General features: G+C 69.5%; 37 protein-coding genes and 1 tRNA gene (2 of these 38 cut by a window edge). 23 read left to right on the top strand and 15 right to left on the bottom strand.

The annotated features are described in order from the left end of the window. Positions 1–696, bottom strand: partial view of a 2-dehydropantoate 2-reductase gene (locus LG395_RS00690; RefSeq protein WP_225808040.1) — the 5' portion only. It extends 276 nt beyond the left edge of the window; 696 of the gene's 972 nt are visible here — the first part of the coding sequence; its start codon is at positions 694–696; its stop codon lies beyond the left edge, outside the window. Positions 697–938: 242 nt separating this feature from the next. Here LG395_RS00690 and LG395_RS00685 point away from each other — a divergent pair, with 242 nt between their 5' ends. From LG395_RS00685 to LG395_RS00675, 4 genes are all read left to right on the top strand, one after another. After that, a complete protein-coding gene (locus tag LG395_RS00685; RefSeq protein ID WP_225808039.1) occupies positions 939–2,267 on the top strand; it encodes an OFA family MFS transporter in 1,329 nt (442 codons plus the stop codon). After that, positions 2,242–2,370, top strand: coding sequence for an MFS transporter small subunit (locus LG395_RS41885; protein WP_268744341.1), 129 nt, complete (start codon positions 2,242–2,244; stop codon positions 2,368–2,370). The genes LG395_RS00685 and LG395_RS41885 overlap by 26 nt, the downstream gene beginning before the upstream one ends. A 136-nt stretch (positions 2,371–2,506) precedes the next feature. Further along, a complete protein-coding gene (locus LG395_RS00680; RefSeq protein ID WP_171151034.1) occupies positions 2,507–3,454 on the top strand; it encodes a beta-ketoacyl-ACP synthase III in 948 nt (315 codons plus the stop codon). A 180-nt stretch (positions 3,455–3,634) separates the two neighbouring features. Beyond that, positions 3,635–4,312, top strand: a complete 678-nt coding sequence (locus LG395_RS00675) for a GntR family transcriptional regulator (protein WP_171151032.1) — start codon at positions 3,635–3,637, stop codon at positions 4,310–4,312. A 453-nt stretch (positions 4,313–4,765) separates the two neighbouring features. Here the strand turns inward: LG395_RS00675 and LG395_RS00670 are convergent, their stop codons facing one another. The 5 genes from LG395_RS00670 to LG395_RS00650 form a co-directional block, all read right to left on the bottom strand. Beyond that, positions 4,766–6,160: an OFA family MFS transporter gene (locus LG395_RS00670; RefSeq protein ID WP_225808038.1), complete on the bottom strand. Its 1,395-nt coding sequence runs from the start codon at positions 6,158–6,160 to the stop codon at positions 4,766–4,768. A gap of 2 nt (positions 6,161–6,162) precedes the next feature. After that, positions 6,163–7,587, bottom strand: a complete 1,425-nt coding sequence (locus LG395_RS00665) for an OFA family MFS transporter (RefSeq protein WP_225808037.1) — start codon at positions 7,585–7,587, stop codon at positions 6,163–6,165. Between the two features lie 115 nt (positions 7,588–7,702). Continuing rightward, positions 7,703–9,847: an acetate--CoA ligase family protein gene (locus tag LG395_RS00660; RefSeq protein WP_225808036.1), complete on the bottom strand. Its 2,145-nt coding sequence runs from the start codon at positions 9,845–9,847 to the stop codon at positions 7,703–7,705. A 4-nt stretch (positions 9,848–9,851) separates the two neighbouring features. Beyond that, positions 9,852–11,093 (bottom strand): formyl-CoA transferase, encoded by a 1,242-nt coding sequence (gene frc, locus LG395_RS00655; RefSeq protein WP_225808035.1) that lies wholly within the window; start codon positions 11,091–11,093, stop codon positions 9,852–9,854. A gap of 10 nt (positions 11,094–11,103) precedes the next feature. Beyond that, the gene (locus LG395_RS00650; RefSeq protein WP_171151022.1) at positions 11,104–12,786 is read right to left on the bottom strand and encodes a thiamine pyrophosphate-binding protein; all 1,683 of its coding nucleotides are present in this window, start codon (positions 12,784–12,786) and stop codon (positions 11,104–11,106) included. 276 nt (positions 12,787–13,062) lie between these two features. Here LG395_RS00650 and sucC point away from each other — a divergent pair, with 276 nt between their 5' ends. The 5 genes from sucC (at position 13,063) to LG395_RS00625 (ending at position 17,324) form a co-directional block, all read left to right on the top strand. Then, positions 13,063–14,193 (top strand): ADP-forming succinate--CoA ligase subunit beta, encoded by a 1,131-nt coding sequence (sucC, locus tag LG395_RS00645; protein WP_225808034.1) that lies wholly within the window; start codon positions 13,063–13,065, stop codon positions 14,191–14,193. A gap of 11 nt (positions 14,194–14,204) precedes the next feature. Further along, positions 14,205–14,444 carry a hypothetical protein gene (locus LG395_RS00640; RefSeq protein ID WP_372463189.1) on the top strand — a complete coding sequence of 80 codons (240 nt, stop codon included), beginning with the start codon at positions 14,205–14,207 and terminating at the stop codon, positions 14,442–14,444. 11 nt (positions 14,445–14,455) lie between these two features. Further along, positions 14,456–15,337 (top strand): succinate--CoA ligase subunit alpha, encoded by an 882-nt coding sequence (gene sucD, locus LG395_RS00635; protein ID WP_225808033.1) that lies wholly within the window; start codon positions 14,456–14,458, stop codon positions 15,335–15,337. A gap of 163 nt (positions 15,338–15,500) precedes the next feature. After that, positions 15,501–17,075 carry an aldehyde dehydrogenase family protein gene (locus tag LG395_RS00630; RefSeq protein ID WP_225808032.1) on the top strand — a complete coding sequence of 525 codons (1,575 nt, stop codon included), beginning with the start codon at positions 15,501–15,503 and terminating at the stop codon, positions 17,073–17,075. A gap of 164 nt (positions 17,076–17,239) precedes the next feature. Continuing rightward, positions 17,240–17,324 (top strand) — tRNA-Leu (locus LG395_RS00625). Between the two features lie 365 nt (positions 17,325–17,689). On the opposite strand, the gene LG395_RS00620 is transcribed toward LG395_RS00625, so the two are convergent. From LG395_RS00620 to LG395_RS00610, 3 genes are all read right to left on the bottom strand, one after another. Continuing rightward, positions 17,690–18,421, bottom strand: coding sequence for an EcsC family protein (locus LG395_RS00620; protein WP_225808031.1), 732 nt, complete (start codon positions 18,419–18,421; stop codon positions 17,690–17,692). A gap of 246 nt (positions 18,422–18,667) precedes the next feature. Further along, positions 18,668–20,809: a UvrD-helicase domain-containing protein gene (locus tag LG395_RS00615; protein ID WP_225808030.1), complete on the bottom strand. Its 2,142-nt coding sequence runs from the start codon at positions 20,807–20,809 to the stop codon at positions 18,668–18,670. A gap of 89 nt (positions 20,810–20,898) precedes the next feature. Beyond that, on the bottom strand, positions 20,899–22,491 hold the full coding sequence (locus tag LG395_RS00610; RefSeq protein WP_225808029.1) for a serine/threonine-protein kinase: 1,593 nt from the start codon (positions 22,489–22,491) through the stop codon (positions 20,899–20,901). A gap of 485 nt (positions 22,492–22,976) precedes the next feature. Here LG395_RS00610 and LG395_RS00600 point away from each other — a divergent pair, with 485 nt between their 5' ends. Both LG395_RS00600 and LG395_RS00595 read left to right on the top strand, forming a co-directional pair. Continuing rightward, a complete protein-coding gene (locus LG395_RS00600; protein WP_372463198.1) occupies positions 22,977–23,804 on the top strand; it encodes a helix-turn-helix domain-containing protein in 828 nt (275 codons plus the stop codon). Next, the gene (locus LG395_RS00595; RefSeq protein WP_225808027.1) at positions 23,801–24,007 is read left to right on the top strand and encodes a DUF397 domain-containing protein; all 207 of its coding nucleotides are present in this window, start codon (positions 23,801–23,803) and stop codon (positions 24,005–24,007) included. Before LG395_RS00600 ends, LG395_RS00595 begins: the two co-directional genes overlap by 4 nt. Before the next feature lie 195 nt (positions 24,008–24,202). On the opposite strand, the gene LG395_RS00590 is transcribed toward LG395_RS00595, so the two are convergent. The 5 genes from LG395_RS00590 to LG395_RS00570 all read right to left on the bottom strand — a co-directional run bounded on the left by LG395_RS00590 (position 24,203) and on the right by LG395_RS00570 (position 35,308). Continuing rightward, complete coding sequence (locus LG395_RS00590; RefSeq protein ID WP_225808026.1) at positions 24,203–26,338, bottom strand: AIPR family protein; 2,136 nt, start codon at positions 26,336–26,338, stop codon at positions 24,203–24,205. A 304-nt stretch (positions 26,339–26,642) separates the two neighbouring features. After that, positions 26,643–29,825, bottom strand: a complete 3,183-nt coding sequence (locus LG395_RS00585) for a type I restriction endonuclease subunit R (protein WP_225808025.1) — start codon at positions 29,823–29,825, stop codon at positions 26,643–26,645. Next, entirely contained in the window at positions 29,822–31,075 is a 1,254-nt protein-coding gene (locus LG395_RS00580; RefSeq protein ID WP_225808024.1) for a restriction endonuclease subunit S, read from the bottom strand. The genes LG395_RS00585 and LG395_RS00580 overlap by 4 nt, the downstream gene beginning before the upstream one ends. Beyond that, positions 31,072–33,063, bottom strand: a complete 1,992-nt coding sequence (locus LG395_RS00575) for a type I restriction-modification system subunit M (RefSeq protein ID WP_225808023.1) — start codon at positions 33,061–33,063, stop codon at positions 31,072–31,074. The genes LG395_RS00580 and LG395_RS00575 overlap by 4 nt, the downstream gene beginning before the upstream one ends. A gap of 109 nt (positions 33,064–33,172) precedes the next feature. After that, positions 33,173–35,308 (bottom strand): N-6 DNA methylase, encoded by a 2,136-nt coding sequence (locus LG395_RS00570; protein WP_225808022.1) that lies wholly within the window; start codon positions 35,306–35,308, stop codon positions 33,173–33,175. Positions 35,309–35,519: 211 nt separating this feature from the next. Here LG395_RS00570 and LG395_RS00565 point away from each other — a divergent pair, with 211 nt between their 5' ends. The 9 genes from LG395_RS00565 to LG395_RS00525 all read left to right on the top strand — a co-directional run bounded on the left by LG395_RS00565 (position 35,520) and on the right by LG395_RS00525 (position 52,937). Then, complete coding sequence (locus LG395_RS00565; RefSeq protein ID WP_225808021.1) at positions 35,520–36,752, top strand: DNA sulfur modification protein DndB; 1,233 nt, start codon at positions 35,520–35,522, stop codon at positions 36,750–36,752. 276 nt (positions 36,753–37,028) lie between these two features. After that, the gene (locus tag LG395_RS00560; protein WP_225808020.1) at positions 37,029–37,658 is read left to right on the top strand and encodes a DUF4352 domain-containing protein; all 630 of its coding nucleotides are present in this window, start codon (positions 37,029–37,031) and stop codon (positions 37,656–37,658) included. Positions 37,659–37,833: 175 nt separating this feature from the next. Further along, positions 37,834–39,462: a ribonuclease HI gene (locus LG395_RS41405; RefSeq protein WP_225808019.1), complete on the top strand. Its 1,629-nt coding sequence runs from the start codon at positions 37,834–37,836 to the stop codon at positions 39,460–39,462. A gap of 568 nt (positions 39,463–40,030) precedes the next feature. After that, positions 40,031–42,091 (top strand): hypothetical protein, encoded by a 2,061-nt coding sequence (locus tag LG395_RS00550; RefSeq protein WP_225808018.1) that lies wholly within the window; start codon positions 40,031–40,033, stop codon positions 42,089–42,091. After that, positions 42,088–43,080 (top strand): hypothetical protein, encoded by a 993-nt coding sequence (locus LG395_RS00545; protein ID WP_225808017.1) that lies wholly within the window; start codon positions 42,088–42,090, stop codon positions 43,078–43,080. The genes LG395_RS00550 and LG395_RS00545 overlap by 4 nt, the downstream gene beginning before the upstream one ends. After that, positions 43,077–48,545 (top strand): DEAD/DEAH box helicase, encoded by a 5,469-nt coding sequence (locus LG395_RS00540; protein WP_225808016.1) that lies wholly within the window; start codon positions 43,077–43,079, stop codon positions 48,543–48,545. The genes LG395_RS00545 and LG395_RS00540 overlap by 4 nt, the downstream gene beginning before the upstream one ends. Then, positions 48,542–50,284 carry a hypothetical protein gene (locus LG395_RS00535; protein ID WP_225808015.1) on the top strand — a complete coding sequence of 581 codons (1,743 nt, stop codon included), beginning with the start codon at positions 48,542–48,544 and terminating at the stop codon, positions 50,282–50,284. The genes LG395_RS00540 and LG395_RS00535 overlap by 4 nt, the downstream gene beginning before the upstream one ends. 149 nt (positions 50,285–50,433) lie before the next feature. Then, positions 50,434–51,180 carry a hypothetical protein gene (locus LG395_RS00530; protein WP_225808014.1) on the top strand — a complete coding sequence of 249 codons (747 nt, stop codon included), beginning with the start codon at positions 50,434–50,436 and terminating at the stop codon, positions 51,178–51,180. Beyond that, positions 51,177–52,937 (top strand): Hsp70 family protein, encoded by a 1,761-nt coding sequence (locus LG395_RS00525; protein WP_225808013.1) that lies wholly within the window; start codon positions 51,177–51,179, stop codon positions 52,935–52,937. The genes LG395_RS00530 and LG395_RS00525 overlap by 4 nt, the downstream gene beginning before the upstream one ends. Before the next feature lie 549 nt (positions 52,938–53,486). Here LG395_RS00525 and LG395_RS00520 read toward each other — a convergent pair. Further along, positions 53,487–54,698 carry a phospholipase D-like domain-containing protein gene (locus LG395_RS00520; protein ID WP_225808012.1) on the bottom strand — a complete coding sequence of 404 codons (1,212 nt, stop codon included), beginning with the start codon at positions 54,696–54,698 and terminating at the stop codon, positions 53,487–53,489. Positions 54,699–54,975: 277 nt separating this feature from the next. Here LG395_RS00520 and LG395_RS00515 point away from each other — a divergent pair, with 277 nt between their 5' ends. The 3 genes in view from LG395_RS00515 to LG395_RS00505 are tightly spaced (at most 31 nt apart) and all read left to right on the top strand, a layout consistent with a single transcriptional unit that may run on beyond the window. Continuing rightward, on the top strand, positions 54,976–56,292 hold the full coding sequence (locus tag LG395_RS00515; RefSeq protein ID WP_225808011.1) for an ABC transporter substrate-binding protein: 1,317 nt from the start codon (positions 54,976–54,978) through the stop codon (positions 56,290–56,292). Between the two features lie 5 nt (positions 56,293–56,297). Next, the gene (locus LG395_RS00510; protein WP_225808441.1) at positions 56,298–57,284 is read left to right on the top strand and encodes a carbohydrate ABC transporter permease; all 987 of its coding nucleotides are present in this window, start codon (positions 56,298–56,300) and stop codon (positions 57,282–57,284) included. Between the two features lie 31 nt (positions 57,285–57,315). After that, positions 57,316–57,671, top strand: partial view of a carbohydrate ABC transporter permease gene (locus LG395_RS00505; protein WP_171159541.1) — the 5' portion only. 484 nt of this gene lie beyond the right edge of the window; the window shows 356 of its 840 coding nt (coding positions 1–356); its start codon is at positions 57,316–57,318; its stop codon lies off the right edge, out of view.

Raw genomic sequence — 57,671 nt, 5'->3', positions numbered from 1 at the left:
GCGGGTGCCGCCGTGCCGGCACATCTGCCGCATGGTGGCCCGGGCCAGGGCGCTGATGGGGTTGAAGGAGATGTTCCCGAGCAGCTTCAGCCAGATGTCGTTGCGCAGGTCCGGCTCCACGGGGCACTTCAGCCCGCCGGCCCGCATCGCCTCGCTCAGCTCCAGGCAGCGCGCCGAGACACCGCGGTCGGGCTCGCCGAGGGAGAACCGGGTGCCCTCCACGTGCCGCACCACGCCGGGGGCCTCGAGTTCCGTCGCCGCGTAGACGACACAGCCGACGGCCCGTTCGGGGGCGAGGACGGCGCTGACGGCGCCGTCCGGGTCGACGCTCTCCAGGCGGCGGCCGTCGTAGGGGCCGCCGTGCCGGTGGAAGTACCACCAGGGGATGCCGTTCTGCGCGGCCACCACCGTGGTGCGCTCGTGCAGCAGCGGTGCGATCAGCGGCCCGCACGCCGCGTAGGCGGTGGCCTTCAGGCCCAGGAAGACGTGGTCGACGGGGCCGACCTCGGCCGGGTCGTCGGTGGCGTGGGGGCGGGCGGCGAAGTCGCCGCGCGGGCTGATCACCTGGACGCCGTGCCGCCTCATGGCCGCGAGGTGCGGTCCACGGGCGATGAGGTGCACGTCGGCTCCGGCACGGTGGAGCGCGGCGCCGACGTAGGCGCCGATGGCACCGGCGCCGAGGACTGCGACTTTCACAGGGACGCTCCGTTCGGTTCGAGGGATACCGCGGAGGTGACGACGGGAGCCGGCGGGCACACGCACTGAATCCTGTCGACGAAATATTGTCTACAGTATGGAGTCGGCGTCAGCAAGGGTTCCCGCGGCGGCCGTTGCGGAGGACTGCGGGCCGACCGTTGAGCGCAGCCTGCATACCGTTCACCGCATACGGTCGACGGCCGCCTTCTCAACTCCCGTGCCCCGCCCTACCGTCCGGCGTCATGAGCAGCCCCCCTGTCGCACCCCCGGGCTGGAGCCGCTGGCTCGTCCCGCCCGCCGCCCTCTCCGTCCACCTCTCCATCGGCCAGGCCTACGCCTGGAGCGTCTTCAAACCGCCGCTCGAATCCGCGCTCGGTCTCGACGGCACCCAGAGCGCGCTGCCCTTCCAGGTGGCGATCGTGATGCTCGGCCTGTCGGCCGCGTTCGGCGGCACCCTCGTCGAGCGCAACGGACCGCGCTGGGCGATGACCGTGGCCCTCGTCTGCTTCTCCGCCGGCTTCCTGATCTCCGCCCTCGGCGCCCGGACGGAGCAGTACTGGCTGATCGTCCTCGGCTACGGCTTCGTCGGCGGGATCGGCCTCGGCATCGGCTACATCTCACCCGTCTCCACCCTGATCAAGTGGTTCCCGGACCGGCCGGGCATGGCCACCGGCATCGCCATCATGGGCTTCGGCGGCGGCGCCCTGATCGCCTCGCCCTGGTCGGCCCAGATGCTCGACTCCTTCGGCTCCGACAACGACGGCATCGCCCTCGCCTTCCTGGTGCACGGGCTGTCGTACGCCGCCTTCATGAGCCTCGGCGTCCTGCTGGTCCGGGTGCCGCGCACCGAGAAGCCCGTCGAGAGCGGGCCGAGCGCCGTCGACGGCGTGCAGGTCTCCGCCCGTGAGGCCGTGCGCACCCCGCAGTTCTGGTGCCTGTGGGTCGTGCTGTGCATGAACGTGACCGCCGGCATCGGCATCCTGGAGAAGGCCGCGCCGATGATCACGGACTTCTTCGCGGACAGCTCCACCCCCGTGTCCGCCTCGGCCGCGGCCGGCTTCGTCGCGCTGCTGTCGGCCGCCAACATGGCCGGCCGCATCGGCTGGTCCTCCACCTCCGACAGGGTCGGCCGCAAGAACATCTACCGTGTCTACCTCGGCGTCGGCGCGCTGATGTACCTGCTGATCGCGTTGTTCGGGGACACCTCGAAACCGCTGTTCGTGCTGTGCGCGCTGGTGATCCTCTCCTTCTACGGCGGCGGCTTCGCGACGATCCCCGCCTACCTGAAGGACCTCTTCGGCACCTACCAGGTCGGTGCCATCCACGGCAGGCTGCTCACCGCCTGGTCCACGGCCGGCGTGCTCGGGCCGCTGATCGTCAACTGGATCGCCGACCGGCAGGAGGCGGCCGGCAAGCACGGGCCGTCGCTGTACGGACTGTCGTTCGGCATCATGATCGGCCTGCTCGTCGTCGGCTTCGTCGCCGGCGAACTCGTCCGCCCCGTGCACCCCCGCCACCACGTCCCCGCCCCGAGGGAGGCCGCAGATGCCCAGCGACAGCAGCCCGCCTAGCCGCGGGGGCCTGATCGCCCTCGCCTGGCTGTGGGTGGGCACACCCCTCGCCTACGGCCTGTACGAGCTGGTGCGCAAGGCGACACAGCTGTTCACCGGGTGAGACGCCGGGCGTCCGGGTGCCTGGGCGAAGCCGACAACCCGGGCGCCCGATTCCTGTGGCTTCACCTGCCGTCGTACTCGCGAGTCACTGATCAGACTGTGGATCCCGCTACCCACGGCACGAGGGGATACCCGGCATGAACGGCTCGCGCATCGCCGCCATCGGTCACTACCAGCCCGCCAAGGTGCTCACCAACGACGACCTGGCGGGCATGGTCGACACCAGTGACGCGTGGATCCGCAGCCGGGTCGGCATCCGGACCCGGCACATCGCCGGTCCCGACGAACCGGTCGACGAACTGGCCGCGCACGCCGCCGCCAAGGCCCTCGCCGCGGCCGGACTCGCGCCCGCCGACATCGACCTGGTGCTGGTGGCCACGTCCACCGCGATCGACCGCTCCCCGAACACCGCCGCCCGGGTGGCCGCCCGCCTCGGCATCCCGCGGCCGGCCGCGATGGACGTCAACGTCGTCTGCGCCGGCTTCACCCACGCCCTCGCCACCGCCGACCACACCGTCCGGGCGGGCGCCGCGACCCGGGCGCTCGTCATCGGCGCCGACAAGATGTCCGACGTCACCGACTGGACCGACCGCAGCACCTGCGTCCTCGTCGGCGACGGCGCCGGGGCGGCCGTGGTGGAGGCGTGCGGGCCGGACCGCGAGCCCGGGATCGGGCCGGTGCTGTGGGGGTCGGTGCCCGAGATGGGGCACGCCGTGCGGATCGAGGGCACGCCGCCCCGCTTCGCGCAGGAGGGGCAGAGCGTCTACCGCTGGGCCACCACGCAGTTGCCGGCCATCGCCCGCCAGGCCTGCGAGAAGGCCGGGGTGGCCCCCGAGGAGCTCGCCGGGGTCGTGCTGCACCAGGCCAACCTGCGCATCATCGAGCCCCTGGCCGAGAAGCTCGGCGCGGTCAACGCGGTGGTCGCCCGCGACGTCACCGAGTCCGGCAACACCTCGGCCGCCAGCATCCCGCTCGCCTTCTCCAAGCTGGCCGAACGGGGAGCGCTCAGCACGGGAGATCCTGTGCTGCTGTTCGGCTTCGGCGGCAACCTGTCGTACGCCGGCCAGGTCGTGCGGTGCCCCTGACGGCGCTGCCAACCCGAGCCGCGGAGGGCTCGGACGCGGCACCGGGCCGGATCGTTCCGTGCTTCCGTACGCCCGGTGCCGAATACTGTGCACCGTAGACTGTAGACGAAAGACAATCGATACTGAGCCGAAGCGAGCGTTCAGGGCCCACGCGTCAGACCTGCCCAGGAGGGGACCGCGATGTTGTCGACCGGACTGCCGCAGGGGGCGGTGCCCAAGCTGGAACGGCCCGGCCCGCTGCGCGAGCGCGTCTACGAGGCGCTGCTGGAACTCATCACCACCCGCGCCCTCCAGCCCGGCCAGCACCTCGTGGAGAGCGAACTCGCCGGACACCTCGGCGTCTCGCGGCAGCCCGTGCGCGAGGCCCTGCAGCGGCTGAACACCGAGGGGTGGGTCGATCTGCGGCCCGCCCAGGGCGCGTTCGTGCACGAGCCCACCGAGGAGGAGGCCGACCAGCTCCTCACGGTCCGCACCCTGCTGGAGGCGGAGGCTGCCCGGCTGGCCGCCGCGCACGCGGACAGCGCCGGCATCACCGTACTGGAGGAGCTGTGCGCCGAGGGCGAGACGGCGGTGGCGGCCGAGGACGTGGACCGCGCGGTCGCCCTCAACGCGGCCTTCCACGCCAAGGTGATGGAACTGGCGGGCAACACCGTCCTCGCCGGGCTCGCCGCCCAGGTGGACCGGCGGGTCCGCTGGTACTACACGCCGGTGGCCCGGCAGCGCGGCCGGCAGTCGTGGCGCGAGCACCGCGAACTGATCACCGCGATCGCCGCCCGTGACGAGCAGCGTGCCACCCGGCTGATGCGCGAGCACACCGAGCACACCCGGCGTTCGTACCACGAGCGCAACGCGACCTGACCGGGCGTCTTCGCGGCGGTCCGCCCGCGGCGGTGGCGGAAGCGGAACGCCGGTTGGGCGACGTCTTCGCCGAGGGCGGCCGGGGTGGTGCGGGGCGGGGCGTGGGCTGGGTGGCGTCCTCGCCGTGGGGTGTGGGCGCGCTTGTACCACGAGCGCGACGGGGACCTGACCGGGCGTCTCCGCGGCGGACCTTGGCGGACGCGGCTCGCGAGCTGGGTGGCGTCCTCGCGCCGGGTGGCCGCGCTTGCGGCGCGGGCAGCGTGTGCGCTGGGTGGCGTCCTCGCCGGAAGTCGGCCGCGCGTGCCGCGGGCGGGACGCCCTGGGTGACGGGCGGCTGCACAGGGCCCGCCGGCCCGGCGGGCAGCCGCACGCGCAGGTCCCCCCTCCGGCGGCCGACGAGCGGGCCGGGGAGGGGGAACACCGGTGGCGCCGTACAGGAGGGGAGCCGCGCGGTCAGGCGGCCGGGCGCGGCTTCGCGGCCGGAACCGGCTCGCCGCCGGTGCGGCCCGGCTGGCGCAGCAGGAGCGCGAGGGCCGCCGCCACCATCGACACGCCCCCGGCCAGCGCGTAGGCGCCGTCGTAGCCCCAGGCGCCGACCACCATCGAGCCGAGGCCGCCGCCGAACAGGCCGCTGACCAGCTTGCCGCTGTACACCAGGCCGTAGTTGGTGGCGTTGTAGTTCTCGCCGAAGTAGTCCGGGGTCAGCGCGGCGAACATCGGGTAGAAGGCCCCGCCGCCGAAGCCGGAGAGGAAGGCGAAGAACAGGAACAGCCACTCGCTGCGGACGTCACCGGCCCAGATGACTCCGAACTGGGCGAGTCCGAGGACGACGATGACGAAGACGAGGGTCGTCTTGCGCCCCCAGCGGTCCGACAGCCAGCCCACCACACCGCGGCCGATGCCGTTGATGACCGCCATCACACCCATCGAGGACGCCGCCACCAGCGGGCCGAAACCCACGTCCTTGGCGAAGTCGACCTGGAAGGAGATCCCGAAGATCGACACGCCGGCGGTCATCACGATGGAGATCCACATCAGGGGCAGCATCCCGGTGCGGACGGCCTCCTTGGGCGTGAACTGCCGTACCGCGGGCGGGTTCTTCGCCAGCGACCGGGCGTTCTTGCTGTCGCCGGCGAAGGTGAGCGGGTCGATGTCCGCCGGCCACCAGTTCTTCGGCGGGTCCTTGAAGAAGAACGCCGAGGCGAACACGACGATCATCACGTAGACGCCGATGAGGTCCAGGACCCGGTGGTAGTTTCCCGTGTCGAAGGCGTAGTTGAAGATGAAGATGAACGGCAGCGAGCCGTACGCGAAGCCGCCGTTGACGAAGCCCGTGCGGGCGCCGCGCCGTTCGGGGAACCATTTGCCGACCATGTTGATGCACGTCGCGTACACCAGTCCGGCGCCGATGCCGCCGACCACGCCGAAGCCGAGGATCGCCAGCCACACGTCGTCCAGGTGCGACAGGGCCAGGAACCCGGCCAGGCACAGTCCGGACCCCGTGTACATCGCACGGCGGGCGGTCAGGATGCCCTTCTCGCGCAGCCAGCCCGCCGGGAAGGCGATGCCGGCCTGGAAGAACACCCAGACGCTGAGGATCCAGAAGGTGTTGGACTGGGTCCAGCCGTGCGCGTGCGAGAGGGTGTCCTCCGCGGAGCCGTACGCGTACTCGAAGACGCTGATCGCCATCATGGCGATCCACGGCAGGTAGACCATGAGCTTGCGGGAGTGGCCGAGGATGTCCCGGTCGGTCTCGCCCACGCGGTAGACGCGGCCGTGCGAGTCGGTCACCTCGCGATAGGGACGTGGTGCGGCGTGCAGGTCGGCCGAGAGTGGATCTGCCGTCATGCTTATGCCATCTCCTCACCGAGGGGGTGCGGGTTGGGGACGATGCGCCGGGCCTTCGGCCTGCCCGGGGCCTTCAGGAAGAGCGCCAGCACCGCGGAGACCAGCCCGACACAGCCCGCGAGGACGAACGCGCCGTGGTAGTCCCACGCGTCGACGACGACCGCGCCCAGGCCCGAACCGACGAGCCCGGAGACGAGCTTGGAGCTGTAGACCATCCCGTAGTTGGAGGCGTTGTTGTTCTCGCCGAAGTAGTCCGCCGTCATGGCCGCGAACAGCGGGAAGATCGCCCCGCCGCCGAAACCGGAGACCATGGAGCACAGCAGGAAGAACGGCATGCTGCCCCACTGGCCGGACACCAGCACACCGAACTGCGCCGCACCGAGCACGACGCACACGATGATCAGCGTGTTGCGGCGCCCGACGGGAGTGCCCCCGCGCGAGCGTGTCCGGGAGCGGAGGAGGCCGGACATCCAGCCGATGACCCCGTGCCCGGTGCCGTCGACGATGACCTTCAGGGACATCGCGGTCGCCACGATCCCGCCCGCGAAGCCCATGTCCTTGCCGAACGGCACCTGGAAGGCGATGCCGAAGATGTCGATCGCGGCCGTGCACAGCAGACAGAACCACATCATCCACAGAACAGGGGTACGAGCGGCCTCCTTGGGGGTGTACTGCCTCACCGCCGGCGGGTTCTTCTCCAGCGCCCGCCGGATCTTCGGGCCGTGGGTCACCATGAGCGGGTCGACGTGCGCGGGCCACCAGTTCTTCGGCGCGTCCTGGAAGAACCAGCCGGCGGACGCCACCACCAGGCACAGCCCGATACCGGCCGTGACCAGCACGGCGCGGTAGTTGCCCGGGTCCAGGCAGGACGTGAACAGGAACACGAACGGCACCGAGCCGTAGGCGAAGCCGCCGTCGACGAAGCCGGTCTTGCCGCCCTTGCGCTCCGGATACCACGTGCCGACCGTGTTCAGGCAGGTCGCGTAGACCAGTCCGGCGCCGATGCCGCTGCACATGCCGAAGCCGAGGTAGGCGACGGCGACATGCGGCGCGTACGCCAGGGACAGGTAGCCCAGCAGTGTGCCGGCCGCGCCGAGCAGCATCGCCGTACGGGCGGGCAGCCGTCCGCTCTCCCGCAACCGCCCCGCCGGGAAGGCCACGGCCGCCTGGAAGAACACCCAGACGCCCATCAGCCAGAAGACGTGCCCGCTGCTCCACAGATGCGCCTCGTGGAGCGTGTCCTCCGCCGACGTGAACGCGTACTCGGCGGAGCTGATGCCCATCATGCCCACCCACGGCAGGACGGCCATCCAGGTGCGCCCGCGGCCCATGATGTCGATGTCGGACTCGCCGACCCGGTACACGCGTCCGTTGCGGTCCGTCACTTCCCGGTACGGCACGGACGTCGAGTAGTCGGTCGTTCTCATCGCTCACCCCTTGCGTCGAAAGTCCTGGCCGGCGCCCCCTGTCCCATGCCTTTCGTGCGCAGACGGGTCCCGGGGCGGGCCGGCGCGCACCGCCGGCCGCCCCGTTCCGCTCAGCTCATGAACCGCCCCCCAGGAGTCCGGCCGCCCGCGCCCACCGGTACTTCGCGCCGAGCACCGCCACCGGCTTCTCGGTCGTGTACGGGTACGCCACGACCCCCCGCTCGAACAGGTACCGGCAGGCCTCCTCGACCTCGACGTCACCGGCCAGCGACGCCACGACCGGCTTCTCGACGCCCCGCTCGCGGAACTCGGCGACCACGCGCGCGGTGAGTTCGGCGAACACCATCGGCGGGGTGACGATCGTGTGCCAGTAGCCGAGCACCAGGGCGTGGACGCGCGGGTCCGCAAGGCCCAGCCGGATCGTCGCCTCGTACGTCGACGGCGGCTCGCCCCCGGTGATGTCGACCGGGTTGCCGGCCGCGCCGAACGGCGGGATGAACCGGCGGAACGCCTCGTCCAGGTCGGGCGGGATCTCCATCAGGGACAGCCCGTTGTCCGTCACCGCGTCCGACAGCAGCACACCGCTGCCGCCCGCACCGGTGATGATCACGACGTTGTCGCCCCGCGGGGTGGGCAGCACCGGCAACGCGCGCGCGTACTCCAGCATGTCGTTCAGGCCCGGCGCCCGGATCACCCCGGCCTGCCGGAGGATGTCGTCGTACACCGCGTCGTCGCCCGCGAGCGCGCCGGTGTGCGAACCGGCCGCCCTCGCGCCCGCCGCCGTACGGCCCGCCTTCAGCACCACGACCGGCTTCTTCGGCACGGTCGCGCGGGCCGCCTCCACGAACGCCCGCCCGTCCTTGAGGTCCTCCAGGTGCATCGCGATGCACTCGGTGTGCGGGTCCTCACCGAACCAGGTCAGCAGGTCGTCCTCGTCCAGGTCCGACTTGTTGCCGAGGCCGACGATCGCCGACACACCCGTCCTGGTGGTGCGGGCGAAACCGAGGATGGCCATGCCGATGCCACCGGACTGCGAGGTCAGCGCCACCCCGCCCTTGACGTCGTACGGCGTGCAGAACGTGGCGCACAGGTCCTGCCAAGTGGAGTAGTAGCCGTAGATGTTCGGTCCGAGCAGGCGGACGCCGTGCCGTTCGGCGATCTCCAGGAGCTCCGCCTGGAGCGCGTGTTCGCCGGTCTCCGCGAAACCGGAGGGGATCAGGACGGCGTTCGGGACGCCCTTGCGCCCCACCTCCTCCAGCGCCGCGGCGACGAAGCGGGCGGGGATCGCGAAGACGGCCACGTCCACCTCGCCGGGCACGTCCGTGACGCTCTTGTACGCCTTGCGGCCCAGGATGTCGTCGGCCTTCGGGTTCACCGGGTGGATGTCCCCGGCGAAACCGCCGTCGACCAGGTTGCGCATCACCGAGTTCCCGATCTTCCCGGGCTCGTTGGAGGCGCCGATCACGGCGACGGAGGAGGGCTGCATCAGCCGCCGCACGGACGCGAGGATCTCCTCGCGGGTGTACTTCCTCCTCGGCGCCGGCTGCCGCTCGGCGAGGAGGATCCGGATGTCCGCGGCGACCGCTCCCGTCGCCGTCGCGATCACCGGATTGAGGTCCACCTCGGCGATCTCGGGGAAGTCCGCGACGAGTTGCGACACCCGGCGGATCTGCTCGGCCACCGCCCACCGGTCCACACCGGCCTGTCCGCGGACCCCGCGCAGGATCTCCGCCGACCGGATGGAGTCCAGCATCGACAGCGCCTCGTCGGCGGAGACCGGCGCGAGGCGGAACGTGACGTCCCTGAGCACCTCGACCAGCACCCCGCCGAGCCCGAACGCCACCACCTTCCCGAAGGTCGGATCGGTGACCGCGCCGACGATGACCTCCTGGCCCGCCGGCAGCAACTCCTGCACCAGCACGCCCTCGATCCGCGCCCCGGCGTCGTAGGCACGCGCGTTCTCCACGATCCGGTGGAACGCGGCGCGTACCCCGGCCGCGCCCTCCACCCCGACGACGACCCCGCCGGCCTCGGTCTTGTGCAGGATGTCCGGCGAGACGATCTTCATCACCACCGGACCGCCGAGCCGCGCCGCCGCGGCCACCGCCTCGTCCACGTCCGTCGCCAGTTCCTCGCCCGGTACGGCGATCCCGTACGCGTCGGCGACCAGCCGGCCCTCGGGCGCGGTCAGCGCCGTACGGCCCCCGGCCCGCACCGACTCCAGCAGGGACCGCACCCGCAGCACCCGGTCCTCGGCCATCACCTCAGATCACCCCGTTCGACTTCAGCAGGCGCAGTTCCTCGTCGCCGAGGCCCAGTTCGCCGACGTAGACCTCTTCGTTGTGCTCGCCGAGCAGGGGAGAGCCGGTGACCTCCACGGGGGAGTCGGAGAGCTTGAGCGGGCTGCCGACGGTCACGAACTCGCCGCGCTCGGGGTGCTGGACGCGGACCACCATCTCGTTGGCGGCGAGCGAGGCGTCCTCGATGATCTCCTTGGTGGACAGGATCGGGCCGCACGGGATGTTGTGCGCGTTCAGCCGTTCCAGCACCTCCCACTTGGGCAGCGTCGCCGACCACTCCTCGATCAGCTGGAACATCTTGTTCAGCTTCGGCAGCCGGGCCTCCGGCGTCGCCCACTCGGGGTCCTCGGCGAGTTCGGGCCGGCCGATGAGTTCGGTGATCGGCTTCCAGCCGACGGGCTGGACGATGACGTACACGTAGTCGTTCGGGCCGCCCGGCGCGCACCGCACCGCCCAGCCCGGCTGTCCGCCGCCGGACGCGTTCCCCGAGCGGGGGACCTCCTCGCCGAAGTCCTCGTTGGGGTACTCGGCGAGCGGCCCGTGGGCCAGGCGCTGCTGGTCGCGCAGCTTCACCCGGCACAGGTTGAGCACGGCGTGCTGCATGGCCACGTTGACCCGCTGCCCGCGCCCGGTCCGCTCGCGCTGGAAGAGCGCCGCGAGAATGCCCGCCACGGCGTGCACACCCGTCCCGGAGTCCCCGATCTGCGCCCCCGTCGCCAGCGGCGGCCCGTCCTCGAAGCCGGTGGTCGACATCGACCCGCCCATGGCCTGCGCGACGACCTCGTACGCCTTGAAGTTCGTGTACGGGCCGTCCCCGAACCCCTTGATGGAGGCGTAGACGATCCGGGGGTTGATCTCCTTGATGCGGTCCCAGGTGAACCCCATCCGGTCGACCGCGCCCGGCCCGAAGTTCTCCACCATGACGTCCGAGCGCCGGATCAGCTCGGTGAGGATCTCCTTGCCGCGCTCCGTCTTGGTGTTCAGCGTGATGCTCCGCTTGTTGCAGTTGAGCATCGTGAAGTACAGGGAGTCCACGTCCGGCAGGTCCCGCAGCTGCTTGCGGGTGATGTCGCCGGCCGGCGCCTCCAGCTTGACGACGTCGGCGCCGAGCCAGGCGAGCAGCTGGGTGGCGGACGGCCCGGACTGGACGTGGGTCATGTCCAGGACGCGGATGCCGGCCAGGGCCTTGGTGGGCGTTCCAGTCATGCGGGCCACCTCACTTGTACATGGTCTGGTTCATGGTTCCGGGGGCGTACGCGTCCGGGTCGACCCAGACGTTGATCAGCGACGGCTTGCCGGACTCGCGGGCCCGGCGCAGGGCGGGGCCGATGTCGGCGGGGTCGCGGACCTCCTCGCCGTAGCCGCCGAGGATCTGCGCGAACTTGTCGTACGGGACGTCGCCGAGCGTGTTGCCGACCCGTTCGCGGTCCTTGCCGTACTTGGCGGCCTGGCCGTAACGGATCTGGTTCATCGAGGAGTTGTTGCCGACGATCCCGACGAACGGCAGGTCGTAGCGGACCAGGGTCTCGAAGTCCCAGCCGGTGAGGGAGAAGGCGCCGTCCCCGAACAGGGCGACCACCTCCTTGTCGGGGCGGGCCTGTTTGGCGGCGAGCACGAAGGGGATGCCGACGCCGAGGGTGCCGAGGGGGCCCGGGTCCATCCAGTGGCCGGGCGACTTGGGCTGGACGACCTGTCCGGAGAAGGTGACGATGTCGCCGCCGTCGCCGATGTAGACCGAGTCCTCGGTCAGGAAGTCGTTGATCTCGCTGACCAGCCGGTACGGGTGGATCGGGGAGGCGTCGGACCGCAGCTGCGGCAGCCGCTTGTCGATCGCCGTCCGCTCGGCCGCGCGCAGTTCGTCCAGCCACTCCTTGCGCCGGGCCGCACCGCCGTTCAGCCGGCCGGCGGCGGCCTCCGTCACCGACCTCAGGACCAGGCCGGCGTCGCCGACGATGCCGAGGCCGATGTCGCGGTTCTTGCCGACGGTGCGGTAGTCGAGGTCGATCTGCACCACCGTGGCGGTGGGGGCCAGGCGTCTGCCGTACCCCATGCGGAAGTCGAACGGGGTGCCGACGATGACGATGACGTCGGCGTTGGCGAAGGCGTACCGGCGGGACAGCTGGAAGTGGTGGGGGTCGCCCGGCGGGAGGGTGCCGCGTCCGGCGCCGTTCATGTACGCCGGGACGTTCAGGGTGCGCACCAGCTCGACGGCGGCCTCGGTGCCCCGGGTCGTCCACACCTGGCTGCCCAGCAGGATCGCCGGCTTCTCGGCGTGGACGAGCAGGTCGGCGAGCCTCTCGACGGCCTCCGGGTCGCCGGCCGAGCGGGTCGAGGCCCGGTAGGCACCCGGCTGCGGGACACGGGCCCTGGTGACCGGCACCTTCGCGTCGAGGACGTCCCGGGGGATCTCCAGGAAGGAGGGGCCGGGCGCGCCGTGGTAGCACTCGCGGAAGGCCATCGAGACCATGTCCGCCGCGCGGGCCGTGTCCGGCACGGCGGCCGCGAACTTGGTGATCGGCGTCATCATGTCGACGTGCGGCAGGTCCTGGAGGGACCCCATCTTGTGCTGGGTGAGCGCGCCCTGGCCGCCGATCAGCAGCATCGGGGACTCGGCGCGGAAGGCGTTGGCGACCCCGGTGACGGCGTCGGTCGTCCCGGGCCCCGCGGTGACCACCGCGCAGCCCGGCTTGCCGGTGATCCGGGCGTAGCCGTCGGCGGCGTGCGCGGCGACCTGCTCGTGGCGGACGTCGACGACTTCTATGCCCTCGTCCACGCAGCCGTCGTAGATGTCGATGATGTGGCCGCCGCACAGGGTGTAGATGCGGTCGACGCCTTCGGCCTTCAGCGCCTTGGCCACGAGATGGCCACCGGAGATCACGTCCTGGGTGTCGTCGGGCATGGCGAAGTCCCGTCCTTTTCGTAGGAGTTGGGCGGCTCGCGGTGCAGGGGGTGCGCGGGGGTGCGTACGGCGATGCGTGCGGCGATACGTGCGGCGATACGTGGAGTCAGCGACTGTATGCAGTAGATTGCATACAGTCGACGAATACTGTATGAAGCTTGTTATCCCGCATCCAGTGGGCGGTGTCCAGGGGGCGTACACAGTTTTCGGTCATCGGGGTCCGGTCGGTTCGAGTCACCGGAGCGCACGCGATGATCCCCGCAGACAGGAGCCGGCATGGACCTGTACGAACACCAGGCACGACAGCTCTTCCAGGACCACGGCATCCCGGTGCCACGGGCCGAGGTCACCCGGTCACCCAAGGAGGCACGGGAGATCGCCCGGCGGCTCGGCGGCCGGGCCGTGGTCAAGGCACAGGTGAAGACGGGCGGACGCGGCAAGGCGGGCGGAGTCCGACTCGTCGCCGACCCCACGGCCGCCGAACTGACGGCCCGACAGATGCTCGGCACGGACGTCAACGGCCACCGGGTCCGCACCCTGATGCTGGCCGAACCGGTCGACATCGCCGAGGAGTTCTACGTCTCCTACGTCCTGGACCGCGCGGCCGGCGGCTTCCTCGCCATCGCCTCGGCACGCGGCGGCGTCGACATCGAGGAGGTGGCCGCCCACCACCCGGAGGCCGTGGCGCGCGTCCCGGTCGACCGGGCCGTGGGCGTCACCTCCGCCAAGGCCGGCGAGATCGCGAGCGCCGCCGGGCTGCCACCGCGGACCGCCGACGTCCTCGTCCGGCTGTGGCAGGTGCTGGTCGCCGAGGACGCCCTGCTGGTCGAGGTCAACCCTCTGGTGCGCACCGCACAGGGCCACCTTCTCGCCCTCGACGGCAAGGTCACCCTGGACGACAACGCCCGGTTCAGGCAGACGCGTTGGGGCGCCGACGACGCGGAGCACCGGGACCCGCTGGAGAGCGAGGCAGCCTCCCGCGGAATCAACTACGTCAAGCTCGACGGCGAGGTCGGGATCATCGGCAACGGCGCCGGCCTCGTCATGTCGACCCTGGACGTGGTCGCCGGCTGCGGCGCCCGCCCCGCCGACTTCCTCGACATCGGCGGCGGCGCCTCGGCGGAGGTCATGGCCGACGCGCTCTCGGTGGTCCTCGCCGACCCCGCCGTGCGCAGCGTCCTCGTCAACGTCTTCGGCGGGATCACCGCGTGCGACACCGTCGCCGACGGCATCCTCGCGGCGGTCGACCGGATCCGGCCCGCCAAGCCGCTCGTCGTGCGCCTCGACGGCAACAACGCGGCCCGCGGCCGGGCGATCCTCGACGCGCGTGCGCATCCGCTGGTCGAACAGGTCGCCACCATGGACGGCGCCGCCCGCCGCGCCGCCGAACTCGCCCACACCGTCTGAGGAGCCCGGACATGGCCATCCACCTCACCACGCGGAGCAGGATCCTCGTCCAGGGCATGACCGGCGCGGAGAGCGTCCTGGCGGCGGTCGACCGGATCCGGCCCGCCAAGCCGCTCGTCGTGCGCCTCGACGGCAACAACGCGGCCCGTGGCCGGGCGATCCTCGACGCGCGTGCGCATCCGCTGGTCGAACAGGTCGCCACCATGGACGGCGCCGCCCGCCGCGCCGCCGAACTCGCCCACACCGTCTGAGGAGCCCGGACATGGCCATCCACCTCACCACGCGGAGCAGGATCCTCGTCCAGGGCATGACCGGCGCGGAGGGCATGAAGCACACCCGGCGGATGCTCGCGGCCGGCACGAACGTCGTCGGCGGGGTCAACCCGCGCAAGGCCGGCCGTACCGTCGACGTCGACGGGCACCCGCTGCCCGTCTTCGGCTCGGTCGCCGACGGCGTGCGCGCGACCGGCGCCGACGTCAGCGTCGTGTTCGTGCCGCCCGCCTTCGCCAAGGCGGCCGTCACCGAGGCCGCCGACGCCCGGATACCGCTGGCCGTCGTCATCACCGAGGGCGTCCCGGTCCACGACACCGTCGCCTTCACCGCGTACGCGCGGCAGCGGGGCACGCGGATCATCGGACCCAACTGCCCCGGCCTGATCTCCCCGGGACAGTCGAACGCGGGCATCATCCCCGCCGACATCGCCAAGCCCGGCCGCATCGGCCTGGTCTCCAAATCGGGCACCCTCACCTACCAGCTCATGCACGAGCTGCGCGACACCGGCTTCTCCACCTGTGTCGGCATCGGCGGCGACCCCGTCGTCGGCACCAGCCACATCGACTGCCTGGCCGCCTTCCAGGACGACCCGGACACCGACCTCATCGTGCTGATCGGCGAGATCGGCGGCGACGCGGAGGAACGGGCCGCCGCCTACATCCGCGACCACGTCACCAAGCCCGTCGTCGGCTACATCGCCGGGTTCACCGCCCCCGAGGGCCGGACCATGGGCCACGCCGGCGCCATCGTCTCCGGCTCCACCGGCACCGCCCGCGCCAAGCGGGAGGCCCTGGAGGCGGCCGGGGTACGGGTGGGCCGCACCCCCACGGAGACGGCCCGGGCCGTGCTGGAGACGCTGCGGCAGGGCTGAACCGGAGACCTCGCCGCCCCTTCCGGGCCGATGCGCGCCACCCCCGGCGCCGGCCCGCGACAGAAGGCGGCCACCTCCCCGCAAGCCCGGCCACCTCCCCGCACACCCGCATCCCCGCACACCCGCACCCCCCATCCCCGCCCAGCGAGAGCGGAGACCACGCATGTGCCCCACCCTCACCCCGCAGCCTCCGACCCCTCCTCCCGTCACGCTCCTCAAACCCGGCACCTCCTACGCCGACGCCTGGCAGCGCTGCCTCACGGCCGCCCCGGAGGCCTTCCGGGAGCAGACCGCCGGCAATCTCTGGGCCGGTGCCTGGCACCCCGACGGCCGGACCCTGCCCGCGACCACCCCGGTCGACGGCACCCCCATCGCCGGTGCGCCCCGCCTGGACGGCGACACCGCCCACCAGGCCGTACGGGCCGCCCTCGACCAGCACCGCGCCTGGCGGCACATCCCGCTGCCCGAACGGCGGGCCCGCGTCGCCGCCACCCTGGACGCGCTCGCCGGGCACCGCGAACTGCTCGCCCTGCTCCTCGTCTGGGAGATCGGCAAGCCCTGGCGGCTCGCCCTCGCGGACGTGGACCGGGCGATCGACGGCGTGCGCTGGTACGCCGACCGGATCGAACCGATGCTCGCGGGCCGGGCCCCGCTGGACGGGCCCGTGTCGAACATCGCCAGCTGGAACTACCCGATGAGCGTGCTCGTGCACGCCGCCCTCGTGCAGGCGCTCGCCGGCAACGCGGTCATCGCCAAGACACCGACCGACGGCGGCGTGGCGTGCCTCACCCTGGCCGCGGCGCTGGCCGCCCGCGAGGGGGTGCCCCTGACCCTGCTCGGCGGCAGCGGGCGCGAGCTGAACCAGGCGCTGGTGCGGGCGCCGGAGATCGGCTGCGTGTCCTTCGTCGGGGGCCGCGACACCGGCGCGGCCGTCGCCACCGCCGTCGCCGACCTGGGCAAACGGCACATCCTGGAGCAGGAGGGACTGAACACCTGGGGCATCTGGGAGTTCTCCGACTGGGCGGCGCTCACCGCCGTCGTCCCCCGTCTCTTCGACTACGGCAAACAGCGCTGCACCGCCTATCCGCGCTTCGTCGTCCAGCGCTCCCTCTTCGACGCGTTCCTCGCCGCCTACCTGCCGGCGGTCCGATCCGTCCGCGTCGGCCACCCGCTCGCCGTGGCGGACCCGGCCGATCCGCTGCCCGAGCCGGACTTCGGTCCGCTGATCAGCGCGGCCAAGGCCGAGGAGCTGACCGACCAGGTGGCCGAGGCCGTCGACCGGGGTGCCGTACCGCTGTACCGGGGCCGGCCGGACGAGGCGCGTTTCCTGCCGGGCCAGGACACCTCCGCCTACGTCCACCCGGTCACCCTGCTCGGTCCGCCGCCGTCCTCCCCGCTGCACCACGCGGAGCCCTTCGGGCCGGTCGACACGATCGTCCTCGTCGACACCGAGGCCGAGCTGCTGGCCGCGATGAACGCGTCCAACGGCGCGCTGGTGGCCACGCTCGCCACGGACGACCGCGTCGCCTACGACCGGCTCGCCCCGCAGATCCGCGCCTTCAAGACCGGGCACGGCATCCCGCGCTCCCGCGGCGACCGGGACGAGCTGTTCGGCGGCTTCGGAGCGTCCTGGCGCGGCGCCTTCGTCGGCGGCGAGCTCCTGGTACGGGCGGTGACGCGGGGCCCGGCAGGGGAGCGGCTGCCCGGGAACTTCCCGGAGTACCAGCTCATGCCCTGATTCTCACGCTCGGCACACGGGATCTCGCGGACTGTATACCGTCGGCAATCCGGCGCCCTGCCTCGTCCCCGCGGGCGGATACGCAGGTGAAACGCACTCCGAAACCTTGGTATTGTTGTCCATGTCGCCGCGCGGAACACACCCCGCAAGGCGGCGGACACCTGGTCCGGGTGGCGGAATGGCAGACGCGCTAGCTTGAGGTGCTAGTGCCCTTTATCGGGCGTGGGGGTTCAAGTCCCCCCTCGGACACAAAATAGGGGAAATCGGCACCCGCTTCCGGCTCTCGGCCGGGGCGGGTGTTCGGCGTTTCGGTGTCTTCGGCCTGGCTTTTCCCTTCGCCGACGTTTCGGACCGGCGGTGGCTACCGCGCTGTGCCGGCCGCCCCGCGCATGACAGAAGTGCAAGAGCATGATCGCGCGTGCCCACCCTGCCGAGGCCGAGGACTTGATACGGCCACCGGAGCAGGGCCCCTGGCGAGGGCAGCCGACCGAACCCACCGAGCGACTTCCGAGGTCGGGTGGCGACGAGTCCGGGAGGTGCCGGAAGCCCTCCAGCTGGTCCCGCACGCGCAGCGAGGAACGGGCCGGCGCACGTCCATCGGGTTCGCTTCCTCGTTACTTCGGCTCCTCGGCTCTCATGGTGTCGCCGCGCAAGGCCTTGTCCGTGGCCCGTCCGATGACGGCAGTGGCACTTGCGTCCACAGCCCCTCCGACAATGCCCCCCAAGATCGGCACGCCCTTGGCGAGAGTGATCGCCGCGCGTTTGGTTCCGTACTTCGCGACGAGGTGGAACCCGGCCTTCTTGTTGATCGCGTGGAGCACCGCCATCGGGATCTTCTTGATCATCTGCTCGCCGAGCTTCTGGCCGACCTTCACGCCGAAAGCCGCCAGGACGTTCTGCGCGCTCATCCCGATCGCGAGCATCATCACCACGGTCCGCACCTGGGGGTCACGGATGTCCCAGCCCCGCAGGTGCGCTATGGCGCCGGCCATCCGCAAGTTGATGGCGAGGGACGCGGCCACGTTCGCAGGGATCGTCACGCCTGCAGTGATCAGACCTCCGAGTCCGGTGACGAACCCCTGGGTCCCGGCCGCGGCCACGGACTCCTTGATGAGGCGGGCGATGACAGCGTCGACGTCGTCCTTCATGTCCTCAGGAGGACGACGCTCATTGTCATCGGGTGCCCTGTAGTCGGCACCCTGCCGACGCGAAAGACGGTCCTCGGCCCAGGCCGCCGACCCCGTGACCGGCCCCACCCCGTGCACCATGACCTTCTCCGCGAGCTCGGCGACCCACCGCCCGGCCTTCTCGACCGCTCCCTCATCAGGTGTCTTGTCGTCGGCCATCGCATACCCCTCCCGCGAGCGCCCCACCCGGGGTCTCTCGCCTGCTGTCGGCGGCAGCAGAGGTTCGGGTCCCGGACATCGCCGGCGTGATTGCAGGCGGTCGAAACCGCGTCCCCCCAGACACCACCCCTCCACCCCTGCGCCGCGCGGCACCCCTCGCCGCGCTGCCTTTCACGATTTCACGCGGGTGTAGCGTTCCACGTGAGTGAAAGCGTTGTCAAATCATCTGGTGGTGACTGGCAGCCGCTACCCTGCCCCGCATCCGGCCTCGATCAGGAAGCGGCTGGGCTGCCCGGCCCACGAGACGTACAACCCGTCCCTCGCCCGCGTGCAGGCGACGAACAACAAACAACGTTCGGCCGCGAGGTCGGCCTCGTGCTGGAGCCGGTCGATCTCCTCCGGCGTGACGGCCGAGGGATTCGGCAGGGCGCGATCGTTGACGCCGACGACTGCGGTAAAGCGGTACTCGAGGCCCTTGAAGGCGTGCATGGTGCCGACGTTCACCGCGTCGTCGGTGCGTGCGGCTCCCGCGCGGACCCGGCTGGCCGGGATCCCGGCCTTGTTCAGGCGGTGCTTGACCTTTTCGCAGGTCTTGTTGAACCGTGCGCAGACCCCGATCTCTCCGTACGCGGCGCCGCCGTTCACCCACTCACCCACCTGCTCGACCAGGGCGTCGAGTTCGGCCTCCTCCGTCTCCGCGGCGTGGACGCGCGGCCCGGAGCCGTGCAGGGCAGAGCTGTAGCCGATGAGGGTGTCATGTCGTCCGCTGTCGGCCAGTTCGGCGTAGGGACGGCCGAGCAGGAGCCCCGTCGCCCAGCTGAGGATCTCCTGGGTGGAGCGGTAGTTCTTGCGCAGTTTGGTGGAACGGCCGGCGACATTGATGCCGAGGGACTTCAGCGACACCCGGTTGTCGTAGATCCGCTGGTGCGGATCGCCCGCGATGAACAGGTCGTCGGGACGCCGCGGCGCGGCCGCCCGCAGCATCCGCCACTGGGCCGGGTGGAGGTCCTGGGCCTCGTCGACGACGACGTGTCTGTATGCGGGCCCCTGCTCGGTCAGCAGGTCGGTGGCCTCCACACAGGTGCCGAGATAGGTGCGCAGCCCGTCCTCGGCCAGCTGCCGGGTGAACTCCTCCATCGTCCGCCACACCAGGGGTCGGGCGGAGGCCGACAGCGCGCTGCCGCGTCCCCGGCGCTCGCAGACCTCGTACTCCTCCCGGCTGCGTATGTCCTGGGCGAGGACGACGTGCTTGTACTCCTGGGCGAGGAACTGCGCGGTGCCCGTCAAGCCGGTGGCATCCGCGGCCTGCTCCCACCGGGCGGTCTCCTCGTACCCGGCGATCGGTCGGCGCGAGGTGTTGACCACGCGCCCGGCGAAGGCGTCGACGGTCATGACGTCGACCCGGTCGCGCAGGTCGGGATCGTCGACGAGCAGCGAGAGCCCTTCGGCGAGGGAGTCCACGAGGGCGTTGGTGAACGTGGTGAGGAGGATACGGTCGCCGTCGCGCAGGTGCCGCAACAGATGCCGCACCCGGTGGAGGGCGACGACGGACTTTCCGGTGCCGGGCCCGCCGGTGACCTGCGCCGGGCCGGAGTACGACGGGCGGTAGGCGACCTTGTGCTGAGCAGGGTGCAGGAAAACCCGCCAGGCGGCGAACGGCTTGTCGAGGATGTCGCGCAGTTCGTCGGCGTCGGTGACGACGGCGATACGGGTGCGAGTGTGCGCGATGGCGGTCGCGTAGTCGGTGGTGTCCACGGGCTCCTGGGAGGCCGCGTCGGCCAGCGCCGGCACCACGACCTCCTGCCAGGTCTGCTCGACACTCGCACCGAGGGCCAGGTGTTCCAGCACCTTGTACTGGTCCGGCGGGAAGAACCGCCCGAAGACGTCGAGCTGTTCCAGACTGGTCAGCACGCGTGCCTGCGCGAGGGTGGTCGCGTCGATGCCGAGCGCGGCCATCTCCCCGTCGGAGACCTTCGCGAAGAGCCGCTGCTCGTCGGCGGGCGCGATCCGCTCGTAGGCGGGGGCCAGTTCCTCCAGGGTGGCGATCTCGCGCAATTCCACGGCGCCGGTGACGGCGTTGATGGTCGCCTTCTGCCGCACGGCCCACTCGGTGGCCTCGTCGTGCGGGCCGACCCGCAGCAGCACGAAGGTGTCGCCCGTCTCGGGCGCCAGGACCACCCCCCGATACCCCTGGGTGATCCGGATGGTCCGGATCTGCCGGTCCCTGGCGCCCTTGAGTGATTCCAGCTTCAGGCCCGGGTCCTTGAATAGCTGGTCGAGGGTGAGCCGCTCGAACTTCTCCCAGGCGTCGAACACGCCGTTCCTGACGTGCTTCTCGAGCTTCTCCAGCTGCTGGCAAAAGGCCTTGTCGAGGGCGAGGTGCGGCATGTTGGGATTTTAGGCTTACATGGCGTGCCACGGGCCGTTCGGTTGTCAGTCCACCGGCGAAGCGGCGGGGGGCCGGCGGACCGCGTCGGTCACCCGCCGCCGAGTTCCCGGCGGAGCATGGCCAGGACCTCCGCGGCCTCGACGGCCACGTCGTGGCGCGGGCCGTGTACGAGCACGACGTCCTCGTACAGCGCCTCCAGAATGGCCCGGGCCTCGTGCGGGTTGCCCTGGCTGAGCAGCAGCATGCCGATGTCACGGCGCAGCTCCACGGCCGCGTCGCTGACGTCGCTCTCCACGGCCCGTTCCACCTCCAGGACCGCCTGCAGCTCCGCCAGCGCCTCGGTCACCTGGCCGAGTTCCCCGCGGCAGCGGGCGGCCTGGGCGCGGCAGTCGCGGGCGGCCTCGTCGGTCGGCCCGTTGATGCGGCCGTACGCCTCGGCCAGTGCTTCGAACTCGGGCAGGGCCGCCCGGTGGTCGCCTGCCAGCTGCCGGCTGTATGCACGGCGCCGCCGCAGCCGCAGGACGGCCTTGTTCTCGGCGCCCAGGGCCCGCGCCAGCGGCTCGATCATCTCGCCCGCCACCTCGGCGGCCTGCGTGTAGCGCTCCTCCTCCATGAGGGCGATGTAGTGCTCGTCGACCTCCCGCAACTGCGCTCGAAGCAACTCCCGTTCGGGCGGCGAGACGACATGCTCGGCGACCTGGCCAGGTGCCGCCGCGTCCGGGGCGACCCGGGGACGGCTCTCGGCTCGGGCGCGAGGCGCGTAGGGACGGCGGAAGAGTCCGGTCGGATCGGGCGCGCCGGGCGGCCCGGCCTCCCCGAGGGCGGAGGACTCCCCGGGCGCCGGCAAGAAGGGCATCAGTCGCTCGTACACCTCCTGCACGTCCACCGGCCGGCTCTCCGGCGTCTTGCGGAGCAGGTGCAGGACCAGCGCTTCCAGCTCCTCCGGAACGTCGGCGCGCAGCCGTCGCAGGGGGGTGGGCGCGGCCCGGACGTGCTGGTCCATCAGCTCGAAGTCGCTCTGCGCACGGAACAGCGGTCTGCCACAGAGGAGTTCGTGGAGCACGCAGCCGAGGGCGTAGAGGTCGGTGCGCGGGGTGACCCGGGTGCCGCGCACCTGCTCGGGCGACATGTACTGGTGCGTGCCGATGGGCCGGCCGGAAGCCGTCAGCCGGGTGACGTCGGTCTGCAAGATCGCCGCGACACCGAAGTCGAGGACCTTCACCGTGCCGTCCCGCGCGACCAGGATGTTGGACGGCTTGAGGTCGCGGTGCACCACGGGCACGTCGTGCGCGTACGACAGCACCGTGGCGACCTGCGCGGCCACCGCCACCGCCCAGCTGACCGGAAGGGGCCGCTCCTCGTGCACGTACCGGGTGAGGGGGACGCCCTCCACCAACTCCATGACGAGGAACAGGTGCTCGTGGGTGCTGTCTAGGACGGCGTCGTACACCTGCGGCACGCCCGGGTGCTGGATGCGCGCGGTGATCCGCGCCTCGCGGCGGAAGCGCCGCTCGAACTCCTCGGCCATCTGCGGCGTGGCGGCGACGGCCTGCGGCCGGATCCGCTTCACGGCGACGGGCCGGTCGAGCACCGCGTCGTAGCCCCGCCACACGTCGCCCATACCGCCGTTGCCGAGCCGCTCCAGCAGCTCGTAGCGGCCTGCGATCGGTCTGTCCGGCACCTGTCCCCGCCCCGCGTCCTGCACTCGCGCTCGTTCGTTCCCCCGAGCCCATCGATTCGCGGTCAGTTTCCCCGGAAAACGATCTGTGCGTCCAGCCGCGTCCTACGAGGGTGCGGCGGACGGCACGTATCGGACCACTGTGGCCACTGTGTACTCGGCCCCGACCGTCTTCCCGGGTCCGTCCGGGCGCGGCGCGCAGCCCCAGCGGTCGGCGAGGGTCTCGACACGGAGCAAGCCGCGCCCGCCGGTACGGGCGGAGCTGAAGCGGAGGGTGAAGCAGGAGTGGACGGGGGTCGCCGGTGCGGATTGTTCCGTTCGGTTCATGCACGCAGCGTTTCCGGCTGTGGCATACGGTGACCAGGGGTGACGCGCCGACGCGGTGGGGAGTACCCGCGGGCGCACATCGAGTACGGGGTGGTACGGCCGTGTGAGCGGGAAGTGGGTGTGGGGTGCTGGACAACAGGGAGAGCGGCGTCGACGCCGAGGTGCCGGGGCAGCGGCGCTCCGAGGAGGAGTCCGCCAAGGGCCTGATCGGGGCGTTCGGGCGGCAGTTGAAGCTGCTGCGGACGCGGGCGGGCATGGAGCGGGCCGAACTCGGCCGACTGGTCGGGTACTCGGCGGACACCATCGCCTCGTACGAACAGGGACGGAGGGTTCCGCAGCCCCGCTTCATCGAGCGGGCGGACGAGGTGCTGGGCGCGGGTGGACTGTTGGTGGCCATGAAGGGGGAGGTCGGTCGAGCGCGGTATCCGGCCTTCTTCCGGGATATGGCCCAGCTTGAGGCCGAGGCAGTGGAGCTGTGTGCCTATGACACGGTGGTGATCAACGGTCTCTTGCAGACCGAGGAGTACATGCGGGCAGTACTGGCCATGCGTCGGCCATTGCTGGACGAGGCAACCATCGAACTGCGTGTATCCGCTCGGCTGGACCGACAGGAAATCTTCAACCGCTGGCCGGCTCCGTTGCTCAGCCTCGTGATGGAGGAGTCCGTACTGCGCAAGCCCTTGGGCGGCAAGGCGGTGCTGCGAGGACAGCTTGAGCATCTCCTGCTCGTCGGCCGCCGACGAAACGTAGAGATCCAAGTGATGCCACTGGACCGCGAGGACAACGCAGGAATCGATGGACCCTTCACAGTGGTCAGACGCAAAGGCGGAGAGCAGGTCGTCTATGCGGAGGTGCAGGGACGCAGCACCCTGGTGACGGAGAACGACGAGACGGCTCTGGCCGCTGCCCGCTATGGGATCATCAGGAGCCAGGCTCTTACTCCGCAGCAGAGCCTGGAACTCATCGAGGAGTTGCTGAGGGAGCTATGAAGACGGCAGAGAACGCTACTTCAGGGGCCGGACTCGCCTGGTGCAAGAGCAGCTACAGCGGAGCCGAGGGTGGCCAGTGCGTCGAGGTCGCTGCCGCTCCCAATGCTGTGTTGGTCCGGGACTCGAAAGACTCCGCCGGGCCCGTCCTGTCGCTCGGGCCGAAGGCCTGGGTCGAGTTCGTGAAGCGGGCCGCGCGCGGCTGAGGCGGGCAGGCGCGTCCTGGAGGCACCGGCGTCCACGCGGCGCCGGGCCCCAGGCGCTGTCAGAAGTCATCCAGCCCTTCTTGAAGGCGGATCTTCCGCCATACCACGCATGGCTCGTTGCCGTGGCACGTCTCAGACGTCAAGGCGTTCCGCGCACGCCTGACGGACAAGGCGCACGCTACGGCACCCCCGTGCCTATTCTTGTTCGGCCTGCTCATCGTGCAGTGCTCGTGCGAGATCGGAGAGGGTGGCGTTACCGTCCAACGTCCACCGTGCCGGCCCTTGTACTGCCACGGGTGCCTCCTGCCAGCCGGCGAGTTCGTAGAGGTTCAGGACCAAGCGAGTCGGCGAGTAGGCCTTCCCATCGACCGCCCACACGAGGCACCGCGTCCGGTCGTTCACCCAGGTGGCTTCACCGCGTCGGGGATCCTCTGCAAGCCAAGGGGTGAGCGCTTCGATCTCGGGCTTGTTCCACAGGCGTAGCCGGACTGGGGTGCCGTTCTTGATCCTTCCGCTGTCTACAAGAGTGGGCACAGCGTTGGGGCGGCGTGGCCTGCGTTTACTACCCTTAGTGGCCTTGTAGATCGCCGGCAGGTCGGGGATGACGCCTTCGCGTTGGGCGTCACGCAAAACCAACTCCGCGAGCTGCTTGCAACGCCCGGCGTCAGTGAGCGTTCCACTGAGGAAGGAGGTGGGCCCGTACTCCGTGTCGATGTGGTGGATCAACCAGGACAGGACCCTATTGGTGAGCGCAGGCACTTCTTGCAGTACCGCGTCCCAGTCATACTCCGGATCATCGATGCGATCCTGGTCGAGAAGCTGAAAGACCAGGTGGGTGATGAGTAGGTCACCTCGCTGGCTCACGTCGGCGGCGCGCTTCTGGAACCGCTTGCGTTCTTCATTGAGAGCGGTGCCCACAGCGCGGTGCACAAGCACCGAACGCCAGATCTGGAAGGCGGTGGGACGCTCTTCGAAGAGGCGAGGGTAGGCGCCCTTGCTGCCACGCTCCCAGAGGAGGTCTGTGTCCCGCTTTGCCCGTACGGCGAGTTCGGTATTGCGGTGCGCACAAGCCAGGGCGATGGCGGCGTGCACAACAGAGCAACCTTCGTCCGGTGCCGGGTCGGGCTCCCCACGTTTGAATACGTAGGACTTCTGAAGGGACAGCATGAAGTCTTCACGGATCATCGCCTGTACCTCGTCCAAGGCAATGAAGTCGCGCTGCTCCACGTGGTTTTGTGTATTGGTTGTCTCGGTAATGCGCTGCGCGAGATCCGGCATGCTCTTGTCAACGACGATCACCTTGACCGTTACCTCAGCGTCTTCCACCGTTTCGGGAGACGCCTCCATGGCGCGATGTGCCGCCGCGACGGTTTGTGCGCCGTTTACGACGCTGACTCCTGAGATATGCAAATGCACAGGCTCGTCTGGTCGGCGGCGCCCTGGCCACTCCTCTTCAAGCTCATCGCACAGCACGGTCACGCCATTGTTGAAAAGCCAAAAGTTCTCCGGCTCATTCGCCAGAGTGCTGAGCATGCCGGAATTAACTCGGGTAGTGCCGAGTGACTGGCGCAAGTTCTGCTCATAGAGTCGGCTTCCATGCGCCAGGTACCACTCGGCAAGGTTGCTGGCCGGAACCGTGCCCTGGTAAGCGGTGAGCGGAGTGTTCCGCCGGAGCCAGTTTGTCATCCGAACGGTTACCTGTACCGGCTCGGGTGCGAGATCCTCACGGATCTGTCGGAGGATGTCCGCAGCGTGGACTACGCGATACTCAAGGACCGGTCCAAGGCCGTTGAACTCGCTCCGGGCGTCTTCCAGGATGTTGGTGGTTTCCTTGCTGAGTGTTCCCACACCCATGACAGCGATGACCAGAGTTACCTTCAGTCGGGCATCGTGCATCGCTGCGTTGACACGAGCGGCGATTGGCTCCAGGCGGTCGTTGAAGCGGTCGAAACTTCGCTGCTCGATGAGACGGAGACCAGCGATGAGCTTATGCGCCGCATTGGTGTCGAGCTTGCCCTTGCCCTCGTCACTCCACTTGGCCTGAACGAGCCAAACCTCCTGTGTGCCCTCAGTGACTGCCACGCCGTCGATGCCTTGATCATCTTCGCCGTCGATGACAGAAGCGCCGGCGGTCTTGTGGTCACAGCCGGTCACTTCGCGTACTGCGGCCGCCGTTAATGCGCGGGAGAGGAACCGCTGTTCATAGCCGTTCTGGTCGTATCCCTTGAGGTCCTCGTCGTAGATGAGTCCCTTGTACTGCTGCAGAAGCGCAGTGCGGATCTGGTGGATATGGATAGGTGCCGTCGCGGCCTTGCGTTCTGTCTCGTCCAACTTAACTTTGCCCCCAATACCACCAGCTGCGTCTCCCTGACGCAGTGTAGCGTTAATCTTTCGCGACTATCGGCCGACGGAGTAGGCGGATGCTTCATGTGCTGTCGGTCGGGCGTGGGCAGCTCCGCGGCGTGAGCGGTGCCTCGTGGATGCGACGGATCCCACTGGTCAAGGCGTTGAGTGCCGTCGCAGGGGCGGCGACTCCGCTGAGCATGGACCCTGGCGCAGCCAGCAAGCCCGTTCATGCTCGACAGGCGCGTCCTGGTGCACCGGCACCGAGCGGGTGCCAGTGCCCCAGGCGCCGTCAGAAGTCGTCCAGTCCTTCCTCCCGGCGGATCATCCGCCAGGCCGCGCGGCGGGCGCTGCGGTCGAGGTTGGACTTGAAGTCCCGGTCCGTTCCGAAGTACCGCTTGCCGAGCGTGTCGATCGTGGAGACATGGTCCATCATGTTCTCCTCGAACTTCTTGTCGAAGACGACGCCGAAGTTCTCCTCGTCGTTGACGAGGGCGGCGGCCCGGACCTTCGGGTCCTTCTTCGTGGCGTTGAAGGCCGGGAGGACGTCCTCCTCGGTGAACTCCGTGCCGAATTTGGCGTTGAACCTCTCGATCAGCTCCGACAGCAGCGACTTCTCGGCGTCCTTGCCGCCGCCGATCCCGTCACCAAACCCCTTGAGTTCGGCCGGGCCATCGGACACGAGGGACTTGTCGTACTCGCCGGTCTTCTCGACGCGCAGGTGGCTGAGGTCGACCTCGCCTATGTCGACGCCGCCGTCCGCGAGGCGGGGCAGCCGGTTGAGCAGGTAGCGCCCGTACAGGTACAGCCGCTCCAGGTCGGCGTCCTGGTAGGGGACGATCTGCGCGAGGAAGCCGTACTTGCGCACGTAGTCGTTGAGGTGGGCCCGGAACTCCTCGGCCGTCTCGACTTCGTCCTCCTCCTCGCTTTCCAGGAGGGCGCTGAAGCGGGTGACGGCAGGGGAGAGGAGCCGGTACAGCTCGGCGTGCAGCTTCTCCCACTTGGCCTGGGAGCCGCCGGCCTTCTCCTGCGCCTCGAAGTACGCGGCGACGAACTCGTCCATGTCCTGCTCCGAGACGATCGGCGCGGACATGACGCGGCTCTGGGCCGTGTAGAGCAGGTTCGGGTCGGAGGGCAGGGTGTGCGCCTCCTCGAAGTACGGGCGGAACGCGTCCTGAATGTCCTCGGCCTCGTTGACGAAGTCCAGGACGGCCAGGTCGGCCTGCGACTTGCGGTCGGCGGTGCGGTTGAGGCGCGAGAGTGTCTGCACGGCGGCGATGCCGGTCAGAGTCTTGTTGACGTACATCGTCGTGAGGAGCGGCTGGTCGAAGCCGGTCTGGTACTTCTCGGCGACGACGAGGATCCGGTACTCCTGCTGGCCCCGGCCGCCGGCCTTCGCGGCCTTGTCATCGGCGCGGGTGTAGGCGAACGCCTTGGGCAGCGCGCTCTCCGGCAGACCGCCGTTCTCCTTGCTCTCGGTGGTCTCCTCGCCGTCGATGGTGAGGGAGCCGGAGAAGGCGACCAGGACGCCGAGGTCCGGGTACTTCGTGTCGTACTCGCGGTCGGCGATGTAGCTCTTGATGGCGCGGGCCATCTGCACCGCGGACTGGCGGGAGGCCGTGACCACCATGGCCTTGGCCCGGCCGCCGAGTCGGCCGCGGGTGTGGGCCACGAAGTGCTCCACGATCACCTGGGCGTGCTGGGAGACCGTGTGCTCGTGCATGAGCGCGAACCGGGCGAGCAGGCTGTTCGCCTTGGAGGGGTCGACCTCTTTCTCGTCGCGGTTGAGGTTCGCGAGCTTCCAGTAGGTGTTGTAGGTGACGTAGTTGCGCAGGGGGTCGAGGATGAAGCCCTCCTCGATGGCCTGGCGCATGGAGTACGTGTGGAAGGGGCGGTAGACGGTCTTGCCGTTCTCCACCGCCTCCGTGCCGAAGAGTTTGAGCGTCTTGGCCTTGGGGGTGGCGGTGAAGGCGAAGTAGGAGAGGTTGGAGGCGTGCGAGCGCTCGACCGCCTTCGCCATCAGCTTGTCCTCCACGGTGACCGTGGTCGCACCCTCGTCGTCCGAGTCGGCGTCCAGACCGAGGTCGCGCAGGGCCGACTTCACGGCGGTGGCCGCGTCCCCGGACTGGGAGGAGTGCGCCTCGTCGACGATGATCGCGAAACGGGTGCCCTTGATCTCGGTGGGGCTGCGCTTGATGTAGTCCAGCAGCGCGGGGAACGAGTGCAGGGTGACCGTGACGATCTTGCCGGTGTCCCGGGAGAGGGCACGGGCGAGCTGCTCGCTCTTCGCCCCGTGCTTCTCGTCGATCTTCACGACCAGACCGTCGGTCTGCGAGAAGCTGCCGACGGTCGCCGAGAGCTGGGCGTCCAGGGCGCGGCGGTCGGTGATGACGATGACCTTGTCGAAGACGGGCTCGCCAGGCTTGATACGGCCGTCGGCGAGTGCGTCGGGTCGCAGAATGGCGGGATCCCGGCGGGCGTGCAGGTCGCTGAGGCGGTGGGCCAGCCAGCCGATGGTGTTCGACTTGCCGGACCCGGCGGAGGCCATGATCAGGTAGTTCTGGCCGGCGCCGTGGACCGACGCGTGCGCGGTGAGCTTGCGGACCACATCCCACTGGTGGAAGCGGGGGAAGATCGTCGTCTTGGTGGTGCCGCCGCCGGGCGTCTTCTCCTTCTGCTGGTGCACGAACCGCTGGAGGAGGTCGAGCCAGTTGTCGCGCTGCCAGACCTCTTCCCACAGGTACGACGTGGCGTACTTGCCGGGGGTGGTCGGGGCCGGATTGCCGCCGCCGCCGGGCTGACCGGGACCGTTCGAGCCGGTGTTGAAGGGAAGGAAGCGGGTGCTGTTGCCGCGGAGCTGCGTGGTGACGAAGACCAGGTCCGGGTCGACCGCGAAGTTCGCGATGACGCGGCGCGTGAAGATCAGCTCGGTCGGGTCGCGGTCGGTCCGGTACTGCTCCTTGGCCTGCTCGACGCCCTGACCCGTGAGCGGGTTCTTCAACTCGGCCGTGGCGACCGGGATGCCGTTGAGGAACAGGGTCAGGTCGAGACGGTGGCCCCAGTCGGCCTGCTTGGTGGCGTAGGGGAGCTCGCGGACGACGGTGAGGCGGTTGGCCCGGTAACCGTCGAGGACCGAGTCCGCGGAGATGAGGTTGGGCTTGAAGTAGGCGACGCGGAGGCGAACTCCACGGTCCTTCACGCCGTTGCGGAGGACGTGGAGCAGCCCGTCATCGGCGATGGCACGGTCGAGCCGCTGCGCGAACCCGCGCTGGGCTTCGTTGGGGTTGCCGCCGTAGACGGTGAGGAGTTCGTCCCACTCGTCGGGCTGGGTAGCCCCGATGAAGGTAAACAGCTCGTTGGTGTCCAGCCCGAGGTCGGCCTGATAGTCGTCGGGGTTTGCCTCACGCCAGCCGTGCTCGCAGAGGGCGGCGACGATGGCGGAACCGAAGGAGGACTCGTCGTGTACAGGACTCATGTGGATACCCCTTCAGTTAGGTTGCGGCCACTAGCGGCGGACACGTCGAACTGACCGGTTACGGCTGCGGTGATGAGGGCTTGACGGCGTTCCGCAGCTAGGACAGCAGACCGCTCAATCACCCTCCGGAGAGGTGAAATTTTGCTGATCCAGTCGCCAATTTCCCGCTGTTCAGCCGAAGGTGTAATGGGGATTGGAATTCGCCCAAAGAGGTCCCAGTTGCGAAAGTCGACGGCCCGTTCGCGGGTGCTGGTTGCAAAATTTCCCAGGTACCCCTGTAGGGCAAGAAGTCGGAGGAGTCTGCCCAGGAATCGGGCGTCGCCGTTACCTCGTGGTACGCATACGTGGTAAACAGGACTGCAGTTGCCACTGGCTTCCGAAGTGCCGATGGCGCCAGCGAACCCGTCCAGGCCGTGTACCACCACGTCACCGACCTCAACGTGCTGGCCTTGTGGTTCGGCAGAAGCGGAGAGTGTGTAGCCCTCAGCTCTCCTAGTGCTTCGCGCGGTTACCTGGCCATCACGATAAGCGGTAATCGTATCCTCCCCTGCTTTCGGTGGTCTCACCACCTTGTCGAGGATTCTGTGGATTGGTGTGGTAGGCGTCCCATTCATATCGACCAGTGTGCTGGCACCCACGTGCCCCAACACTCGACTGTCAATACGTTCATTTAGTAGTTCGATCAGTCGGCGCTTCTTGGTGACTAGGTGGTCAATCCTGCCGACCTCTGCGTCGAGGAAGTCGGCGATGCGACGCTGCTCCTCGACAGGGGGAGCGGGAAGCGGAAAACGCTTGATGTCCCGCTGGAAAAGATGGGGTACGCCCATTCCATCCTTGACGGAATTAATGTGACCTTGGATGAAGCTGCTCTGGATGGCGTAACGAAGGAAGCGCGGCTCCATGCCGTGGCTTCGGAGTACAGCGATTGACCCGTTCACGGTGGCGGCACGCGGAAGGTGGCGAACGATGTTCACGATGCCTAGAGTGTTGCCGTCCTTAGCTAGGAGAACGTCACCAACCTGCAGCTTCAACTCGGGAGACTCGTTGTATCGGAACTCCGAGATATAATTTACGTTCGTGAAATCAATTTCGGGATTCTTGATGTTCGGTGTGGCCAAGAAGGCGTAGCCATCTGGTTGGTACTCCGAAGCAGTCAGAGCCTTCCAGCCGATCCTGGCGTTGACAGTCGCGATGCGATCAAGGCGCGTCTCTGCCCATCCCTCAGGAAGGGAGCCCAGGAAGTCCGTCATTCTGTGACCTTTCCAAGTAGCTCCTGGATCTCTGCCTCCAGTGACTTCAGTTCCGCGTCGATTTCTGCCAGTGGCCGCGGCGGCTCGTATACATAAAAGTGCCGAGTGACCGGAATCTCGTACCCGATCTTCGTCTTGCTGTGATCGACCCACGCATCCGGCACGTGGGGGTGAACCTCCCGTGCCAGGTACTCCTCGGTGTCCTCCTCCAGTGGAACGTTCTCAAAATCCCGAAGTTCTGGATCCGGCTCGGGCTGGCCCTTGATGAGCTGGACCTCGCCTTCCGGGTCCCGGACGCCGATCACCTCGCGTAGCGCCTTGTTGAACGGCGCACCCGTGGGCCACGTCCCGCCGGCCTGGACGACCGCGTCCTTCAGGGCAAGCCAGGCCTCCTGCTTCGTCGCCCAGCTCGTGCCCATCAAGGATTTGAAGGCGTCCGCGAGGACCGAGGCCTGCGGCAGCTTCTGGATCGCCTTGGACGCCTCCAGCGCCACCAGCGTCTCCTCCGTCACCTGAAACCGAAGCTTGAGCGGACGCTCCACCGTGATCCGCTGATAGCCGAAGTCCTCGTTCCGGAATACCTTCACCTTCCCGTGCAGCGGGTGCTCCGCGTCGCCCGCCACCGCCAGGGCCTCGCCGTACAGCTTGACCACCGTGGCGATGTGCTCCTTGCCCAGCTGCTTGCGCTTGTCGCCCAGCGACTTGCGCATCTTCTGCCACTGGTCGCGGGCGTCCAGCAGGACGACCTTGCCCTTGTGGTCCGGGCTCTTGCGGTTAGTCAGGATCCAGAAGTAGGTGGAGATGCCGGTGTTGTAGAAGAGCTGGTCCGGCAGGGCGACGATGCCCTCCAGCCAGTCGTTCTCCAGGATCCAGCGGCGGATCTCCGATTCGCCCGAGCCGGCCGCGCCCGTGAACAGCGGGGAGCCGTTGAAGACGATCGCCAGGCGCGAGCCACCCCCGCCGTCCACGTCGACCGGCTTCATCTTGGAGATCATGTGCTGGAGGAACAGCAGCGAGCCGTCGTTGATGCGCGGTAGGCCCGCACCGAAGCGGCCGGCGTCACCGAGCTGCTTGTGCTCGGCCTCAACCTCGTCCTTGACCTTCTTCCACTCCACGCCGAACGGCGGGTTGGCCAGCATGTAGTCGAAGGTCTTGCGCGCGTGGCCGTCGTCGGAGAAGGAGTTGCCGAAGGCGATGTTCTCCGGGTTCTGGCCCTTGATCATGAGGTCGGACCGGCAGATCGCCCAGGACTCTGGGTTGAGCTCCTGCCCGTACACCTCCACCGTGGCGTCCGGGTTCAGCTCCGTGATCAGGTCGTCCATCGCGGAGAGCATGCCGCCCGTGCCGCAGGCCGGGTCGAGGACCGTGCGGACCGCGCCCGGAAGCTGAAGCGCGTCGCCGTCGGGGGCGACGAGCAGCCGCACCATGAGCTGGATGACCTCACGCGGCGTGAAGTGCTCACCGGCCGTCTCGTTGGACTGCTCCGCGAAGCGACGGATCAGTTCCTCGAAGATGTAGCCCATGTTGTGGTTGGGCACGACCTTGGGACGCAGGTCCAGGTCGGTGAACTTGCCGATGACCTGGTAGAGCAGCCCCGCGCTGTCCAGCCGCTTGATCTGCTGGGCGAACTCGAAGCGGTCCAGGACGCCGCGGGCGTTGTCGGAGAACGCGCCCACGTACACCGCGAGGTTCTTCGCCGCGTTCTGCGGGTCCGCCGCAATACTCTTCAGGGTCAGGTTCGACCGGTTGTAGAAGGAGTGACCCGAGGCCCGGCGCAGGAAGCGGTCCGGATCGATGTCGCTGTCCTTGTACTGCTCCGCGATTTCGGCGACCTTCTCGCGGGTCGGCTCAAGCACGCACTCCAGTCGCCGCAGCACCGTGAACGGCAGGATGACCTTGCCGTAGTCGGACTGCTTGTAGTCCCCCCGCAGGAGGTCGGCGACGGACCACGCGTGGTTCGCCAACTCCGTGTGCTTGCTGCTGTTCAAGACTTCTTCCGCTTCCCTTCCGGGGCTGATACGGATGACTGTGAGTGCGGCGGGACGGGGACGGTGGGTCCTCATCCATCCGCATGTGCAGTGGGGGTAGTGCCAGAGCCTAGGTGCGCTCCGGCACCAGCTGCCCGCCCGTGAGCCCCCCGCTCACGAGCCGCGCCGTCTCCTCGGCCAAGTCCCGTGCACGTCGCGCCTGTTCACGCAACGCCTCCACGTGCCGGAAGGCCTCGCCGTACCTGCGCTGCTCCGCCAGCGGCAGCAGTGGTACGCGCAGTCGTCCCGGCGTGAGGTGGAGTGTGGAGCTGCCGGTCGAGGCGCCGGCCAGGTTGGCCTCGGAGCTGAGGAAACCGAGGAGGAACCAGGGGTCCAGTCGCGCCGGGTCCGGGCGGAACAGGTGGACGCCGGCCCCCAGCAGGGCACCGGCTTCCGCCTCGCCCGCGACCCGGGCCACGGGACCGGTGCCGCCGACGAGGTTACGGACCAGGACGTCCCCCTCGACGATCTCCGGCATCTGCTCGGCCTGCATGTCCGAGGCCTGCCCTGTCGGTCCGGTGCCGCCCGCGATGTCACCGCCCGTCAGAACAGGGCGACGCTCGCCGCCGTCGGCTCCCGCCTCCGCGTCCTCCGCCTCGGCGGCCGCCGCCCGCGGCGATATCGGAACCGCACGCAGCGCCTTCAACGCCCCGCCCCGGGCCAGGTCCGACACCGTGGCCGTGCGCCAGTCGCGGGCCGAAGCCCCCGCGGCGTCCCACGCCGACCTGCCGGCGAGCTCGGCCACTGTCCGCACCGCCGTCGCCAATCCCTCGCGGGCCGCCGCGGCCTCGTGGGCCAGTTCCCGCGGGTCGACCTCCGCCTGCGAGGCACGCACCTGTCGGGCCGGGGTCACATCGACCACCTCGTCCAGCAGGTCGACCACGCTCACCGCCCGCGCCACACCGGCCTGCGTCTCGAACCCGTCCGGGTCCGCGGCGTACGCCGTCCACGCGGAGAGGATCTGCTCCGTCACCCGCGCCCAGTCCACCGAACCCGAACGGGTTGCGCCGCGTCCTGGCGCTGACGGCTCACTCACTGTGTCGACGAAGAGAACCGTCTGGTAGGCCTGCCGCGTCGGCTCCGGGCGCTGCAGCACCCACACCTGCAAGCCGATGTGGAGGGGGATCGCCGCTCCCGGTGGCAGGGCCGCCACCGCCCGCAGCGCGCCGCTGCGGATCAGCTCGGCGCGGATGCGGCGGCCGGAGGAACGGGACGCCGTGGCCGGCGGAAGGAGGAGCACGGCGTGGCCGCCTGGTTCGAGGTGGGCCAGCGCATGCTGGATCCAGGCCAGTTCGGACTCGGCGCGGGGCGGGAAGCCGTACGCCCAGCGTGAGTCGTAGGCCAGTTCGTCGTGCCCCCAGTCCCGGTCGCCGTAGGGCGGGTTGCACAGCACGGCGTCGACGGTGAGGTCCGGGAAGGCGTCGGCGCGCAGGCTGTCGCCCGTGCGCACGGTGACGTCCGCGCCCTCCCCGGCCGTCAGCGTCAGGCCGACCGCGGTGCGCCGTGCCTGGACGGGAAGGCTGTCCTGTCCGTACAGCTCGCGCGCGCCACGCGCGGCGGCGGCCGTCAGCAGGGTGCCGCTGCCGCAGGCGGGATCGAGGACGCGGGCGGGGGAGCCCGGGATCAGGCGGGCCAGTAGGTCGGCGAGCGGGGCAGGGGTCCGGTAGGCGCCGCTGGCGGCGCTGTCCTCCAGTTCCCGCTCCGCCAGGACGCCCAGCGCCGTCTGCGCGCCCTCGTCGCGGACGCAGAGCAGCAGGGCGCGCAGCACCGTGGTGTCGGCGGCGGTGAAGCGGACTGGTTCGGTGTCCGGCACCACGTCCGCGACCTCGACCGCCGTGTCGTTCGCCTGCTTCACCAGGTCGTCGTCGGGCAGCGCGAGCAGACCGGTGAGGTCGTCGGCGGGGCGGCGGGCCGCCGCGAGGACCAGCAGGAGCAGGTCGGACGTGCCGGTGTCGGCCCGCTCGCGCAGGCGCAGGGTGGTGCGCAGCTCGCCGCTGGGCGTGGCCGCCGTGTGCTGTCCACGGGAGGCGAGCCAGGCGCGGACCTCCTCCAGGTCGTACAGCGGGCTGCTGTCCGTGCCGCCCGAGGGTGCCGGGAAGTCGTCGTGCCGGCGTCGCCAGTTGCTGACGGTGGCGCGCGTGACCCCCGCGATGCGGGAGATCTCGGCGGCTGTCACCTGGGCGGATGGTGCGGGTGGCTGCGGCATGAGTGGGTTCCTGGTTCCGATGGTCGGCGTGGTCACACCCTACAGCACGCGTCAACTCCTGCAAGCTGTTGGACAATGCTTTCACGTCCGTGTTTACATGTCATTGCTTCCGCCGATGAGCGTAGCTCCGCGGCGAGAAGCGTCACTTGCCTTGCCACAGCCATGTCCTTGCGCGGGTGGCGGCTGATCGACCACTTCCCAGGGGGGATCCATGCGCCTGACCATGCCGAGCGGCGTCCCGGAAGGAATCCCGCTCACCGTCATGCCGTTCCGCGAGGACGCGGTCATCGGCACCATGTCCCTCGCGACGCTGGTACGCCTCGTGCCGTCACCGCGTCAGGAGGAGGACCCGCGAGCGCTCAAGACCGCGTCCGGGCACGACCGGCGCCACGCCGAACTGCGCGCGACCGTGCAGCGAACCCTCAAGTCCCAGAAGGGCAGGAACATCCCGGACTACGCCGAGTACATCGCCGCAGGCATCCTCGGCAAGCACGGCTCCGCCTGGTCCACGCCCCCCATCACGCTCTGGCACGCGAGCGAGATCGCCGCGATGAGCGACGAGCTGATCCCCGGCTCGGGCCTGCGAACGCTTACCGTCGCCCCGGACGCCATGGTGATCGCCATCGACGGCGAGACCCAGACCACCGCCTGGCACGACATCTACCAGGACCCGGAGTCCTTCGGCCTGACCTACACCGAGCTCGGCCGACGGGTCCGCATCCCCTTCGAGCTCTACCTGGGAATCTCCCCGGCGGACGCGCGGCAGATCTTCTACGACCGGAACGTCAAGGGCGTCGACGTGGCCAAGAACCTGGCCATGTCCATGGACCAGCGCGACCTCGCCACCCGCCTCTCCCATATCGTCGGCGAGAAACTCGAGGTCGAGTCGGGCGGGCAGCGGATGCCGTTCGCCAGACTGGTCAACGCCGGCAAGCGTCAGCTCACCAGGACCGACAAGGAGGTCGTGACGCTGTCCGCGTTGCGGGCGCTGATCCTCACCACCGTCTTCGGGAGCAAGGGTGTGGAGTACTCGGCGGCCAACGTCCATGAGGGCGATCTGCCGTCCCAGACCGACGCCGACGAGGTCGAGACGGTCGTCGTCCGTCTGGTGTCCCGGCTGATCGGGGACCGCTTCCCGGACTTCGCCCGGCGCAGCGCGATCACCGCCCCGGCCGTGTTGGCCGGGCTCGGCATCCTGCTGCACCGCGCCACCCCCTGGTGCGCCCCCGTCGACGCCATGAGCTACGAGACGGTGGAGCGCCTGCTCGCCGACGTCCGATGGGAGCGCGAACCCGCCTACTGGAACGGCGTCTGCGCCAGCGTCGGCTCCACCGGCCGGCTCAACTTCAGCGGCGGCGTGAAGGACTCCGCCGGCCGCGTCGCGGGCGCGCTCCTCGACCCGCACAGTGAGCCGGGCCGGAAGATCCGTGGGGCGCGGATCTGAACAGGTCCGCCGCGCTGGTTCTTCGACACCGAGACCCTCTCAGTCGAACGCCCCTGCCCGGGTGACGTTCCACCTGCGGCGACGGCCCACGGCTCGCGTATCCCCGGCATCCAGTCTGCGGCTCCGCGCCTGGGCCCGGTCCGGGTCCGGGCGCGGCGGGGCGGCTCCGCTTCGCCGGCAGCCGCGTCCTCTCCTTCCTGCACCCGTCAGTCCCCTTCCCTCCGCTTCCCTCTCCTTTCCTTTGCTTCCCTCCGCATCGACACAAGGAATGACCTCATGGGCTACCCGACCATCTCCGGATTCGCCGCGCTGATCGCAGCGCCCCTGACCCGCCCGCGCAGGATCGTCCTCGCCGTGGCCGCGACCCTCGCCGGCTGCTCCCTGTCCGCCTGCTCCGGCATCGGCGGCAGCCAGACCGACACCGCGCCGCCGGACGCCACCGTCAGCGCCTCGCAGGACACCCGGAGCGCCGGGGACGCGCAGGACACCCAGGACGACTCCGCCGGTGACACCTTCACCGTTGCGCTGGACAAGACCGCCACGTGGAACAACGGCGTCAAGGCGCACCTGGGCGGCTTCAGCCGGGGCACCTCCGGCGAGTACGCCAGCCCGTCCGGCAAGGCCTATCTGGCCTTCTCCGTCACCGTGCAGAACGGCTCCAAGTCCGCGATCGACCTGAGCATGATCAGCCTCTCCTGCCCGGACGGCGCCGAGCAGATCTTCGACACGGACGCAGGCTTCGGGGGCACACCGGACACGCACCTGTTGCCGGGCAAGTCGCAGACCTGGAAGGCGGCTTGCGAGTTTCCCAAGAAGGCCAGAAGCGTCCAGATCGAGATCACGCCGACCGACACCTCCGGCAGCGGCTGGTACCGCACGGCGATCTTCACCGGCCAGGTGCAGTAGCCCGGGCCTCGGCCGAGTCCCCGCCGGGTGCCGGCGCCGTCCGCGCACGGAGGCGCCTCAAGCACCGCCGGCCCCGGACGCGGCCCGATGCCGGGCCCACGGGCTCGCTCACGCCCGTTCGCACACTCTGTGCGCCCACCGCTCACCCCACCCGCTTCCTGCCTGGGAGGACACCGTGAAGACCACAGAGCACACCGAGCTGATCCGTCGCTTCGCCGACGACTTCACCGCCCTCCAGGAGGCCGTGCTCTCCCAGATGAACGGGGTCTGCGCTCCGGAGACCGCCGCGGCCCTGGAGCAGGCCTCGCTCGTCGGTCCCGTCACCGTCGTTCTCGCCCACGCCGACGTCCTCGCCCGCGGAGCCGTACGGCGTGCGGAACTGTCGGTGCAGCCCCCCGAGCGGCTGCGACAGCTGCGCGCGCACGCGCGCAGGGTGCGGCGCGCCCGGTCTCAGGCGGAGACCCGGTACAAGGAAGAGCGTGCCCGACGGCTCGGGCGCCGCTCGCGACCGGTCGACCCGCTGGAGTGGAGAGTGGCGCGGACGGCCTTCACGTCGGCCTTCCACGAGACCCTGCGGCAGGAACTGCGCGACAGGGGGCTGCCGGACGGCACGCCGCAGGCGCCGGAGAGCGACCTCGCCCAGTGGGCCTGGGACCGGAGGACGGCCGGCGGCGAACTGCCGGCCCCGGTGCGCGCACTGCGGGACTGCGACGACGACGCCTTCGTGGAGGCCCTCCTGCGCGACGCCCGGGAAGAGGAGAACCCGTACCTCCCGCATGACGCGGTGGTCGAACGGTGGAACCGCCACGCCCGCGCCGCGCAGGCCTGGGGCCGCTACGCGATCGGCCGGGCCGAACGGGACGTGCTCGCCTGCCCCATCTCCGCGCGGCGCACCCGGCTCGACGCCCTGGACGACGCCTACCAGGACACCGCGATCCTCGCCGCCCGCTCCCGCGAAGCCCTGCTCCGGGTCACGGACCTCCACGACCGGATGCGGGCCGACGTCACCACGGGACCCTTCGCGGAGCTCCTCGGGCAGTGCCGTGCCGCAGCCCTGGCACGCTTCGCCGCCGCCGAGCCCGCGGCGTGGCGCGGCGTGTGCGAGCTGGTGGCGAGGCACCGGGTGGACTGTCCCGAACAGACCGACGGCTGCCCGCACTGCCACCACGCGCTCGCCGCCGTCCTCGCCGACGCCCCTCCCGCCGACACGGACGACGACGGCGAACACTCGGCGGCGGTTCCGGCCGACGCGGACCGCTACGCCCTGCTCACCGACCTCCCCGACACCGCCGTCGTGGCCGTGGCCGACGCCGCCGCAGGCGACGAGTCCGCACTGAGTGGCTACGGCTGGGCCGCCGAGTACGGAACCACCGGACACGGCGACTCTTTCGCCTCCAGCAGTGGCGAAGCCGAAGTCATCGGCGTCTGTGCGGCCGCCCTGAGCCTTCTGGAGCGCCACGAACACGCACCCGTGGTCGTCCTGTGCGACAGCACCGAGGCGGTGGGCGTGGTCGAGGCGGTCCTGCGTTCCGGCGATCCGGCGGCCGGTCACCGCACCCTTCTTTTCCCGGAGAGCCGGCAGCTGATGGACAGCCTGGTGCGCCACCGGCACCGCCACCGCGTCCAGGTCCGCTGGCTGAAGGGTCATATCGGACACGACCTCAACGAGACCGCCGACGCCCTCGCCCGTCTCGCCCTGCGTCGCGCCACCGGCCGCATTCCTCCGTCCGCCGCCCGGAGGGAGGAGACGCGGATCGTGCGCTCGCTCGGCTCCGGGGCCGGCCGCCTCCCGGCCGCTGCCTGAGCCCGTGCCGACTTGTGGTAGTCACACCGTGGGAACCGCTCCTCCGGCTCCCGGACAGGAGGGGACCGACGACCTACATGGCCCCTCCCGTGGCGATACCTTCGGGATTTCACCGCCCCCCATGCAAAGACCTGACGGGCAACGTCCTTACCGGACAAGCAGATTCGGAGTTCGACATGGAATGATCAACCCAAGAGCGCCACCCGAACAGCAGTCCAATGGACGGCCGTCCCCTGCCGTTGCTGTCACAGGCGCCGATAATATTTGGCTGTAGGTTGCATTGACTGATGTGCCGAGCTGTCGCGATGGGGGTCGTGACTGGTACGGACGCAATGCAGTGGTCGCGCAATTGTCGCGGGGGGTCTTGTGGCATCGAATGGGGGGTTGAGTGGGGCATCGCCGTGAAGTGCGCGCCGTCGGGTTACCACGGGCGGCGTACATGGCAGGCGGAGCCCGAGGGGGCGTTCCGTAGCGACCCGCTGAGTGGCGGGTCCAACGTGACGCGGAAGACCGTTCCATGCCGGGGATTTCACGAAGAGGGCATTGGAACATCTCTTTTGGGGACAGGGTGGATCATTCTTACCAACAGTGGCAGGACGTGCTGGCCGAGGAGTTCTTCGGACGGCAGCACGCCGGCCACCCCACGCTGTTCTACGTCGTCGACGACGTGGAGCAGGAGCTCAGGCACGGATACGGCCTGGAGGAGCCCCTCGCCCGGTGCGTGGGCAGGTTCCTGCGGCTGGGGACCGCGGAACCGTACGGCGCTATGGAGGACTACCGCTGGCGCAGGCGGCAACAGGACAAGGACGGCGTGCCCGCCTTCCTGCCGCTGCTGGCCTGCTCGGTGATGGCCGCGTCCCGGATGGTGAACGACCGGAACCACCGGGCCACCGCCTACCACGCCCGTTTCTCCGAGCTGCTGACCGGCGACGAGAGACAACTCGGCAGCCACCACTACGAGCCCATCTCCCGTATGTGGCAGGTACTGGCCTCCTGGCAGCACAGCCAGAAGGGCGCGCGTGGCCTGTGCACCCTTCCCGCCCCCGCCGACCTGCCCTCCAACCGCAGCATGATCGGGTATGCGCTGTCCCAGGCGCTCCTCAGCGGCGCGGACCGCTCGTTCATGCCGAAGCTCTTCCGGTCGTTGCGGGAGTACGGCACGACCTGGCCGCTGCCGGGGGAGACGCTGTTGGCCCAGATCGAGATCCGGGGCATGGAGCAGCACTTCTCCAAGGGCTTCCGCAACGCTCTGCGGGAGGAGGAGTTCCGCCCCTTCCTCGCCAGGCTGATCGGAAACTACGCCGCGTCCTGGGACGGTTCGGACGAACTGGTGCCCACCGGTGTCACCCGGGCCGAACTCCTGGTGCGGCTCGACGCGGGGCGGCTCAGCTGGGTGGCGCGCCTGCGGTCCGTGGAGCAGGACAAGCGCATCGAACTCAAGGGTGGCGTCGTCCTCGAACAGCTCGGCGACACCGCCTACTACGAGGTGACGGGCCTGCCCGCCCCGAGCGCCGACACCCTCGCCAGAGGCATTCGCCGGGACGGGGACAAACTGGTGCTCAGCCGGCCCTCCTGCTCCGTCCTGGTGCTCGCACGGGACGACGTGCTCGGTGTGTGGACCGCCACCGACGCCTTCCGCCCCGCAGAGGCACACGTGGTGCTCGCCGCCCCGACCGCGCAGCGGGATGTGCAGCGGCTGCTGGACAAGGCCGCGACCACGGGCCGGAGCGCCGACACGAGCAAGTTGGCCTGGGTGCCGCAGGGCTGGTCGATGCACAAGCCCGTCACCTTCGACGACGTGGTCACCCTGCGTCGGGCGCTCCAGGAGGTCCAGGGCGCGGTCGGCCTCCTTCAGCCCCCGGCCCAGTTCAAGCTCCGCCTTGAGGGTGGGCTGAAGCTCGCACCCTCGCTCGATCCCCACTTGTATCTGCGAGGAGGCGAGCCTCATGTGATCCTCCCGGATGCCATGGAGCGCACGGGAACACTGCGGGTCGACGGAAAGGAGCGCCCCGAGCTCGGGAAGGCGATCGCCGCGGGCCGCCCCGTCCCCCTGGCGGCGCTCCGGCTGGAGCCCGGCCGCCACACGGTGAGCTATGCGGACACGCAGATCGACTTCGCCACAGCGGACCAAGCCGTCGTCGAGCCGAAGATGACCAAGGTCTGCGGCTTCACCGTCCTGGATGGCAAGGCGTCGGAATCGCTCTCCCTCCTCGGCGAGCAGGCCCTGCCGACCGGCATCACCGGCGCCGACTGCACGAGCGCCACGCCCCGGCGCGCGGCAGCCGTCATGGAGCTGTGCCGTCGGGACGCGGACGAGGTGCTGTTCGCGGCGGCCGACGGACGGCTGTGGACGGTGGAGGTGCCGGAGCAGCCGGACTGGTGGACGGAGCGTCTCCCCGACACCCCCGCCCCGCTCCGTTTCGAGGCCGAGTTCCAGGGCATCGGCGGCTGGCTCCTGGAGCGCCGTAGCGGACGCTGGAAGGGCCGCCCGGTGAACCCCGGAACACCGAAGCCGAGGAGTGCCGGCAACCCGCGGGCGTGGGCCCGCGCCGTCCTCAAGGCCCACCAGGCGTCCGTCGAGCCCTCGTGGGCCGAGTACGTGCAGGCCGCGAAGGAGCTGGACCGATGACGGGACCGACGAGCAGCACCGAGTTCGGTGGGATTCTCCTGCGCTGGCTGAGCGAGAGCCGCAGTGGCAAGGCGTCCGCACTGCGTGACGGGGTCCGCAGCCAGGCCCAGGCGTGGGGCCTGGAGCTGAAGGAATACGCCGACTGGGACTGGATGCGCAAGGCTGCCGCCCTCGGCCTCATCGACGTGGACCTGCGCGCCGACCGCTGGTCGGTGGCTCCGCCGGTGCTGACCCGGCTGCCGCACGCCGACGGCCTCGCGTTGCTGACCGGTGCGCGCACCGCTCAGATCAGCGCGCGCGTCGAGGAAGCGGCGCAGGAGTGGCTGGAGCTGATCACCGTCCCTCACCGGCCGCAGGCCGGTGAGGCACCGCTGCCCGACACCCTTCTCGTTCAGTACGAGGACCTGCGAACCCTCCAGGTGACCGCGCAGTTCCTCGGGGCGCGTTATGTGCCGTGTGCCGCCCAGCAGTTGACGGAGCTGATTCCGCGGGCGGAGCTGGGCCCCGAGGCCGCACCGCCCGGTGGGAGTACCACCAACACGCTGGAGAAGTACGACCTGCGCCTCCAGCGGTTCGTCCCCGTGGAGAGGGATGACGAGGACGGCCTGTACCGGTGGCGCGGAGCCGACTACGCACGCCTGACCCGCGTCCGCCGCAACGGCGTCTTTTATGCGGTGGAACGCGAGACGAGCATCTACCTCGAACTCGCCCGCCACCGTGTCGGCGTGATGCGATGGCTGCCGGAATCCGGCAAGGGCCGTACCCGCATCGGCCGGCTCTTCGTCGACCGCTACGCACCCCTGCCCGCCCTGCACGAGCGCGCGGCCGTCCTGTGCAGCGGCTTCCCGCCCTGGGTGGGCAAGCAGACGCGGACCCGTGCGTACGACAACGTGCCCAGGGCGTTCGCCGAGGCGCTCGCAGCCTCGCTGCAGCAGAACCTGGAGATCGCGCCGCGACCGGTGGCGGCCACCGGCGGGAGGACCAAGTGAGCGTCGAACAGCAGACAGCGGCGATGACCAACGCTGACGTCCAGGACGTCATCGGTACGTTCGACGACCTGCGCAGTGCCCTCTTCCGGTACTACGACACCCCGTTCGGCGTCGATGATCGTTCCGTCATGGAGGAACGGCGGAACCTCCTGGACCGTGACAACGGGGCCTGGCGTGACCCGCTGATCGAGCTGCGCCCGCAGTACGCCTCCCGGGACGTCGGCGTCGCGGACTCCTTCGCCGAAGCAGGGGCGCACCCCGACGCGGCCGAGTTCGCCCGGTTCACGCTCCCCGACGGCGTGACCAGCCTCTACCAGCATCAGCACGACGCCCTGGTCGCCGCCTGCGAGGGCAAGGACTTCGTGGTCACCGCGGGCACCGGTTCCGGCAAGACCGAGTCCTTCCTGCTGCCCGTCCTCGCCGACCTGGTCGCCGAGTCCGCCCACTGGCCGGGCACCCGTGCGGTGCAGCGGGAATGGTGGCAGGGAGACGGGGCATACGTGCCCAGCCGACAGAACGAGCACGGGCATCCCGCCGCCATGCGGGTGCTGATTCTGTATCCCACCAACGCCCTCGCCGACGACCAACTGGTCCGGCTCCGCAAGTCGCTGGACAGTCGCGAGGCCCACGCATGGCTGGACCGCAAGCGCAACGGACACCGCTTCTACTTCGGCCGCTACACCGGAGCCACCCCCGTCTCCGGCAGTCCCGATTCCGAGCCGGCCAACTTCCGTCTCCGGCGGTACCTGCGGGAGGTCCAGGAACGGCAGCGCAAGGCCGACGAGAAGCTCAACGAGGAGCTGCGGCCCTTCATCCCGCGCCTTGGCGGAGCGGAGATGCATGTCCGCTGGGACATGCAGGCCGCGCCGCCGGACATCATGGTCACCAACTACTCGATGCTGAACATCATGCTGCTCCGCAAGCAGGAGGAGCACATCTTCCGCGCCACGAGGAAGTGGCTGGAGGAGACCCCGGACGCCCGCTTCACCCTGATCCTCGACGAGCTCCACATGTACCGCGGTACGGCCGGCACCGAGGTGGCCTACCTGTTGCGCAACCTCCGCCACCGCCTCGGCCTCGACAAGAGCCCCGAGAAGCTGCGTGTGCTCGCCGCCTCCGCCTCCCTGGAGGCCGGCCGGGACGACGAGTTCCTCGACGGGTTCTTCGCCCTGCCCGGCTCCCGGCGCGTGATCATTCCCGGAAAGGCCAAGGAGATCCACGGCGAGGGCGACCTGGCCGCACACGCCGAACGCCTCGCGCAGGCCGCCGAGGGCCCCGTCACCCAGGACGAAGCCGTCGCCCTGGCCCGGGAGATCGGCCTCGGCCCGGCACTCCAGCGCGCACTCACTCCGGGCGGCGAGCCCCGCGCCCTGCCCGTCCCCGCATTGGTGAAGAACCTCTTCCCGGACGTCCCCGAGGAACAGCGCAAGGACGCGCTCCACGGCGCTCTGCGCATACTCGGCTCTGCACAGGACCCCGAACTTCCCCAGCTGCGCGCCCACTTCTTCTTCCGCAACATCGAGGGCATCTGGGCCTGCTCCGACCCGAACTGTCCCGACATTCCCGTGGAGCACGGTCTTGAACGGCGCGTCGGCCGGCTCTTCGCCGAGCCCACCTCCCGCTGCACCTGCGGCGCCCGCGTACTGGAGCTTCTGTCCTGCCAGGCCTGTGGTGACCTCATGCTCGGCGGGTACGCGAGCCCCAAGGACACCCGGCGGCGCAAGTTCACCGGTGCCCTCCACACCGACTTCCCGGACCTGGACCTGCTCCCCGACGAGGCCAGTGGCGCCCCGACGGCGGCGAACTACGTCGTGTACTGGCCGCGCACGAAAAGCCTCGGCCTCGACGACCCCGGCTGGCACGCGGGTCTGTCCGACGGCGGCCCGCAGGTCGAGTTCGAGTTCCGCCGCAGCGCCTACCAGCCCGCCACCGGCCGACTGGAGAACCGGGACGTCCAGCACACCGGATGGTCGTTCCACATCTCCGTGCCCCTGGACAAGGAGGGCAGGAAGCCGGCCTACGACCCGGCCCGGCTGCAGGCCTTCCCCACCCGCTGCCCCGCCTGCGGTGACGACTGGGAGATCAAGTACGACCGGGACGGCCGTTTCATCCCGCTGGAATCTCCCGACCGGCTGCGCAACGCGCCGGTCCGGCGGATGCGCACCGGTTTCTACAAGATCAACCAGGTGCTGGTGACCGAAGCCCTCGGCCACCTCCACGACGGCAGGCGCAAGGCGATCGCCTTCTCCGACAGCCGTGACGACGCCTCCGAGCTCGCCAGCGGTCTTGCCCTGCGCCACTACCAGGACCTTCTGCGCCTGCTCAGCGCCCGGGCAGTCGAGAACCAGGGGGATCCGTTCGCAGATCTTCAGCTGGTGAAGGCCCACTACGCCGGGGAAGCCGTCGACCGTGCCGGTGTCCGTTCCGCTATGGAACGGCTGCGGGACCGCAACCCGGCGGACTGGGGGCGCCTGAAGGCGATCCTCGCCGACGACCTCGACGCGGAACCGCAACTCCTGCCCGACCTGGAGCGGAAGTTCTCCGAACTGCCCTCCCTGGACGACCTCGCCTCCGACCTGGAGGGCATGCTGCTGACGTACGGCACCAACCCCGCCGGTCCCGCGGCCTCGCTCCAGCAGACATCGGCCGGACAGCCCTGGACCGCCCTCTACAACTGGGAGCGTGACCGGGAAGCGGTAGTGGAGACCCAGGCACAGGAGGAACTCCTCAACCGCATCCGTTCCCGTCTCCGTCTCGAGACCATCGGAAGCCTCTTTTCCGGCGGCGGCCGTGACTTCGAATCGCTCGGACTCGGCTGGCTCTGCCTGCGCGACGACCGTTCGCCGCTGGAGATCGGCCCGGACAGCGACCAGGCCGTGGCCCGTGCCAGCCTGCGCATTCTCGGCTTGATGCGGCGCTTCACCCGGATACGCGCCTCCCTGCAGAGGCCGCCTGCGCCTCTGAAGCGTTTCTGGAAGCAGGTCGCCGAACGTCAGGGCACCGATGTGCAGGCGATCGAGGACCGGATGCTCGGCGTCTGGAAGGACGCCGTGGTCGATTACGTCATCAAGCCGGAGAAGGTGGCGCTCCGCCCCGGCGTGAACAAGACCTGGACGTGCCGCTCCTGCCATCGGCCCCACCTTCACCCGGGCGCGGGGATGTGCACCAAATGCCTGACCCCGCTACCCGCCGTGCCCCAGCAGTACAGCGGAGTCCTCGAAGACGACTACTACGCGTGGAAGGCCGCCCACCGCACCGGTGACTTCCCCCTGCGCACCGCCGAGCTGACCGGCCAGACGGACCGGCTGGAGGCCCAGCGTCGGCAGAGCCTCTTCCAGGACGTCTTCCTCGGCGACAACGACATCCCGCAGGCGGACGGCCTGGAGCTGCTCTCCGTCACCACGACCATGGAGGCCGGTGTCGACATCGGCCCCCTCAACACCGTGATCATGGCCAACATGCCGCCCACCCGCTTCAACTACCAGCAGCGGGTGGGGCGTGCGGGCCGACGCAACAGCCCGGTCGCCGTGGCCCTCACCGTCTGCCGCGGCCGCAGCCACGACGAGCACTACTTCGCCCGCCCGGAAGCCATCACCAACGATCCCACTCCGCCGCCCTACCTGGTCCTCGGCATGGCCTCCGTCTTCCGGCGGGTCCTGCTCGGAGAGGTCCTGCGCCAGGCCTTCGAGCCCTTGCAGCCGGAGGACCGCCGGAAGGGGCCGGACATGACGACCAACGTGCACGGACAGTTCGGCCTCGCCGCCGACTGGCCGACGCACCGCGATGCCGTCCGCCGCTGGACCGCCGAGCACCCGGACCGCATCAGAGCCGCTGCCGCCGCCCTCCGGGCCGGAACTCCGCAGAGCATCGCCGCCATCGATCCGGTGGCCGCCATCGACGAACTCCTGGGCCAGGTCGACGAGGTGGCAGCCCGGACGGTCGGCCACTCCGATCTCAGCCAGCGTCTGGCAGAGGCGGGTCTCCTGCCCATGTTCGGCTTTCCGACGCGTTCCCGCCTGCTCTACCGAAGCATCCCGCAGAAGACCTTTCCCTGGCCGCCGGCCGACTCCGTCAACCGCGACCTGGCCGTCTCCCTCAGCAAGTTCGCACCGGGCAGCGAAACCCCGCAGGACGGCCGTCTGCTCCGCTCCATGGGAGTGGTCTCCCTCGTCCCGAGTGGTCGCGGAGTACAGACCGCCGAGGACCCGTTCGGACCGGAACAGCTGGTCGCCATGTGCCGGATCTGCTCCCACGTGGACCCGCAGGCCGTTGTCGACCCGGAAACCGGGAGCGCCGGCACCTGCCCCGCCTGCGGCGCGGAGAGTAAGTACTACAGGGCCGTCCCCTTCCGGGAGCCGGCAGGTTTTCGGGCTGCCCGCGAGGCACGGGACTACGACGGCTACCGGGAGCTCGGCTCCAACGCCACCAGCGCACGGACCGCCACCGACCTGGAAAAGACCGCCCCGCGCATCCACCGCGCCGCCGACGACTGGATGGTCGTCCACACCGGCAGCGGCGACCGCTACATCGTCAACACCAATGCCGGAAAGCTCTTCCGCTTCGTCAAGAACACCGGCCCGTGGGGCGGATACGTCGCTCTGGACCATCCCAAGGCGGAAGCCGACCTGGAGATCGCCCTGGGCGCCACCCAGCACACCGACATGCTCTTCATCGGGGCCAAGGGCGCCCTCGACACGCACCGGGGCCTCCGCTTCGACATCTCGAAGTCCCAGCAGATCGACGGCTTTCCCGAGGCCTACCACGGCCGGCGCGCCGCCTGGTACTCACTGGCGGCACTGCTGCGCCGCGCCGCCGCCCCGCACTTGGACGTGCAACCCGAGGAACTCCTCAGCGGCATCCACGGCTCGGACGCGCCGGTGGCCGCTCCCGTCATGGCCTACCTTGCCGACAGCCTCGACAACGGCGCAGGCTTCAGCACCCACCTCGGTTCGGAGCAACACATCGACGAATTCCTCCAGGCGGTCGACCGGTACGTGCGCGACCTGGAGGCCGACCAGCATGCGCACAACTGCCGTAGCTCCTGCTACGCCTGCCTGCGGGACTACTCCAACATGCGCCTCCACCCCCTGTACGACTGGCGGCTCGCCCGTGACCTGGTCGAGGCCCTGCGCGGCCGGAAACTACGGATCGATCCGGACGAGCACGCCGTCCTGCTCAGGGGTTGGGCGGATGAGGAACCCACCGTCAGCCTCAAGGAGACCGCTGCCGGACCGGTGGCGCTCTTCACCTCGGACTTCACCGGCGAGCCCGTCGCGGTCGCCGTCAAGCATCCGCTGGAGTCCGCCATCGACGCGTGCGCGAACGAACGGCTCCTAGCCCTGCGTGACGAGGTCCGTGCCGGTGGGCTCGCCCCCAGGATCGCCTTCGCCGACTCCTACAGTTTGGACCGGACCCCTGCCGCGGTGATCGAGCAGGTGCACATCTTCGCGGAGGAACTCCAGTGACGGCAGGAATCCCGCTGGGCGCGGGCCAGGACGAGCAAGGGCGCCTGGAGGAGCTGCGGCAGCGCGAGATCGCCCGCCGCCTCGCGCTCCGCCAGGCCCGCGCCCAGGGCCGGATCGGCGGGAAGGCCCCGCAGGGCGCGGAAGCCGCCGGCGGCCCCGCACCGTTCGTTCCGGCGCAGGAGCAGCCGGAGCCGGAACCGGCCATGCCACAGCCGTTCCCAGAGGGCTTCACCGACCGGCATGCCTGGGAGCGCGCCCGCACCTTCGCCGAACTCACGCTGCCCGACGCGCTGAAGGAGGAGACCGGGACGCTCTCCGCGCGGAAGCTGGCGCGGGCCGCGGCCGATGCGGCGTCCCGGCAAGACGACCCGGTCAAGGGTGTCTCCCTGCTCGTCATGGCACAGGACCACGGGCTGGACGTCTTCGACGGTCGGCTCCATGACCGCGCCCGCGCTCTGCTGCAGGACAAGCCGCTGCCGCTCCTGGGGGAGCCGGGCAGCATGTGGGAGATCTACCAGGACGACCGTCGCCTGATGGAGACCAACCTGCCGGCCCAAAGGCAGAGGGCGCTCCTGGCGAAGCTTCCCCGGCCGCTTCTCGACGACTACATCGACGAGGAGTGGATCGGCGCGGTACCCGAACGCGACGGCACCTCCCGTGCCGCCTACTTCCGCGCCCGCCTGGACCCGGCGTCCCTCACCGACGAGGAGATGGACCTGTTGGCCTGGCCCCTGGAGCGGGAGCGCCGGGAGGCCGGCCCGGGGACCGAACCCGGCCGTGACTGGCCGCAGGACTGGCGCCTTCTGGTGAGGCTGCAGGCCGACGATGCCAAGGCCACCACCGAGGAGTGGACCGATCTCCTGCCGCCGACGCAGAAGCTCCTGGACGCGCTGCGTGAGGTGCGGCGGACCTCAGAGGCCCCGGACGACCTCGTCGCCGATGAGCGGCTGTGGGTTCTCCTGGAGCGGCTTCAGCCTCGCGTGCACAGCGCGAGCAACAAGAGGTTCAACGGCTGGATCGGCGTGCGCACCCTGATCAGGGCCGTGCGGCAGATGCACCGTGCCCTCCTCCATGGGGACGACGAGACAGCGGAGCAGCGGAGGAAGGCGGCGCTCACCATGGCCGCGAAACTCCGGTACCACTCGCAGCCGGTGCGCTGGGAGGCTCAGAACGTTCAGGCCTACCTGCGCGCCGGCCGGGAAATGGCGGAGTCCCTCAAACTCCTGGAGCAGGACGCCGAAGGCCGTCCCCCGGTGCGGGACCAGCTCGGCGGAGGTGCCATGGCCACGCTGCGGAAGAATCGGGACTTCCTGGAAGCCCGGGCTCTCGGAGAACGCGACCAGCCGCTCAACCCCTATCTGGTGCTTGGTGTGCCCGACGAGGCGGCCGACTGGAAGAAGGCCTGGCGAGCCCTGAGGAAGGAACTCGACGACACCGGCCGCGTCCGGATCAACCGAGCCAAGGACGTGATCGAGAAGGCTGAGCGGGAGCAGCAGGAAGTACCCTCGTTCGCCGTCCCGCTCGCCCCGCACCGCTGGAAGGATCCCACCGGCACGAGCCACCGGCTGGAACTCCCGCCCGAGCCTCTGCGGAGGCTCACCGAGCCGGCTTCGTACAGTGACCGTGCGTGGTCTCGCAGCGAGGCGGCCCGAGAAATAATCACCAAGGCGGCAGAGCGCCTTTCGTCGGCTGCCGAAGACACCGCAGCCCTTGAAAACCCAGAGAGCAGCACATCGTGAGCAACAGCGCCGGTAAAGGCGACACTGGTTCCGGCCCCCGCGACGGATCCCGGCAGAACCGGGGGCGTGGGCCGAACAGCGGAAGCGTGCGGAGTCGTGGTGAGCGCAGGGCGGCCGAGACTGCTCCCTGGCGATTCACCGAGAGTCACTTGCCCGAGTTCACCCCGGGGGCCCTCGACGCCGCCGCGATCCTGAAGTCGGTCAACGACACGCTCCTGCCCGTGGTGGAAAAGGAGCTGGAGGAAGCGACGGAAAAACTGGGCGCGGCGTTGGCTGACAAGGAGACTCAGGCCGAACAGGTCTCCGCGTTCCGGGCCGAGCTGATGCGGCGAGTGCTTCCTCAGTTCACCGAGGCGGTACGCAAGGGCGTGCTGGAGAGCATCCGCACGCGTCAGATGCACCTGGCCCAGCTGGCCGTCCTGCACCGGCAGGCGCTGGACGCGAAGACCTTGAGGGCGATGCTGACCCGCCTCGACCACGAGGCGGCGAAGGCCGGCCTGCAGATCGTCGGCGATACCGGCGATCAGTCGCTGTTCAACGTCGTGGAGGACCAGCCAGGTGTGACGCAGAAAGGCCCGGTCACCTTTGAACTCGTCGCGCCGGCCTACATCGACAAGGAGTCCGGGAAGCTTGTCGAACGTGGCTGGCTGCGGGCCGTTGCCAAGGTCTCACCCGAGGAAATGACGCGTCGGCAGAGGCGCAGAGCAACCCATGGCGAAGCTGAGAAGAAGCAGCCGGAGAAGGAGGCTCCTGCACCGCAGGAGAGGAAGAAGCACCACCGGGGTCAGGAACCCCAGAAGCAGCAGCAGAAGGGCAACGGGCGGCGGAACGACGGGTCACGTCCCCGCACTGGGGGAAACGGGGACCGCCGAACGAAGCAAAGGGGAACGCGATGACTTTCGGTATCGACTTCGGCACCAGCAACTCCGTGGTGGCCCATTGGAACGGGCACACCACCGAAGTGCTGCCGGTCGACGGCGACAACGTGCCCGCCCAGTGGCAGATGTCGGAGTTCGAGCAGCTCTTCCCCTCCGTGCTGTCCGTCCGCGACCTCCAGCGCACCCTCTGCTTCGGCTGGGAGGCGAAGACCGGCACCAGTGAACCGCTCGACGCCGTGAAGCGCATGCTCGGCACCCGCTCCGGTGCCGAGAAGGATGGCGACGTCGACGGCCTCGAGGTGGCAGCCCAGCTGGAGGAACACCACGTCTGGGTGGGCTCGGAGAAGTTCCACAGTACGGTCGCGGCCGCCTCCCTCTTTAGCCGTATGAAGGAAGGTGTCTCCGCCCAGCTGCTCGACCTCTCCGACGCGGTCGTCACCGTCCCCGCCAACGCCACGGGCGGCGCCCGCTACCGCACCCGCGCCGCAGCGGCGCTCGGCGGAGTGAAGGTCCGGGCTCTGCTCAACGAGCCCACCGCGGCTGCCATCTCGTACGCCCACGACGTCCCGATCCCGGGCCGTTTCCTCGTCTTCGACTGGGGCGGTGGCACCATCGACGTCACCGTGCTCGAATACGACGACGGCCTCTTCGAGGAGCAGACCTCCCGCGGCATCACCGCTCTCGGAGGTCTGGAGTTCGACAACGCGCTGGCCCAGCTGATCCAGCAGAAGATCGGCCTGACCGCGGACCGGCTCACCAAGGCCGAACGACGCCGGTGGCGCCGGTCGGTCGAGCTGACGAAGATCGCCCTGTCGTCCGTGCCGATGGACGGCGCGCTCTTCTTCGACCTCCCGGTCGGCCTCGCACCCTCGATCTCGAGGCGTGAGGTCAGGATCACCGCGGCCGAGTACACCGAGGCGATCACCCCGCTCGTCACCCGCGCCTTGGAGCCGGTCCAGCAGGCCCTGGCAGACCTTGCCATCACACCGGAGGACATCGACTCCGTCCTGATGATCGGCGGCACCTCGCAGATCCCCCAGGTGCGGCACGCCTTGGGGGAGCTCCTCGGTCATGACCGCATCGTCGACAGCGGCCTGTGCCGGCCCATGACCGCTGTCGCCCGAGGTGCAGCCATCTACGCGGCCTCGCTCGACGGTGAACTCGGCGACGACAGCGATTTCTCCCTGGTGACCAGCTACGACCTGGGCACGGCTGTGAGCGCGGGGGAACAGAAGGGCTTCCGCGCCATCATCCGGCGCAACGCGACGCTGCCCGCGGAGGGTTCGGCCAACTTCTACCCGGACACGCCGGGCGCCTCCTTCGTGCGCGTGCCGGTGATCGAGGGGGAGGTCGGCTACCCGGCCGACAGCGATCGTGCCTTTCCGCTGGCCAACATCGAGGTGGATCTCCCGACCCGCGAACAGGACATCCGCCGGAACAAGATCGAGATCAAGTTCCGCTACAACGAGAGCGGCATCCTGCGGTTCACCGCCACCCACGCAGCCACCGGCAAGCAACTCGTCGAGCGTGAGATCGATTCCTTCGGTCCCGACGGCACCCCTCTGCAGCACGGCCTGGAGGAGGAACTGACGCGCCTCTTGGCCCACACCGTCCGCCCGTTCGCCGACGGCTCCTCCAACGTCCGACACCTCTCGGCAGCCGAGTCGGCCAACGCCCGCCCGGCACCGATCGACATGTCTGTGCGGAGGGTGGAGGCCGATCCGGCCGTAACGGTCAACGGCGAGCCGCAGGGCGTGGTGACGGGGGGACTTTGACCAGCCTCCGAGCTCCGACGGCCAATTTGCGGGTGCGCCGGTAACTCGTTCCACCGCTGCGGTAGGCGTCGGCAACCGATGGGTCTCGTCCATGGCCGCCGACACCTGGGTGCCAGTCACACGTTGTCCGTCCGTGGCTGGTCCACCAGTGCCCGGCCGGGCTGGATGCCGCGTCGTTGCGCGTTCGGATCAGCGACTCAGCGGTGAGCGGGTCAACGCTGGATCGGTGCCGTCCGGCGTCTCGCGGTGGAAAGCGGTGTGAGGCCAGCCCGACGACGTCGGTGAGGGTCCCATGGATCGTTGCCCCCGCCTGCCCTGGCGCGGAGGGAACCGCCATCGGCGCGGCCAGGATTACCGGACCTGGCCGAAGGAGACACCACGGACTGGTACGCCGGCCTGCCGGGCATGTGTCGCAGGGCCACGCCGGTCACCCGCCCAGCGGTGTGGGCCGAATCAACGGCTGTTTCTCACATAGTCGACGTAGCGATGCCCGCCACCGTCGGCCGGACCCCCGCGTGGGCCGGCCGACGATAACTGGTCCATGCTGGCTCAGCTCCCCGCGCAGTAGTTCATCAGCGTGTCATGGTTGGCCTTGAACTGGTCGTAGATCGCCGCGTTGTCGATCTTCAGCAGCGTCTCGTCGTTGGCCCGCAGCGCCGAGTAGGTGTAGTTGTGGCTTCCGGTCCACACCAGCTTGCGGTTGGCGACCCCGTCGTACGTTCCCTGGATCAGCAGGTACTTGGAGTGCACCCCGATCTTGTAGGTGCCGTCGGGGCTGTTCTCGTAGCACTCGACCCGCTTGGTCAGCTTGCCGTAGAGGGTGTCCGTCACGGTCTGGCTCATGGAACCCGGCGCGCCGTCGGCCGCCAGGTAGACCGAGCACCCCGAGTTCACCAGGCTGACCAGCTTCTTGGCGACCTCGTCGCGGCTGAAGAGGTTCATGCCCACGCGGATCTGGGTGCCTCCGGAGCAACTGACGTTGTCCAGGATCAGTTTGACGGTGTCGGTGCTCGCGTCGTTGTTCCACGACGTGCCGGACGCCTCGTGGCGGGGGAAGAAGTACGCCTTGTACGGGCCGGTGGAGCTGGTCGGCGTCTTGTAGTAGTCGGTGTCGCCCGACGAGGAGGAGCCGTAGGACAGCAGGTCCGAGAAGTACGACTGGTAGATGCCGTACAGGCCGGAGTCCGGGATCGTCACGGCGTTGTTGAAGTAGGTGGTGCGCTGCGAGGTGGTCATGTTGTGCGAGGTCTGCACCACCACGTTGCTGGCGCCGCCCACGTTGGAGAACAGCCAGAACTTGTTGTGGTTGATCGCCGGATCGCCGGAGGTGAGCTCCCGGGTCCCGATGCAGCCGCGCGCCTTGGGGCAGGCCATCACCCACGACGACTGGGTGCGGTCGGTGCCCAGGCCGTCCCTCAGGGTGGCGTACTCGCCCCCGCTCATGGTGGTGGTGGTGTCGTCCACGATGATGCGGACCTTGACGCCTCGCGCCTTCGCGTCGACCAGCGCCCGGGCGGCCGTGTCGTCGGTGAACGTGTAGGCCGCGGCCGTGATCGACTCCCCGGCGGGGGTGGCGTCGATCAGGCTGACGATGTAGTCGCGGATCCGGTTCTGGTCGGCCGTGGTGCCCGACGGGTCGTTGAAGACGGCCGAGGTGGTCACCGTGACGGCGGCGTGGGCCGGGCTTGAGGCAATCAGGACGGTCGCGGGGAGCAGGGCGGCCGTCAGGACCGCCCTCCACATCTTCGTCGGTCGACGCACAACGATCCCTTCGGGTGACGGGCCGGGACTGAGCGTATGTCAGGAGCCGTCGACAGACTGCCCGTTGACCGCTGTCCGTGGCAACAGTCCGTACGTGGACCGCGCCCCGCCCCGTGCACCGCGCGCCCGGTGCGTCCGCCGCGGTAGAAGGACTGTCCGCGCGGCCTTGCGCGCGGCCCGGCTGTTCTGTCCAATCCCTTGACGATCGCCTCTCCGGCCGGTTAACTCACGTCCTAAATTAAGTCATGAGTGCAATCCCCGAAGGGACCCGGGAGCCATGCGCAGCATCCGAGCCGCGGCCGTAGGCGCCGTCACCCTGTCTCTCGCCCTCGCGGCCACGGCCTGCGGAGGCGGATCGTCCACCAACGGCGGGTCGAACGACTCACCCAAGACGCTGACGTACTGGGCCTCCAACCAGGGCGCCAGCGTCGCCGTGGACAAGAAGGTCCTCCAGCCGGAACTCGACAAGTTCGAGAAGCAGACCGGCATCAAGGTGAAGCTGGAGGTCGTGCCCTGGTCGGATCTGCTCAACCGCATCCTGACCGCGACCACCTCCGGCCAGGGCCCGGACGTGCTGAACATCGGCAACACCTGGAGCGCCTCGCTCCAGGCGACCGGCGGGCTGCTGTCGTGGGACGAGAAGAACTTCGCCAAGATTGGCGGCAGGGACCGGTTCTCCGACACGGCTCTCGGCTCGACCGGCGCCCAGGGCAAGGACCCGGCCGCCGTTCCCCTGTACTCGATGGCGTACGCCCTCTACTACAACAAGAAGATCTTCGCCGACGCCGGCATCAGCAAGCCCCCGGCCACCTGGGACGAGCTGATCGCCGACGGCAAGAAGATCACCGCCAAGGGCAAGTCCGTGCTCGGCGCCGAGGGCGCCAACCTGTCGGAGAACATCCACCACGTCTTCGTCTTCGCCAAGCAGCACGGCGCCGACTTCTTCACCGCCGACGGCAAGCCCGACTTCACCAACCCCAAGGTCGTCGAGGCGGTGAAGAGCTACGTCGACCTGATGGCCAAGGACAAGGTCATCCCGGCCGGTGACGCCGAGTACGCGCAGAACCAGTCCGTCAGCGACTTCGCCAAGGGCAAGCAGGCGATGCTGCTGTGGCAGTCCGCCACCGCCAACCTCAAGTCCCAGGGCATGAGCGAGGACACCTACGGTGTCGCGCCGGTCCCGGTGATCTCCGGGACGCCCGGCGCCGGAGCCCAGGTCAACTCGGCGGTCATGGGCATCAACATCGCCGTCTTCAAGAACACGCACAACCTCGACGGCGCCACGAAGTTCGTGAAGTTCATGACCTCCGACGCCGAGCAGAAGATCCTCAACACGGCGTACAGCTCCATCCCGCCGGTCAAGGCCGCCCAGGGCGACGCGGCGTTCAACGCGCCGGGCACCGCCGTGCTGAAGGACACCCTCGCCAAGAGCGCCGCCGCGCTGCCGCAGGTGCCGTCCGAGTCGCAGTTCGAGACGGCGGTCGGTACGGCCGTCAAGGAGCTGTTCGCCGACGCCGCCGCCGGACGCGCCGTGACCACCGACTCGGTCAAGGCGAAGCTGGAGAAGGCCCAGCAGCAGATGCCGGCGGCGTGACCACGATGACCTCCACCGCACTGAAGGAACCGGTGCGCGAGACCTCCCCCGGTGCGGCGCGCGAACCCCGCCGCCGCACCGGGCGGATCAGACGCGTCTCCCTGCCGTACCTGCTCCTGCTGCCCGCCCTGCTCCTCGAACTCCTCGTCCACCTGGTGCCGATGGCGATCGGCATCGTGATGAGCTTCAAGCAGCTCACCCAGTTCTACATCCGCGACTGGGGCACCGCCCCCTGGAACGGCTTCGACAACTACAAGGTGTCGGTCGACTTCGACGCCCCCGTCGGAAAGGCGCTGCTCCAGTCCTTCGGCATCACGGTCGGCTTCACCCTGCTGTCGGTCGGCCTGTGCTGGCTGATCGGCACGGCCGCCGCCGTCTACATGCAGGGCACCTTCCGGGGCCGCGGCCTGCTGCGCGCCCTGTTCCTGGTGCCGTACGCGCTGCCCGTCTACGCGGCCGTCATCACCTGGGTGTTCATGTTCCAGCACGACAACGGCCTGGTGAACCACGTGCTGCACGACCAGCTGCACCTCACCGACAAGCCGTCCTTCTGGCTCATCGGCGACAACAGCTTCTACGCCCTGCTCACCGTGTCCGTGTGGAAGGGCTGGCCGTTCGCGTTCCTCATCGTGACGGCCGGGCTGCAGAACATCCCCCGGGAGCTGTACGAGGCCGCCGCGCTGGACGGCGCGGGGATGTGGCAGCAGATCCGCCGCATCACCCTGCCGTCGCTGCGCCCGGTCAACCAGGTGCTGATCCTGGTGCTGTTCCTGTGGACGTTCAACGACTTCAACACGCCCTACGTGCTGTTCGGCAAGGCCGCTCCCGAGGCCGCCGACCTCATCTCGGTGCACATCTACCAGTCCTCCTTCGTCGCCTGGAACTTCGGCACCGGCTCGGCCATGTCCGTCCTGCTGCTGCTGTTCCTGCTCGTCGTGACGGGCGGATACCTGCTGCTGACCTCGCGCGGACGGAAGGCCTCCCATGCGTGACCTGTCGCTCGCGCCCCCGCGCACCTCGCCGATGGCGCCCCCGCGCTCCTTCGTGTGGTCGCGCCGGGTGTTCCTCACCCTGCTCGCCGGGTTCGTGCTGCTCCCGGTGTACGTGATGATCTCCAGCTCGCTGAAGCCGCTCGCCGACGTCACCGGCAAGTTCCGCTGGCTGCCCAGCGAGCTGACCATCCGGCCGTACATCGACATCTGGTCGACCGTGCCGCTCGCGAAGTACTTCATGAACTCGCTGATCGTGGCGGGCGCGGCCACGGTCTGCTCGGTGGTCATCGCCGTGTTCGCGGCCTACGCCGTCAGCCGCTACGACTTCCGCGGCAAGCGCGTCTTCACGGTCACCGTGCTGTCCACGCAGATGCTCCCGGGCATCCT

The sequence above is a fragment of the Streptomyces spinosus genome (assembly GCF_020400655.1).
Lineage (GTDB): Bacteria > Actinomycetota > Actinomycetes > Streptomycetales > Streptomycetaceae > Streptomyces > Streptomyces argyrophylli.
The sequence above is the reverse complement of the archived record's forward strand: the minus strand, read 5'-3'. Positions and strand labels throughout refer to the sequence as shown.

Excerpts from the sequence above, each read along its gene's own strand:
- LG395_RS00685 (WP_225808039.1), top strand. The coding sequence starts at position 939 with ATGAGCAGCCCCCCTGTCGCACCCCCGGGCTGGAGCCGCTGGCTCGTC.
- LG395_RS41885 (WP_268744341.1), top strand. The coding sequence starts at position 2,242 with ATGCCCAGCGACAGCAGCCCGCCTAGCCGCGGGGGCCTGATCGCCCTC.
- LG395_RS00680 (WP_171151034.1), top strand. The coding sequence starts at position 2,507 with ATGAACGGCTCGCGCATCGCCGCCATCGGTCACTACCAGCCCGCCAAG.
- LG395_RS00675 (WP_171151032.1), top strand. The coding sequence starts at position 3,635 with ATGTTGTCGACCGGACTGCCGCAGGGGGCGGTGCCCAAGCTGGAACGG.
- LG395_RS00670 (WP_225808038.1), bottom strand. The coding sequence starts at position 6,160 with ATGACGGCAGATCCACTCTCGGCCGACCTGCACGCCGCACCACGTCCC.
- LG395_RS00665 (WP_225808037.1), bottom strand. The coding sequence starts at position 7,587 with ATGAGAACGACCGACTACTCGACGTCCGTGCCGTACCGGGAAGTGACG.
- LG395_RS00660 (WP_225808036.1), bottom strand. The coding sequence starts at position 9,847 with ATGGCCGAGGACCGGGTGCTGCGGGTGCGGTCCCTGCTGGAGTCGGTG.
- frc (WP_225808035.1), bottom strand. The coding sequence starts at position 11,093 with ATGACTGGAACGCCCACCAAGGCCCTGGCCGGCATCCGCGTCCTGGAC.
- LG395_RS00650 (WP_171151022.1), bottom strand. The coding sequence starts at position 12,786 with ATGCCCGACGACACCCAGGACGTGATCTCCGGTGGCCATCTCGTGGCC.
- sucC (WP_225808034.1), top strand. The coding sequence starts at position 13,063 with ATGGACCTGTACGAACACCAGGCACGACAGCTCTTCCAGGACCACGGC.
- LG395_RS00640 (WP_372463189.1), top strand. The coding sequence starts at position 14,205 with ATGGCCATCCACCTCACCACGCGGAGCAGGATCCTCGTCCAGGGCATG.
- sucD (WP_225808033.1), top strand. The coding sequence starts at position 14,456 with ATGGCCATCCACCTCACCACGCGGAGCAGGATCCTCGTCCAGGGCATG.
- LG395_RS00630 (WP_225808032.1), top strand. The coding sequence starts at position 15,501 with ATGTGCCCCACCCTCACCCCGCAGCCTCCGACCCCTCCTCCCGTCACG.
- LG395_RS00620 (WP_225808031.1), bottom strand. The coding sequence starts at position 18,421 with ATGGCCGACGACAAGACACCTGATGAGGGAGCGGTCGAGAAGGCCGGG.
- LG395_RS00615 (WP_225808030.1), bottom strand. The coding sequence starts at position 20,809 with ATGCCGCACCTCGCCCTCGACAAGGCCTTTTGCCAGCAGCTGGAGAAG.
- LG395_RS00595 (WP_225808027.1), top strand. The coding sequence starts at position 23,801 with ATGAAGACGGCAGAGAACGCTACTTCAGGGGCCGGACTCGCCTGGTGC.
- LG395_RS00585 (WP_225808025.1), bottom strand. The coding sequence starts at position 29,825 with ATGAGTCCTGTACACGACGAGTCCTCCTTCGGTTCCGCCATCGTCGCC.
- LG395_RS00580 (WP_225808024.1), bottom strand. The coding sequence starts at position 31,075 with ATGACGGACTTCCTGGGCTCCCTTCCTGAGGGATGGGCAGAGACGCGC.
- LG395_RS00570 (WP_225808022.1), bottom strand. The coding sequence starts at position 35,308 with ATGCCGCAGCCACCCGCACCATCCGCCCAGGTGACAGCCGCCGAGATC.
- LG395_RS00565 (WP_225808021.1), top strand. The coding sequence starts at position 35,520 with ATGCGCCTGACCATGCCGAGCGGCGTCCCGGAAGGAATCCCGCTCACC.
- LG395_RS00560 (WP_225808020.1), top strand. The coding sequence starts at position 37,029 with ATGGGCTACCCGACCATCTCCGGATTCGCCGCGCTGATCGCAGCGCCC.
- LG395_RS00545 (WP_225808017.1), top strand. The coding sequence starts at position 42,088 with ATGACGGGACCGACGAGCAGCACCGAGTTCGGTGGGATTCTCCTGCGC.
- LG395_RS00525 (WP_225808013.1), top strand. The coding sequence starts at position 51,177 with ATGACTTTCGGTATCGACTTCGGCACCAGCAACTCCGTGGTGGCCCAT.
- LG395_RS00515 (WP_225808011.1), top strand. The coding sequence starts at position 54,976 with ATGCGCAGCATCCGAGCCGCGGCCGTAGGCGCCGTCACCCTGTCTCTC.
- LG395_RS00510 (WP_225808441.1), top strand. The coding sequence starts at position 56,298 with ATGACCTCCACCGCACTGAAGGAACCGGTGCGCGAGACCTCCCCCGGT.